General features: G+C 68.2%; 42 protein-coding genes and 3 pseudogenes. 31 read left to right on the top strand and 14 right to left on the bottom strand.

Annotated elements, in window-relative coordinates; genetic code table 11:
• The 3 genes from ACCC97_RS18595 to ACCC97_RS18585 form a co-directional block, all read left to right on the top strand.
• Nucleotides 1-182 (top strand): hypothetical protein (locus ACCC97_RS18595; RefSeq protein WP_413334295.1); only part of this gene is annotated, 182 nt, incomplete at its 5' end.
• A complete protein-coding gene (locus tag ACCC97_RS18590) occupies nucleotides 183-656 on the top strand; it encodes a ribonuclease HI family protein (RefSeq protein WP_007834580.1) in 474 nt (157 codons plus the stop codon).
• 32 nt (nucleotides 657-688) lie between these two features.
• Nucleotides 689-937 carry a DUF3297 family protein gene (locus ACCC97_RS18585; protein ID WP_007834582.1) on the top strand — a complete coding sequence of 83 codons (249 nt, stop codon included), beginning with the start codon at nucleotides 689-691 and terminating at the stop codon, nucleotides 935-937.
• A 6-nt stretch (nucleotides 938-943) separates the two neighbouring features.
• On the opposite strand, the gene ACCC97_RS18580 is transcribed toward ACCC97_RS18585, so the two are convergent.
• The 3 genes from ACCC97_RS18580 to ACCC97_RS18570 form a co-directional block, all read right to left on the bottom strand.
• Nucleotides 944-1963, bottom strand: coding sequence for a DUF2272 domain-containing protein (locus tag ACCC97_RS18580; protein WP_413334293.1), 1020 nt, complete (start codon nucleotides 1961-1963; stop codon nucleotides 944-946).
• Between the two features lie 56 nt (nucleotides 1964-2019).
• A complete protein-coding gene (locus ACCC97_RS18575) occupies nucleotides 2020-5040 on the bottom strand; it encodes a PAS domain-containing protein (RefSeq protein WP_413334291.1) in 3021 nt (1006 codons plus the stop codon).
• A gap of 61 nt (nucleotides 5041-5101) precedes the next feature.
• Complete coding sequence (locus tag ACCC97_RS18570; protein WP_413312149.1) at nucleotides 5102-5998, bottom strand: LysR family transcriptional regulator; 897 nt, start codon at nucleotides 5996-5998, stop codon at nucleotides 5102-5104.
• A 69-nt stretch (nucleotides 5999-6067) separates the two neighbouring features.
• Here ACCC97_RS18570 and ACCC97_RS18565 point away from each other — a divergent pair, with 69 nt between their 5' ends.
• The 4 genes from ACCC97_RS18565 (at nucleotide 6068) to bla (ending at nucleotide 11045) form a co-directional block, all read left to right on the top strand.
• Nucleotides 6068-7519, top strand: coding sequence for an amidase (locus tag ACCC97_RS18565; RefSeq protein WP_413334289.1), 1452 nt, complete (start codon nucleotides 6068-6070; stop codon nucleotides 7517-7519).
• Nucleotides 7520-7571: 52 nt separating this feature from the next.
• A complete protein-coding gene (locus ACCC97_RS18560) occupies nucleotides 7572-8543 on the top strand; it encodes a tripartite tricarboxylate transporter substrate-binding protein (protein ID WP_413334287.1) in 972 nt (323 codons plus the stop codon).
• Between the two features lie 4 nt (nucleotides 8544-8547).
• Nucleotides 8548-10029: an MFS transporter gene (locus ACCC97_RS18555; RefSeq protein WP_413334285.1), complete on the top strand. Its 1482-nt coding sequence runs from the start codon at nucleotides 8548-8550 to the stop codon at nucleotides 10027-10029.
• A 128-nt stretch (nucleotides 10030-10157) separates the two neighbouring features.
• A complete protein-coding gene (gene bla, locus ACCC97_RS18550) occupies nucleotides 10158-11045 on the top strand; it encodes a class A beta-lactamase (RefSeq protein ID WP_413334283.1) in 888 nt (295 codons plus the stop codon).
• A gap of 7 nt (nucleotides 11046-11052) precedes the next feature.
• Here the strand turns inward: bla and ACCC97_RS18545 are convergent, their stop codons facing one another.
• A complete protein-coding gene (locus tag ACCC97_RS18545; RefSeq protein WP_007834597.1) occupies nucleotides 11053-12084 on the bottom strand; it encodes a LacI family DNA-binding transcriptional regulator in 1032 nt (343 codons plus the stop codon).
• Nucleotides 12085-12266: 182 nt separating this feature from the next.
• On the opposite strand from ACCC97_RS18545, the gene ACCC97_RS18540 reads away from it, so the two are divergent.
• Genes ACCC97_RS18540 through ACCC97_RS18530 form a run of 3 tightly spaced genes read left to right on the top strand, consistent with a single transcriptional unit; the run spans nucleotide 12267 to nucleotide 16134 of the window.
• Nucleotides 12267-13619, top strand: coding sequence for a GntP family permease (locus ACCC97_RS18540; protein ID WP_007834598.1), 1353 nt, complete (start codon nucleotides 12267-12269; stop codon nucleotides 13617-13619).
• Between the two features lie 10 nt (nucleotides 13620-13629).
• Nucleotides 13630-15180, top strand: coding sequence for a gluconokinase (gntK, locus tag ACCC97_RS18535; protein WP_413334281.1), 1551 nt, complete (start codon nucleotides 13630-13632; stop codon nucleotides 15178-15180).
• Between the two features lie 30 nt (nucleotides 15181-15210).
• Nucleotides 15211-16134 (top strand): helix-turn-helix domain-containing protein, encoded by a 924-nt coding sequence (locus tag ACCC97_RS18530; protein ID WP_413334279.1) that lies wholly within the window; start codon nucleotides 15211-15213, stop codon nucleotides 16132-16134.
• Nucleotides 16135-16137: 3 nt separating this feature from the next.
• Here ACCC97_RS18530 and trhA read toward each other — a convergent pair whose 3' ends face one another.
• Nucleotides 16138-16761 carry a PAQR family membrane homeostasis protein TrhA gene (trhA, locus tag ACCC97_RS18525; protein ID WP_007834601.1) on the bottom strand — a complete coding sequence of 208 codons (624 nt, stop codon included), beginning with the start codon at nucleotides 16759-16761 and terminating at the stop codon, nucleotides 16138-16140.
• Between the two features lie 16 nt (nucleotides 16762-16777).
• Nucleotides 16778-18220 carry a glycerophosphodiester phosphodiesterase family protein gene (locus tag ACCC97_RS18520; RefSeq protein WP_413334277.1) on the bottom strand — a complete coding sequence of 481 codons (1443 nt, stop codon included), beginning with the start codon at nucleotides 18218-18220 and terminating at the stop codon, nucleotides 16778-16780.
• 207 nt (nucleotides 18221-18427) lie between these two features.
• Between ACCC97_RS18520 and ACCC97_RS18515 the strand changes: the two genes are divergently transcribed.
• Genes ACCC97_RS18515 through ACCC97_RS18505 form a run of 3 tightly spaced genes read left to right on the top strand, consistent with a single transcriptional unit; the run spans nucleotide 18428 to nucleotide 20127 of the window.
• Nucleotides 18428-19147 (top strand): RNA polymerase sigma factor, encoded by a 720-nt coding sequence (locus tag ACCC97_RS18515; RefSeq protein WP_413334275.1) that lies wholly within the window; start codon nucleotides 18428-18430, stop codon nucleotides 19145-19147.
• Nucleotides 19148-19171: 24 nt separating this feature from the next.
• On the top strand, nucleotides 19172-19741 hold the full coding sequence (locus tag ACCC97_RS18510) for a ferritin-like domain-containing protein (RefSeq protein ID WP_413334273.1): 570 nt from the start codon (nucleotides 19172-19174) through the stop codon (nucleotides 19739-19741).
• Between the two features lie 41 nt (nucleotides 19742-19782).
• The gene (locus ACCC97_RS18505; RefSeq protein ID WP_413334297.1) at nucleotides 19783-20127 is read left to right on the top strand and encodes a c-type cytochrome; all 345 of its coding nucleotides are present in this window, start codon (nucleotides 19783-19785) and stop codon (nucleotides 20125-20127) included.
• 73 nt (nucleotides 20128-20200) lie between these two features.
• Here the strand turns inward: ACCC97_RS18505 and ACCC97_RS18500 are convergent, their stop codons facing one another.
• Entirely contained in the window at nucleotides 20201-21964 is a 1764-nt protein-coding gene (locus tag ACCC97_RS18500; protein ID WP_413334271.1) for an IlvD/Edd family dehydratase, read from the bottom strand.
• Nucleotides 21965-22134: 170 nt separating this feature from the next.
• Between ACCC97_RS18500 and ACCC97_RS18495 the strand changes: the two genes are divergently transcribed.
• Entirely contained in the window at nucleotides 22135-23124 is a 990-nt protein-coding gene (locus ACCC97_RS18495) for a sialic acid TRAP transporter substrate-binding protein SiaP (RefSeq protein WP_413334269.1), read from the top strand.
• 10 nt (nucleotides 23125-23134) lie between these two features.
• Here ACCC97_RS18495 and ACCC97_RS18490 read toward each other — a convergent pair whose 3' ends face one another.
• The 3 genes from ACCC97_RS18490 to ACCC97_RS18480 all read right to left on the bottom strand — a co-directional run bounded on the left by ACCC97_RS18490 (nucleotide 23135) and on the right by ACCC97_RS18480 (nucleotide 28213).
• The gene (locus tag ACCC97_RS18490; protein ID WP_413334267.1) at nucleotides 23135-24550 is read right to left on the bottom strand and encodes a GTPase/DUF3482 domain-containing protein; all 1416 of its coding nucleotides are present in this window, start codon (nucleotides 24548-24550) and stop codon (nucleotides 23135-23137) included.
• The gene (locus ACCC97_RS18485) at nucleotides 24547-25953 is read right to left on the bottom strand and encodes a DUF2868 domain-containing protein (protein ID WP_413334265.1); all 1407 of its coding nucleotides are present in this window, start codon (nucleotides 25951-25953) and stop codon (nucleotides 24547-24549) included. The genes ACCC97_RS18490 and ACCC97_RS18485 overlap by 4 nt, the downstream gene beginning before the upstream one ends.
• 403 nt (nucleotides 25954-26356) lie before the next feature.
• Nucleotides 26357-28213, bottom strand: coding sequence for an ABC transporter ATP-binding protein (locus tag ACCC97_RS18480; RefSeq protein ID WP_413334263.1), 1857 nt, complete (start codon nucleotides 28211-28213; stop codon nucleotides 26357-26359).
• A 272-nt stretch (nucleotides 28214-28485) separates the two neighbouring features.
• On the opposite strand from ACCC97_RS18480, the pseudogene ACCC97_RS18475 reads away from it, so the two are divergent.
• From ACCC97_RS18475 to ACCC97_RS18415, 13 genes and pseudogenes are all read left to right on the top strand, one after another.
• Nucleotides 28486-29668: pseudogene (locus ACCC97_RS18475) on the top strand (acyl-CoA dehydrogenase family protein).
• A gap of 147 nt (nucleotides 29669-29815) precedes the next feature.
• The gene (locus ACCC97_RS18470) at nucleotides 29816-31438 is read left to right on the top strand and encodes an acyl-CoA carboxylase subunit beta (RefSeq protein WP_413334261.1); all 1623 of its coding nucleotides are present in this window, start codon (nucleotides 29816-29818) and stop codon (nucleotides 31436-31438) included.
• Between the two features lie 31 nt (nucleotides 31439-31469).
• Nucleotides 31470-32612, top strand: a complete 1143-nt coding sequence (locus ACCC97_RS18465; RefSeq protein WP_413334259.1) for an acyl-CoA dehydrogenase family protein — start codon at nucleotides 31470-31472, stop codon at nucleotides 32610-32612.
• Between the two features lie 22 nt (nucleotides 32613-32634).
• On the top strand, nucleotides 32635-34635 hold the full coding sequence (locus tag ACCC97_RS18460; protein WP_413334257.1) for an acetyl-CoA carboxylase biotin carboxylase subunit: 2001 nt from the start codon (nucleotides 32635-32637) through the stop codon (nucleotides 34633-34635).
• 48 nt (nucleotides 34636-34683) lie between these two features.
• Entirely contained in the window at nucleotides 34684-35469 is a 786-nt protein-coding gene (locus tag ACCC97_RS18455) for an enoyl-CoA hydratase/isomerase family protein (protein WP_413334255.1), read from the top strand.
• Entirely contained in the window at nucleotides 35454-35798 is a 345-nt protein-coding gene (locus ACCC97_RS18450) for an AMP-binding protein (protein ID WP_413334253.1), read from the top strand. Before ACCC97_RS18455 ends, ACCC97_RS18450 begins: the two co-directional genes overlap by 16 nt.
• Nucleotides 35795-36514: a dihydrodipicolinate synthase family protein gene (locus ACCC97_RS18445; RefSeq protein WP_413334251.1), complete on the top strand. Its 720-nt coding sequence runs from the start codon at nucleotides 35795-35797 to the stop codon at nucleotides 36512-36514. Before ACCC97_RS18450 ends, ACCC97_RS18445 begins: the two co-directional genes overlap by 4 nt.
• Nucleotides 36515-36525: 11 nt before the next feature.
• On the top strand, nucleotides 36526-38001 hold the full coding sequence (locus ACCC97_RS18440; RefSeq protein WP_413334249.1) for an NAD-dependent succinate-semialdehyde dehydrogenase: 1476 nt from the start codon (nucleotides 36526-36528) through the stop codon (nucleotides 37999-38001).
• Nucleotides 38002-38030: 29 nt separating this feature from the next.
• Complete coding sequence (locus tag ACCC97_RS18435; protein ID WP_413334247.1) at nucleotides 38031-38999, top strand: Bug family tripartite tricarboxylate transporter substrate binding protein; 969 nt, start codon at nucleotides 38031-38033, stop codon at nucleotides 38997-38999.
• 9 nt (nucleotides 39000-39008) lie between these two features.
• Nucleotides 39009-39590, top strand: coding sequence for a cupin domain-containing protein (locus ACCC97_RS18430; RefSeq protein ID WP_413334245.1), 582 nt, complete (start codon nucleotides 39009-39011; stop codon nucleotides 39588-39590).
• A gap of 35 nt (nucleotides 39591-39625) precedes the next feature.
• Nucleotides 39626-40615 (top strand): fumarylacetoacetate hydrolase family protein, encoded by a 990-nt coding sequence (locus ACCC97_RS18425; protein ID WP_413334243.1) that lies wholly within the window; start codon nucleotides 39626-39628, stop codon nucleotides 40613-40615.
• Nucleotides 40612-41565, top strand: coding sequence for an NAD-dependent epimerase/dehydratase family protein (locus ACCC97_RS18420; protein ID WP_413334241.1), 954 nt, complete (start codon nucleotides 40612-40614; stop codon nucleotides 41563-41565). The genes ACCC97_RS18425 and ACCC97_RS18420 overlap by 4 nt, the downstream gene beginning before the upstream one ends.
• 534 nt (nucleotides 41566-42099) lie before the next feature.
• Nucleotides 42100-43068 carry a LysR substrate-binding domain-containing protein gene (locus tag ACCC97_RS18415; protein ID WP_413334239.1) on the top strand — a complete coding sequence of 323 codons (969 nt, stop codon included), beginning with the start codon at nucleotides 42100-42102 and terminating at the stop codon, nucleotides 43066-43068.
• Nucleotides 43069-43538: 470 nt separating this feature from the next.
• On the opposite strand, the pseudogene ACCC97_RS18410 reads toward ACCC97_RS18415, so the two are convergent.
• Nucleotides 43539-43655, bottom strand: a pseudogene (locus ACCC97_RS18410) (helix-turn-helix domain-containing protein); the annotation flags it as partial.
• A gap of 110 nt (nucleotides 43656-43765) precedes the next feature.
• On the opposite strand from ACCC97_RS18410, the gene ACCC97_RS18405 reads away from it, so the two are divergent.
• Nucleotides 43766-44593, top strand: a complete 828-nt coding sequence (locus tag ACCC97_RS18405; RefSeq protein ID WP_007834628.1) for a DODA-type extradiol aromatic ring-opening family dioxygenase — start codon at nucleotides 43766-43768, stop codon at nucleotides 44591-44593.
• Nucleotides 44594-44597: 4 nt separating this feature from the next.
• Here ACCC97_RS18405 and ACCC97_RS18400 read toward each other — a convergent pair whose 3' ends face one another.
• On the bottom strand, nucleotides 44598-46055 hold the full coding sequence (locus ACCC97_RS18400) for a glycosyltransferase family 2 protein (RefSeq protein WP_007834630.1): 1458 nt from the start codon (nucleotides 46053-46055) through the stop codon (nucleotides 44598-44600).
• Nucleotides 46056-46191: 136 nt separating this feature from the next.
• Here ACCC97_RS18400 and ACCC97_RS18395 point away from each other — a divergent pair, with 136 nt between their 5' ends.
• A complete protein-coding gene (locus ACCC97_RS18395) occupies nucleotides 46192-46752 on the top strand; it encodes a cytochrome b (protein ID WP_413334236.1) in 561 nt (186 codons plus the stop codon).
• Complete coding sequence (locus ACCC97_RS18390; protein ID WP_413334234.1) at nucleotides 46749-47606, top strand: alpha/beta fold hydrolase; 858 nt, start codon at nucleotides 46749-46751, stop codon at nucleotides 47604-47606. The genes ACCC97_RS18395 and ACCC97_RS18390 overlap by 4 nt, the downstream gene beginning before the upstream one ends.
• Nucleotides 47607-47621: 15 nt before the next feature.
• On the opposite strand, the pseudogene ACCC97_RS18385 reads toward ACCC97_RS18390, so the two are convergent.
• Nucleotides 47622-47843: pseudogene (locus ACCC97_RS18385) on the bottom strand (tripartite tricarboxylate transporter substrate-binding protein); the annotation flags it as partial.
• Here ACCC97_RS18385 and ACCC97_RS18380 point away from each other — a divergent pair.
• Nucleotides 47821-47949: a hypothetical protein gene (locus tag ACCC97_RS18380; protein WP_413334232.1), complete on the top strand. Its 129-nt coding sequence runs from the start codon at nucleotides 47821-47823 to the stop codon at nucleotides 47947-47949. The pseudogene ACCC97_RS18385 and the gene ACCC97_RS18380 sit on opposite strands and share 23 nt — an antisense overlap.
• On the opposite strand, the gene ACCC97_RS18375 is transcribed toward ACCC97_RS18380, so the two are convergent.
• Nucleotides 47936-48748 (bottom strand): aldo/keto reductase (locus ACCC97_RS18375; protein WP_413334231.1); only part of this gene is annotated, 813 nt, incomplete at its 5' end. The two genes, ACCC97_RS18380 and ACCC97_RS18375, sit on opposite strands and share 14 nt — an antisense overlap.

The raw sequence follows: 48748 nt of genomic DNA, 5'->3' as shown, positions 1-48748 counted from the left end.
TGCAGGAACTGCAGCAACAGCAGCCGGCTGCCGACCCGCCCGTCGTCATCCTGAGCCCCGACCCGTACTACGACGGCGTGCGCCCCATCCGCCGGCCGCCGCCGCATGTGCGCGACCCCGGGCCGCCGCCGGGCCAGCGGCCCTGCCAGAACCTCGCGGGCATCAAGCGCAACAACTGCTGAATGAGCGCAGGGGAATCCAGCGGGCCCGACAGCCTTCTTCCGTGGACCGTCTACTGCGACGGCAGCGCCATGCCCAACCCGGGCCGCATGGGCATCGGCGCCGTCCTCACCGCGCCGGACGGAGCGCGCCACACGCTGTCGCAGGCCACGCACACCACCGGCTGCAACAACGAGGCCGAACTGCTCGCACTGACGCTGGCCCTGCAGGAGCTGCGCGCACGCGGCGCGACGGCGGTGCGGGCCTACAGCGACAACAGCATCCTCGTCGAGCAGCTGGCCGCGTCCGAAGCGAAGCCGATCGTGCGCATGGCCGCGTTGTTCGACGATGCCCGCGCCTTGCTCGCAAGCTTCGACGACGCGCGCGTTCAGTGGATCCCGCGCCACCGCAATGGCGAGGCCGACGCACTGGCCCGTGCCGCCCTGGGCTTCGCGCCAAAGCCCCCGGCGCGGCACGCGAAGAAGAAGCGGCGCTAGGGCAGGGCGCGGAGCCCCTATCATCACGCGCCATGACAGAAGCCACTCCCCGCCCACCCCTTCCCGACCACCTCTCCATCGATCCGCGCAGCCCGCACCACGTGGCCGCCGCCTTCGAACACGACATCGGTATCCGTTTCAACGGCAAGGACCGCCTCGACGTCGAGGAATACTGCATCAGCGAAGGCTGGGTCAAGGTGCCCGCCGGCAAGACCCTCGACCGCAAGGGCAAGCCCCTGCTGCTCAAGCTGAAGGGCAAGGTCGAGGCGTTCTACAAGTAAGCCGGTTCAGCGCCACTGCAGCAGCAGCGACCAGGGCTGGCGGCTCATGTGGCGATCGATGCAGCCCGGCGTGCCCGGCGTGCATCCCTCGGACTGGTAGCTCGGGTCCAGCCACCGAGTGCCCGGCGCAAAGTCGAGCCGGCGCCGCGTGACCGACTGCAGCACGTTGCCGCCCACCGTGTCGAAGCCCGTGGCATCCACGGCCACCACCACGTCGCAGTGCATGGGCAGCGACTCGCCGCCGGTGTCGCGCGTGGCCAGCACTCCACCGATCTTGTCGAAGGTGTCGAGTTCGGCGCCCGCGCCGCGCGCCTGGCAGACGATGTCGCCGATGCGCGGCGGCGTGCGCCTCAGGTCGCAGGCTCGCAGGGCGTAGCGCGTGGGCTGGCCCGCGGCCTCGTCGATGCCGGCTTGCCAGGCGGCGCCCGCATAGTCGACATGCGCTTCGGAGAAAACGAACTCGTCGTCCGCCAGCCCGGCCTGTCGCGCCAGCCAGCTGATGAAGGCCGCGGACCAGGGCATGTCGATCACCGCGACGCGGGCGAGGGCGACCTGCACCGCGCGCAGCTCTCCAGAATCAAGCCCCTCGTCGGGGCCTACGCCCATGCCCTGAAGCCGCCCGGCCGTCGCCTCGTTCAACGCCTGCATCAGCAGGTGCCGGTCGGCGGGGCGCAGGGCGCCGAAGCGCACGAGCGACGGCAGCCGCGGGTCGACCGCCTGCCAATAGCCGAGCACCCGCTGCCATGGCGCCAGGCCCGGCAGGGTGGGGCGCGTGTCTTCGGCCTCGGAGCTGCCGGCTTCGGTCATGCGGCCTTCGGCGTCCATGGCCTGGCCACCGAAGGCTTCGTGCTCCTGCAGCGCGAAGGTGGCCATGGCGAGCGCGCGCGATGGCGAAGGGGCTTGTGTGGCGGTGTCGAGGCAGCCTTGCGCGGCCGACGCGGGACTTGCGAAGGCCAGCCACAGGGCGCAGGCGAGCACGGCCAACGAGCGGCGAGGCGTGCGAGGAATCGTGACGGGTGGCGGCATGTGCCGGGAGCATAGCTGCGGGCAGGATGCTCTGGATCCGAAGGTCTATCGCCGCGTCATTTCCGCTTTCCCCCGACCGGCTGTGGCGCCACCTGGAAGTTATTGCGGCCCGCCCCCTTGGCCTGGTAGAGCATCTCGTCGGCCTGCCTGACGAGCGCGGCAGCCGTTGCGGTGCCGCCTTGGTAGAACGCCACGCCGATGCTCGTGCTGATGGAGATCGTCCGCTGTTCGGTGGTGAACGGCACCTGCATGGCCTTGATCAACTTCGAGGCGGCGGAAACCGCGGCGTCCCCATTGGACAGGCCCTCCATGATCACCGTGAACTCGTCGCCGCCCAGGCGCGCGCGGACATCGCTGGAGCGCAGCGCCTGCGACAACCTGCCCGCGAAGCCCCGCAGAAGCTCGTCTCCCGTCTGGTGGCCGAACCGATCGTTGATCTGCTTGAATCCATCGATGTCCAGGTACATCAGCGCCATCAATGCACCGGGGCCTCGCGCACGCTCCATCGCCTGCGCCAGGCGCACCTCGAATCCTGCGCGATTGGCAAGACCGGTGAGAGGATCGATCTGCGCCAGGTTCACCAGGCGCTTCTCCTCGAGCTTTTGCCGCGTGATGTCGGTGATCACGGCATGGAAGCCGACGATGGCCTCGTCGTTCACCGCAGGTTGCGGGATGTACTGGGCTTCGTAGCAGTAGTAGGCGTCGCTCTTGTCGATCTCGCTCTGGAAGGTGACGACCTCTCCGGCCAGGGCCGCGCGGATGTGCGGTTGCACGGCCTCGTAGGCGGGCTCGCCCAGGAGCTCCTTCACGGTGTGCCCCTCGATCTGGTCGCGGGAGAGTCCGAACCCGCGCTCGTAGGCCAGGTTGTTGAATCGATAGCGCTCCTCCGCATCGATGTAGGCGACGCGCATCGGCAGCGCGTCGGCCACCGTGCGCAGGCGCGCCTCGCTTTCCTGGAGGGCTTCCTCCGCCTCGTGGTGCGCGGTGATGTCGCTGTCCAGCGTATAGAGGCCGATCACTTCGCCGCGTTCGTCGCGCTCGGGAACCAGCGTGGCCTGGATATCGCGGCGCCCGCCAGGCGTTGCCAGCCTGCGCTCGTAAGTGACCTGGCGCCCGGCCAGAGCGGCGCGCATGTGCGGCTCCATCTGTGCCCACGCTTCATTGCCGTAGAACTCGCGCAGGCTCAGGCCGAGCAGTTGTTCGGGCTGGACGCCGAACCAGTCCTGATAGGCCTTGTTGACGAAGCGCAACCGCAGGTCGCGGTCCAGGTAGGAGACCAGCGCCGGCAGGTGGTCCGTCACCATGCGCAGGCGGTGTTCGCTGTCGCGCAGCGCCCGCTCCGCGGCCTTGGCCGCCGAAATGTCGCGCATCAGCCCCGAGAAATACTCCACCTTGCCATGCTTGTCGCGATGCGCGATCACCATGTGGCTGGCCGGAAACTCGTTGTGCTCGGCGTCCCACACCATCGATTCGCCCACCCAGACGCCGGTCTTGACCGCGGTGGGAACCACCTCCGACCGGAACCTTTCCATCGTCTCCGGCGGATTGAAGTCGGCCGCGCTGAACTGTTCGATGGGGGCGTCGAGGGCCAGCCCCGTGCGGCGGCGCGCGGCCGGGTTCATGTAGATGAGCCGCCCCGCCGCATCGAGCTGGACGATGTAGTCGGTCGTCATGTCGAAGATGGCCGTCAACGTGCGAAGTGCCCGTTCGGCCCGCGTGCGCTCGGTGATGTCGGTCACCGTTCCCACGTGGCCGATGACGCGGCCTTCGGCGAGCACAGGCCGGCTTCTCAATGCCACCAGCACCTGGGTTCCATCCCTGCGATGGAGCCGGCGTGTGGCGCTCAACGGCGCGGCCGTGCTGACGACACGAACCCAGTCCTGGCGAACCGTCTCTCGAATCTCCTCGCGCACGAGCGTGAGCCAGCCTTCTTCGGCGTCCTTCCGCTCGAGCCCGTGGATCGCCAGGTACTCGTCGTTCACGTAGGTCATGCGCCCGTCGCTGTCGCAACGGAACAAACCCACGGGTGATGCATCGGTAACCGCCGCCATCTCGAGCCGCTGCTCGCGCAGGTCGGCCATCAGTGCATCGAACTCGCGTGCCAGGTCCCCGCGCTCGTCGTTGGCGACGACGTCGAGTCTTACCTCGCTGTCCGGCGAACGGCGCAGGGTGCGGATCGCGCCGCTCAGCGCCTCCAGGGGGCGCATGACCCACGCAGTCCCCAGCCAGACCAGGAGCGCGCAGCCCAGACCCAGCCCGATCAATTGCAGCAGCAGGTTGCGCCTTGCCTTTTCCAGTGGTGCGTAGGCGATGCGCGCAGGCACGATCAGGCGCAGTTCCCAGTCGGCACTGGGCACGGTGGCGCGCGTTGCCATGTCGCTCTCGGTCCCGCCGTTGAAGGCGACTGCGACTGCGGTTGCGGGCTTGAGCAGCAGGTTCGCATCGGGGTGCATGACGACCTGCGGAGACTGGCCGCGCGTGACGATCATGTAGTGGCCGCCCCGGCCGATGGTGGCGCGGCTGAGATCGCCAAGCACGTTGGCGCGCTGCAGGTTCAGCGCCGCGCCGAGCACGCCGGCGAGGCGGCCATCGGGGCCCTTGACGGGGACCGCCATGACGACCGCGGGCTGTTGGGTGCTCTTCGTGAGCAGGGGCGCAGAGATCGCGGGCTGGCCCATGTCGCGCACGCGCCGGAAGTAGTCGCGGTCGCCGACGTTCGAAGGCCGGCTGGTGGGCGGGTCGATGGCGACGATGGCGCCGTCCAGTGTCGCCAGCGCGGTGTTGTCGAACATCGTGCGCAGGTCCTCGTCGGCAAGGAAACGCTGCTGCGCCGCGGGGTCCGCGAAGCCGTGCAGGCTGAGTTCCCGGGCCGCACGCGCCAAGGCTGCCAGATGGATTTCGAGCTTGTAGTCGAGATCCGCCGCTGCGCTGTCGGTCAGTGCCTGCTGCTGCTCGCGCATCAGGTTGAGGTACTCGCTGGACAGGCTCCGGTACTGCCACCAGCCAGCCACACCGACCAGCGTGAGTACGAGCGCTGTGATCAGCAGTGCTGTCTTTGTTCTTAGCTTGAGCCGCACTTGGTTTCCTCCGCCACCACAGTGCCGGCGGCCGCATTGTTCGATGATAGCAACGGCTTTTTCACGGCCGCCGCAACGCCGCGCGCGCGCACGCCAGAAACGGCTTGATGAGCGGACTGTCCCAATCGCTGCGCCAGCACGCGGCGATGTCCATCGTCGCGTCGATGCCGCGAAAGGGGCGGAACACCACGCCCGGGGGGCGGCCGATCTGGGCGCAGGCAGGCAGGATGGCCACGCCCTTGCCCGCCAGGACAAGCGCCAATGCGGACACCATGGTTTCGACCCGCAGCGCAATCGGCATGTTGACCTCGTGCCTGCGCAGCATCGACGTGACGACGGATTTGTCGATGTCGCCTTCCGGAACGGGAAGGCCGATCAGAGGCATGCCGGAGAGGCGCGCCAGTGGAATGCTGGACATCCGTGCCAACGGCGAATCCGATCGCACGGCAAGCAGCAGCGGCTGGGTGCCGATGCGTTCGATCGCAATGCCTGGCTGTGCAATCGGTGGGATGCAGATCGCGACCGAAACGTCCGAGTCGGTGATGGCCTCTACGTTGTTGACGGCGTTCAGCTCCACGTACTGGATCTCCACGTCCGGAAGCCTCAGCCGAAGCTCGTTTTCCAGCCGTGGCAGCACCAGGTAGGACAGCACGACCATGGTTCCGACCGCGAGTCGCCCTCTGCTGCCCGAGCCCACGGCGCGCGCGGCGTCGAATCCTTCGTTGGCGAGCAGCAACGCCTCCTTGGCGCGCTGGAAGAGGGCATTTCCCGCGTCGGTGATCTCCATGCCGCGCGCTGCCCTGCGGAACAAGGGCGCGCCGATGGCCGCTTCCAGGTTCTTGATGTGAACAGACAGCGGCGGCTGGGCCATGTTGAGCCGCCGCGCCGCCTTGCCGACGCTGCGCTCCTCTGCAACGGCCACGAAGTAGCGAAGCGATCTAAGGTCGGGTGTAGCCATACGCTGTGCATATGCCTTTTCTGGAAAACAGTATTGGACGCAATGTTGCCGCGTATCAATCATCTGCGCATGAAGAATTTTCCGCACCTTCCAAGGTCCGAGATCTGCGAGATGTCCGCGTCGGCGATGCGCACGCTGGTCGCGCAGCGCGAACTCTCCCCGGTGGAGATCGTCGACGAGGTGCTGCGCCGCGCCGATGTGCTCCAGCCGCACCTGAACTGCTTCATCACTCTGTGCCACGACGAGGCGACGGAACAAGCCCGGCAGGCCGAGCAGGCGATCATGAGAGGCGACACCGTGGGGGCACTGCACGGCTTGCCGTTCACCGTGAAGGACATCGTCGACACCGCGAACGTCAGGACTACCTACGGATCGCTGCTGCATCGCGATCACGTGCCCGCGCACGACGCCGTGGCCGTGGCGCGCATGCGCGAGGCGGGCGGCATCCTCATCGGCAAGACGACCTCGTCGGAGTTCGGTGCCAAGTGCATGACCGACGCGCCACTCTTCGGCAGCACGCGCAATGCATGGGATCCGACGCGCACCAGCGGCGGCTCCAGCGGCGGAGCCGCCGTGTCGATGGCGGCAGGCATCGCGCCGCTGGCCATCGCGACCGACGGGGGCGGCTCCACCCGCATTCCCGCGGCGTGCAACGGCGTGGTCGGGCTGAAGCAGAGCCTGGGCGTGGTTCCGCACAGCCAGGTGCAGGACGCGTTCGGCAATTACACCTACGTGACGCCCACCACGCGCAACGTCGGCGACACGGCGCTCATGCTGCAGGCGATGACCGGCGCCCACGGTTCGGACCCCTGGTCGCTGGGCGTGCCGGCCCGACGCTACTTCGACGACCTGCAGCCTGGCGGCGACCTGCGCGGCAAGCGCGTCCTTTTCAGTGCGGCCCCGGCGGGGCGGCCGATTGCCGCCGACGTCGCCGCCGCTTTCGAGGCCGCCCTCGCAACCCTGCGGTCGATGGGCGCGGACCTGGAGGAGATGACGGGCGAGGGCTATGACGTCGAGCCGGTGTGGCGCGTGATCAACCACACGAGCTGGCGAGGCCGGTTCGCTCCGCTGGCCGAGGCGCATGCCGACCGGTTGAGTCCGTCGCTGCTGCAGCAGCTGGCGCTGGCGGAGCACGTCGACGGGGTCGCCTTCCAGCAGGCCATGTTCGCGAGGACCGCGCTCTTTCGCAAAGTCCAGGCGCAACTGGAGACGCACGACTTCATCTTCACGCCGACTCTTTCGCGCACGGCGCTGCCGATCGATCAGGACCTCTTCGGAAGCATCGAGATCGACGGCAGGGAATTTGCAGAGCTGCGGCCCAACTGGTTCCCCTGGACGATGCCGTTCAACCTTACCGGGCACCCCGCCATCAGCCTGCCGTGCGGCGCGGGCCGCGACGGATTGCCCATCGGCATGCAACTCGTCGGCGGCTTCCGCGAAGACCTGCAGTTGCTGCAGGCCGCGGCGGCTTTCGAGGCCAACCACCGGCCGGCCAATCCGCTGCCGGTCCTGGCCTTCTGAGCACGCCATTTCTCTTCCTGTTTTCGTCAATCAACCTTGCGGGTACCTCACCATGACCTCGTTTCCAAAGACACTCGTGCTCAGTGCGCTGGTCGCCCTGGGCGGAAGCTTCGCGCATGCGGACAACAACGCGCCCATCAGGCTGATCGTGGGCTTTCCACCGGGTGGCGCGCTCGACAACCTGGCACGCTCGGTGGCCGAGGACTTGCGCACGGCGCTCAAGGAACCGGTGCTGGTGGAGAACCGGCCCGGGGCGTCGACCCGCATTTCCATCGAAGCGGTCAAGGCGTCGCGGCCTGACGGGCGCACCATCCTGATCGGCGCGACGCCACCGTTCGTGTTCTTTCCGATGACCTATGCGCGGCTGAACTACGACGTCGACAAGGACTTCATTCCCGTTGCCCACCTCGCCAACGTGCCCAGCGTCATCTCCGCCGGCGCGGGCCAGCCGTACAGGACGGTTCCCGAATACGTGGCGTGGATCAGGAAGAACCCCGGCCAGGCCAGCGTGGGCATGACCAACCTCGGGGGCGGGCTTCACTTCAGCGTGCTGCAGCTGTCCAAGGCCATCGGCGTGCCTCTGACGGCGGTCACCTACAGGGGCGGGGCGCCGCTGGCGACCGACATCATCGGCGACCACGTGCCGGTCGGCACCGACGCGCTGGCCAGCCAGCTCGAGCTGCACCGTTCCGGAAAGCTGCGCATCTTGGGCGTCGCAGGAACGAAGCGGCTGAGCTGGCTGCCCGACGTTCCGACGATCAAGGAAGCGGGCTACGACGCGTTCGACCGGGCCAACGCCGCCTATGCCGCGTTCGTGCCGGCGGGCACGCCGAAGGAAGTTGTGGCGAAGCTCGAAAGCGCGTTCCTGGCCGCGATTCGCAGCCCGCGGGTGCGCGGGCAACTCGATCACATGGGCCTCGAGCCGACGGGGCTTCCCGGCGCGGAAGTGACCCGGGTGATGAACGAAGACCGCGAGTACTGGCGCCCCATCGTCAAGGCCTCGGGATTCAAGAGCGAAGACTGAACCGGTGGCAGCCGCATTCATCGCCGGTTCTTCGCGTGCAGAGGCGGCTGCCGACGACGAGGACAGGGCCGGATGGGCCGTGCTCGCCGCGGCATGCCTCGGCGCGCTGCTGTGCTTCCTGAATCTCAGCGCGCTCAACGTGGTGCTGCCCGCGGTGGGGCGCAGCCTGCAGGCCTCGCCCGCGCAGGCGAGCTGGATCCTGCTGTCCTACATGCTCGTGAGCACCGTGTGCATCCTCAGCTTCGGAAGGCTCGCCGACCTGTGGGGGCGGCGGCACCTGTTCCTGGCGGGGCTGGGCCTCTTCGTGACCGCCTGTGCAGCCTGTGCCGTCGCGACGAGCGCGGAAACGATGCTTGTCTTCCGCATCTGCCAGGCCGTGGGCGCCGCGGGCGTCATGGCCAACACCAGCGCCCTGGTGGGCGATGCGTTCGGCCGCCGCAGGATGGGGCTCGCCCTGGGTGTGCTCGCGATGGTGGCCGCGCTGGCCCAGGTCGCCGGCCCGCTGGCGGGCGGCTTCATCGTGTCGTGGTGGGGGTGGCGGGTTCTCTTCATGCTCAATGTCCCGGTCGGCCTGTGCGTCCTGGCATGGTCGTGGCGGATCCTGCCGAAGACGGCGGCGGTCCGTGCCGAGCGCTTCGACATGGCCGGCGCCGCGTTGTCCCTGGCCGGGATCGGATGCGTCACCTATGCGCTCTCGCTGGCGGGGAGCCACGGCTGGGCCAGCATGTCGGTATGGGGCTTCCTGCTCGCGGGCGGCGCGGGAATCCTGTCGTTCGCCCGGCTTCAGCGGCGCGTGACCAGTCCGCTGGTCGACCCCGAACTCTTCGGCGACCTGCGACGCCGCAGCGCCTACATTTGCATCCTGCTGCTGTCGATGACGCAGGCGGCGCCTCTTTTGCTGATAGCGCTGTATCTGCAGGCATGCACGGCCCTGTCTGCCTCGGATGTCGGGCTGCGCGTGGCGCCTGTGGCCCTCGGGATGCTGGTGGCCGCGCCCGTGGCCGGCGGCCTGCTGCAGCGCTTCAGGCCCGAATCGATCTGCATGGCTGCGATGCTGCTTGCCGCAGGCGCGCTGGCGCTGCTGGCCGCGCTGCTGCAGCCGGCGATCGGTGCCGGGCAGCTTGCCATGTGCCTGCTGATGCTCGGCTGCGGCATAGGGAGTTTCGTGACGCCCAACAACGCGTCGATCCTGCAGAGCGTGCGTCCCCAGCGCCGGGGCATCGCCAACGGCGTGCGCTCGACGCTCCAGAACGCGGGAATCATGGTAGGCACAGCATTGACGCTGGGCGTGGCGATGGCGCAACTGCCCGAGGACTCGCAGCGAATGATCCTGGGACACAGCGGCACAGGCCTTTCGGCCTTGGACGTTGCGCTGCTCACCCGGGGCGCGAGGTACGCGCTGCTCATGCTCGCGTTGTGCTGCGTGTCGGGAGCAGTGCTGATCGCGAAGACATGCCTTCGGCCCGCGCCGCCGCCGCCGGCCTGAAGCCGCTCGGCGCCGTTACAGCAGATACACCCGGGACGCGGAACGTCGCCGGGCGGCTGGATCGCCGGGAGGGGCGCTCCTAGGATTCGCTTCGTCCCATCCACACGCCGAATGAAAGAGAAGACGAAATGAATCCTCCCATCCAGCGCCGCAGCCTGTTGCTCGCGGCCTCCGTCCTGCCGCTCGCCGGCGCATGCACCGCGTGGTCCCGAACGGGATCGCCGTCTTCGGCCGAGGCGCAGCTCGCCGAGCTCGAACGTGCTTCGGGCGGCCGCCTGGGCGTGGCCGGCTTCCACACCGGCAGCGGTGCGCGCATCCAGCACCGGGCGCACGAGCGCTTTCCGCTGTGCAGCACCTTCAAGCTGATGCTGGCGGCGGCCGTGCTCGAACGCAGCGCGAAAGACGCCAGCCTGCTCGCGCGGCGCATCGGCTACGGCAAGGCCGACCTCGTCTCCTGGTCGCCCATCACCGAGAAGCACGTGGCCGACGGCATGACGGTCGCCGAGCTCTGCGCCGCCACCGTGCAGTACAGCGACAACGCCGCCGCCAACCTGCTGCTGAAGATGCTGGGCGGCCCGGCCACCGTCACCGCCTTTGCGCGCGGCATCGGCGACCAGGCCTTCAGGCTCGACCGCACGGAGCCCGAGCTCAACACCGCAATTCCCGGCGACCTGCGCGACACCACCACGCCCGCGGCGATGTCCGACAGCGTGCAGCGGCTGGCGCTGGGCGACGCGCTGGGCACGGCGCAGCGCGACCAGCTGACGACCTGGCTGCTGGGCAACACCACGAGCGCCGAGCGTTTCCTGGCGGGCGTGCCGGCCGGCTGGAAGGTGGGCGACAAGACCGGCTCGGGCTCCTACGGCAGCACCAACGACGTCGGCGTGCTGTGGCCGCCGGCCGGTGCCCCGGTGGTGCTGTCGGTGTACCTGACCTTTCCGCAGAAGGACGCGAAGGGACGCAGCGACGTCATTGCATCGGCAACGCGCATCGTGGTGGCTGCGCTGGCGGGCTGAGGCGCCCTTAGCTGCTTTGCCGCACCACCAGTTCGAACCCCATGTCCACCATCGGTTCGTTCACCGGCTCGCCGCGCATCAGTGCCAGCAGCATCGAGGCGGCGCGCATGCCGATCTCCTTGCGCGGCGTGCGCACGCTGGTCAATGGCGGCAGCATCTGGTCGCTGCCGTCGAGGTCGTTGAAGCCTGCGATCGCCACGCGCTGCGGTACCGCGACGCCGGTGCGCAGCGCGGCGAGCAGGCCTCCCTGCGCAAGGTCGTCGTTGCAATAGAAGATCGCGTCGACGTCCGGGTGGCGGGCGAGCAGGTCTTCGAACTGCCGTCCGCCGAGCGCCATGGACGTCGGACCCGGCGTAAGCAGTTCGAGCTGCGGGTCGTGGCAGCCCGCCGCACGCAGCGATTGCCGATAGCCTTCGAGCCGCTGCATCACCCGCGGATCGAGCTGGCCCGCCGCATAGGCGATGCGCCGGCGGCCGCGCTGCAGCAGGTGCTCGGTGAGCGCACGGGCCGCATCCTGCTGGGAGAGCCCCACGCTGTAGGTGCCCGGTGCCGGCGAGGTTTCCATGAGGTGCACGCAGGGCACGTCGCTTTCTTCCAGCATGCGCGAGGCGGCCGCGCTGCGGTCGAGGCCGGTCAGCAGCAGCCCGGCGGGGCGCTGCGAGAGATAGCTGCGCAGCAGCGCTTCTTCCTGCGCGAGGTCGTAGTGCGTCACACCGATCAGCGACTGGAAACCCGAAGGCGCCAGCGTGTCCTGCACCGCCTCGAGCAAATCGACGAACAGAGCGTTCGTCAGCGACGGGATCAGCACCGCGACATGGGAGCTGCGGGCCGAAGCCAGCGCGCGCGCGGCAACGTTGGGCACGTAGCCGAGTTCGTCCACCGCGGCCTGCACGCGGGCCTGCAGGTCCGGCGCCACGTTGCGTGCTCCGCGCAGCGCGCGGGACACGGTGATCGGGCTGACGCCGGACACCCGGGCCACGTCGTCGAGCGTGACGCGGCTGGAAGAACGGGAGCGGGGGCGTTCGGAGGTGTCGGCCATTTTATTGGGGTTAATACCAGTATTTAATTGGACAGCGCAGTCCTAGGATAGCGCTATCCCAGCCCTGGGCCATCGGCACAAACCCGGTTCGATCGCCCTGCGGCTGATTTTTTCGATCTTTGAGGATAGCGCTATCCCAAAAATGCCTGGCCACCCCGTGCAGCCAGGATCCTGGAGACAACATGTTCGGTTTAAGCAAAGAGGTGTTCCTGCTGGTCGATGCCCTGGCGGCGATCCTCGGGCTCATCCTTCTGATCACGCGCTGGCGCGTGCATCCCTTCATCGCGTTGACGCTGGCCGCAGGCTTCCTGGGCCTGACCTCGGGCATGCCCGTGGCGCTGGTGATGAAGTCCTTCCAGGACGGCTTCGGCGGCGTGCTGGGCTTCGTGGGCATCGTGCTGGGCCTGGGCACCATGCTCGGCAAGATGATGGCCGAGTCGGGCGGCGCCGACCGCATCGCGCGCACGCTGGTCGGCGCCTTCGGCCGCGAGCGGGTGCACTGGGCGATGATGTTCGCGGCCTTCCTGGTCGGCATTCCGCTGTTCTTCGAGATCGGCTTCGTGCTGCTGATCCCGCTGGTCTTCATCGTGGCGCGGCGCACCGGCGTATCGCTGATCCGCATCGGCATCCCGCTGCTGGCCGGCCTCTCGGTGGTGCACGGCCTCGTGCCGCCGCACCCAGGGCCGCTGCTGGCCATCGGCGTGTTCAACGCCGACATCGGCAAGACCATCTTCTACGGCCTGCTCGTCGGCCTGCCCACGGCGATGATCGCGGGCCCGATCTTCGGCAAGTTCATCTCGAAGTACGTGCCGGGCGAGGCTTCGCCCGAGCTGATGGCGCAGCTGGCGCACGAGCCCGAGGCGCGCGAGCTGCCGGGCTTCGGCATCACGCTGCTCACCGTGCTGCTGCCGGTGGTGCTGATGCTGCTCAAGACCTTCGCCGACGTGGCGCTCGACGAGAAGAACGTCGTGCGGCAGTGGCTGGACTTCATCGGCCATCCGATCACGGCCCTGCTCGCCGCGCTGCTGCTGTCGCTCTACACCTTCGGCACCGCGCGCGGCTTCACGTCGAAGCAGATCATGAAGTTCGTCGACGACAGCCTGGCGCCCACGGCGGCCATCGTGCTCATCATCGGCGCGGGCGGCGGCTTCAAGCAGATGCTGGTGGCCAGCGGCGTGGGCAACGCGATCGGGCAGATGGCGCTGCATGCGCAGATATCGCCGATCCTGCTGGCATGGCTCGTGGCGGGCCTTATCCGCATCGCCACCGGCTCGGCCACAGTGGCGACCATCACGGGCGCGGGCATCGTCGCGCCGCTCGCCACCATGGTGCCGGGCGTGAACCGCGAACTGCTGGTGCTTGCCACCGGCGCGGGCTCGCTGATTCTTTCGCACGTGAACGACGCGGGTTTCTGGCTGGTGAAGCAATACTTCAACATGAGCGTGGCCGAGACTTTCAAGACCTGGACCGTGATGGAAACGCTGATCTCGGTTGTCGCGATCATCTTCATCATGCTGCTCAGCATGGTCGTCTAGGAGAAGGCACATGAACCGCATCGCCATCGGGGTCGACATCGGAACCACCAGCACCAAGGCGGTCGCCTTTTCCACGGCGGGGCGCGTGCTGGCGAACGATGCGGTGGAGTACCCCCTGCTGCAACCTGAACCCGCGGCCGCGGAGCAGGACCCGGAGCAGATCTACCGGGCCGTGCTGTCGACCATTGCCTCGTGCGTGCGGCAGTGCAAGGCGGCGCCGGGCGATGTGCTGTGCGTGTCGTTCAGCGCAGCCATGCACAGCCTCATCCTGGTGGACGAGCACGGCGCGCCGCTGACGCGCAGCATCACCTGGGCCGACCACCGCAGCGCGGCCTGGGCCGGGCGCATTCGCGCGGAGTGGGAGGGCGACGCGATCTACCACCGTACGGGCACGCCGATCCATCCCATGTCGCCGCTGGCCAAGCTGGTGTGGCTGCGCCACGAGCGCCCGGAGCTTTTCGCGCAGGCCCGGCGCTTCGTCGGCATCAAGGAGTACGTGTTCTTCCGGCTGTTCGGCCGCTGGCTGGTGGACCATTCGATCGCCTCGGCCACCGGGCTCTTCAACATCTGGCAACTCGACTGGGATGCCGGGGCGCTCGCGCTCGCGGGTGTGCGCGCCGAGCAGCTCTCGGATCTCGTGCCCACGACTTGGCACGTGGAGGGATTGGCGGGCGAGACGGCGGCGCAGCTCGGGCTGTCGAGCGACACGCCCTTCGTCGTCGGGGCCAATGACGGCGTGCTTTCCAACCTGGGCGTGAACGCGGTGGCGCCGGGCGAGGTGGCCGTGACCATCGGGACCAGCGGCGCGATGCGCACGGTGATCGACCGCCCGATGACTGACTCCGAAGGCCGCACCTTCTGCTATGCGCTGGCCGACCGGCGCTGGGTGGTCGGCGGGCCGGTGAACAACGGCGGCATCATCCTGCGCTGGGTGCGCGACGAGTTCGCCTCCGCCGAAGCAGAGACCGCCAAGCGACTGGGCATCGACACCTACGAGGTGCTCACGCGCATTGCCGAACGCGTCTCGGCCGGCTCCGAAGGGCTGGTGTTCCATCCCTTCCTGACCGGCGAACGTGCGCCGTACTGGAATGCGGATCTGCGCGGCTCCTTCTTCGGCCTGGGCATCCATCACCGCAAGGAGCACATGATCCGCGCCGTGCTCGAGGGCGTCATCTTCAATCTCTACAGCATCCTGCCCGCGGTCGAGTCGATTGCGGGCACGAGCACCAGCATCAAGGCCACAGGCGGTTTTGCGCGCTCGGGGCTGTGGCGCCAGATGATGGCTGACGTGTTCGACCGCGAAGTGGTGGTTCCGGAGAGCTTCGAGAGCTCCTGCCTCGGCGCGGCCGTCCTCGGGCTTTATGCGCTGGGGCACGTCGATTCCCTGGACGTGGTGTCGGGCATGGTGGGTGCCACGCACCGCCACACGCCCAATCCGAAGAACGCGGCGCTCTATCGGCAATTGCTGCCTGTGTACCTCTCGCTGCCGCGCAAGCTCGGCGACGAATACCGCACCCTTGCGAAGTTCCAGCAGCAGGCGGTGCAGCGCACCGGTGACTGAGGCCATTCCTTTCTAGTTGGAGATTCGGTCTTGTTGAACACGATCCCGCCAGCCATCGCCGCCCGACCGCACATGCCCGACACCCTGCGCCGCGCGATGCTCCAACGGCCTGGTGCCGACGTGTTCGACAAGAAAACCTCGATCCACTGCGCCGAGTACGCAGCCCGCGACCGGCAGGCCGGCCTGCACGACTACGAACTCCATCTCACGGGGGCCTTGCCAGGGCGCATCCGCGTGAGCGACGGCGTGGACAGGGAGGTGCCGCCGGAGGCGGTCGTTCTTCTGGGCCCCAGGCTGCCGCACAGGCTGGCCATCGAATACCGCGCCAGCGGGGCGGCTGAGCAGCCGTGCGGCCTGGTGCTGCGCTTCGGCGACGAACCGCTGCGCCGGGGCATGGCGCTGTTTCCCGAACTCAATGACGCGGGCCCGCTGCTGGCCCGCGCACGGCATGGCGTGCAGTTTCTCGGCCTCGGCGAGGGCACGGTTGGGCGCTTCGGGCGCATTCACGCGCTGCAGGGGCTTGCACGCTTCTCGGAATTCACTGCGCTGCTGAGCGAGCTTGCGCAATGGAACGACTACCGTCTTCTTTGCACGCCGTCGCTGCAGGACGACGCGCATGACGAGAACGGCCGCGCGACGCGCATCCACACGGCGCTCGACCACATCCGGGAAAACTACGCGGAAGAACTCTCGCTCGCCGAAGTCAGCGCCGTGGTCGGCATGCGCGAGCACACCTTCTCGCGCTGCTTTCGCCGTGCCACGGGACAGACCTTCACCGATGTGGTGATCGGCCTGCGCGTGGACAAGGCCTGCCGGCTGCTGCTGTCCACGCGCCAGCACGTCAGCAGCATCTGCTACGAGGTGGGGTTCAACAACATCTCGAATTTCAACCGGCACTTCCGCAGGCTCAAGGGCATGGCGCCGGGTGAATTCCGCGCCATTGCGCGGGAGTAGGACTTACAGCACGAACCACCCCACCGCCACATAGTGGCTCGCCGTCCCCGCCAGCACGAACAGGTGCCAGGCCCCGTGCGCATGCCGGAAGCCCTGGCGGTTGCGGTAGAACACCGTTCCCGCTGTGTAGAGCACGCCGCCGATCAGCAGCCATGCCAGCCCCGCGCCCTCGAGCCGCGCGGCCAGCGGCACGGCGGCCAGCACACCGAGCCAGCCCATGCCGATATACAGCGCCAGTGATGGCTTCTTCAACGCCTTGCCTCCGGCCGGCATCAGCTCGCGCCAGATGCCGAAAAGCGCCGCGCCCCAGATCGTCGCCAGCAGCAGCCAGCCCCACGGACCTTGCAGCGTGACCAGCGCGAAGGGCGTGTAGGTGCCCGCGATCAGCAGGTAGATCGCGCAATGGTCGGCGCGCTCCCACATGCGCTTGAGCCGGCCGCGCGTGCTGTGGAAGAGGGTGGAGGCCGCATACAGGGCCACGGCCGAGAGCGAGAACACCAGCGCTCCCGCGATGCGCGCGGGATCGCCGGTGGGCACGGTCTTGGCGAGCAGCAGGGCTGTCGCGGGCAATGCGAGCAGCAGGCCCAGCAGGTGGCTGTATCCGTTGAACCGTTCGCCGGGGTACATGCGCTCGCTGCAGGCCTCAGCGGCCCGTTTCCTTCAAGTAGCTCGCGCGCGCCGCGAACGCCGTGTTCGCGAAATCGGAGAACACGCCGTCGATGCCCGCGCGGAAGTACGCGAGGTACTCGGCCGTCGGGTCGCCCTTGTAGACGCCTGCCAGGTACTTGGCCTCGTTGCGGAAGGTGTAGCTGTGCACGAACAGGCCGGCCTTGTGCGCATCGGCGATCAGGCTGGTGGGCTTGATGGTGTTCACATCGGCAAGGCCCTTGCCTGCGACAAAGGGCACGATGGTGTGGGCCATGACCTGTGGCTTCCACGGGCCGATGCCGTCGGCATAGGTCTTCACGTCGGCCAGGCCCGCTGGCGTGAGCATCTCTGCGAACCACTTCGGGTTACCGGCCAGCGTCCAGCTGTAGGGGCGACCGTCGACGAAGGTGTAGACGTCCTTGGTGACGTAGATCATCTCGCCGGTCTGGTAGTTGACGTCGTTGCCGTCCACCAGTTGCACCGCGCGGGCCTTCATGCCGGCCGAGCGCAGGTACTTCAGGCTCTCGGGTTCGAAGCTCTGCACGAAGATCGGCGCGTCCTTGCGGTTCAGGTCGTTGAAATTCATGATCTTCAGCAGCGCGTCTTCCAGCGGATGGCTGCCGGCCGGCCCGCAGCCGTTGGCGATGGCCTGGGCGTTGTTCCAGATCGGGTTCTTGGTCTCCGGGTACACGGTGAGCGTGCGGCCGGTGGTTGCGCTCTTGGCCTTGGCGATGTCGATGATTTCCTGGAAGCTCAGGATCGGCAGCTTGCCGTTGAGGTCGGTCGGACGCTGGTCCCTGGCGTCGTAGGTGGTGCCGCGGATCCACTGGCGCAGCTCGTCCATCGTGAAGTCGGTGATCGACCAGTCGTTGGTGTGGTCCTCGCCATCGACGACGAGCGACTTGAGCACCGACTTCGGATCGCTCGGGTCGGTCAGGTCGCTCAGGTACTGGGCCGGGCCGTTGGCCTCGACGGGCGGGTACGTCACGTTCACCAGCACGCCCGGCACGGTGCGCTTGCGACCCGCGACGGTGGTGTTGGTCTTGGCCACGTCGGCGATGTTGGTGTTGTCGCTGAGCCAGGGGTTGTGCCGCGCGACGAGCACGCAGTCCTTGGTGAGGTGCAGGTCGGTCTCGAGCGAATCGGCACCGGCATCGGCCGCGGCTTCGTAGGCGACCTTGGTTTCCTCGGGGTACAGGCCCGGCAGGCCGCGGTGGCCGATGACCAGCGGGACCGAGCCGTCGAGCGTGCCCAGGGGCGCGGGAGCCGGGGCAGGGGCCGGCGGTGCGGGGGCAGGTGCCGGTGCCGGCGGGAGAACCGGGAACGCGATGCCCCCGCCGTTGCCGCCCCCGCAGGCTGCAATCACGAGGCAGCCGCCGATGGCTGCGATGGCGGCGCGAACCGGGCGTGGCGCGGGCACGGGGACGCTCTTTTTCATATGCGGTCTTCGGGTGTTCGTTGAAAGAGAGACAAAAGCCGCCGGATGCTAGGTCGGGTGCGTGACGCGGCAGTGACCGAGGCCGAAGGCCCAGGCCTCGGGACTGCGAGCGCGGCGCGAACGAATGGCAGACGATGTTCCGAGCGCATCGGAAATAACTGAAACGCAGCGCGAGCCCGCACCATCTAATGGGAAAAGCAGCACACCATGCCCCACACCGCCTCCACACCCGACGCCGCCCCCGAAACCGGGGGGGCATCCGACCGCGAGCTTGCGGCACGCTCCGCACAGGGCGACACGCGGGCTTTCGCGGCCATCATGCGGCGCCACAACCAGCTGCTGTTCCGCACGGCGCGCAGCGTGCTCAAGAGCGACTCCGAGACGGAGGACGCCGTGCAGGAGGCCTATTTGCGCGCGTGGCGGGCCATCGGCACCTTCCGGGACGACGCGCAGCTTTCGACCTGGCTGGTGCGCATCGTCATCAACGAGGCCCTGGGGCGCCTGCGGCGACGAGGGGCGCAGGTGATTCAGCTCGACGGGGCGCACATTGCCGACGTGGACCCGGACCCGGCGTCGGCGGTGGCCGACGATCCCAACCTGCAACCCGAACATCTGGCCATGCGTGAAGAACTCCGCCTTCTGATGGAGCGCCGCATCGATCGGCTGCCCGATGCCTACCGCACCGTGTTCATGCTGCGGGCGGTCGAGGAAATGAGCGTGGCACAGACGGCGATTGCGCTCGCACTGCCCGAAGCGACCGTGCGCACGCGCTTCTTTCGCGCACGCAGCCTGCTGCGCGAGGGCCTGTCTCGCGACATGGACGTCGCTTTGGGCGACGCCTTCTCATTCGACGGCGCACGTTGCGATCGCATCGTGGCGGGTGTGCTGTCGAGCCTTGTCAACGGGCGGGAATCGCCCCGCTCGTGACGTTCACCCTGCGAGGAAAACAAAATGTCCTTCTTTCAGATGGCTTCCCCCATTGCCGCCCGGCGCATGTTCCTGGGCCGTTCGGGCCTGGCGCTGTCCGGCGCCGCGGTTGCGCTGCTGGCCGGCAAGGACGTGCTGGCCGCGAAGGCCGGCGGCGCGACCGGGAACGATGTGCAGATTCTCAATACCGCGCTGGGCGCGGAGCTGGAAGCCATTGCGGCGTACCAGCTCGGTGCCGAAAGCAAGCTGCTCGAGAAGCCGGTGCTCGACCTGGCGGTGACCTTCCAGGGGCACCACAAGGCGCACGCGGAGCTGCTGGCCCAGACGATCGCCAAGCTCGGCGGCAAGGCCGTTGCGGCAAAGCCGAAGTACGACTTTTCGGCGAACCAGCTGAAGTCGCAGGCGGACGTGCTGCGGTTCGCGGCCAAGCTCGAACAGGGCGCGGTGAGCGCCTACCTGGGGGCCGTGCCGCTGTTTGTGAACCGCGACCTGTCGAAGGCGGCGGCGAGCATCCTCGGCGACGAAGCCATGCATTGGGCCGTGCTGCGCCACGCGCTTGGCGAAGCACCGGTTCCTTCGGCCTTTGTGTCGTGACGCCGCTGCAGCTTCTGGCGGTTGCCGCGCTGTTCTCAAGCATGGCCGCATGGGGCGCCGCGCCCGATGCGGTGCGCGGCGAGCAGATCTACGCGCGCTGCCTGGCGTGCCATGCGCTGGCGACCGACCGGGTCGGGCCCAGGCACTGCGGCCTGTTCGGACGGCTGGCTGGCAGCGTGCCCGGTTTCAGCTATTCGCAGGCCATGAAGAATTCGAAGATCGTGTGGAACGACAAGACACTCGACCGCTTCCTGGCGAAGCCGCTGGCCATGGTGCCCGGAAGCGCCATGACCTATGACGGCGTGCCGGACCCCATGGAGCGGGCGGACCTGATTGCGTACCTGCGGCAGGCGAACGGCAAGCCTCCGTGCACGAACAGCCGTTGAAGAAAAGCATCACGCGCGCGTACCCGCGAGCACCGGCTGGAAGAACGCGCCGTCGACGCGCCCCAATCGGCGCTCATGCCCGCGGCACCTTCCCCACCGTATTCGGCGCACGGAGAAAGTCGAAGTCCACGCCCTTGTCGGCCTGCGTCACGGTCTGGAGGAACAGCTTTCTGTAGCCGCGCTCGGCGGTGGGTTCGACCACTGTGGTCTCCTGCGCGCGGCGCGCCAGTTCATCGTCCGTCACCAGCAGCGAAATCTCGCGCCTTGCCACGCTGAGGCGGATGCGGTCGCCGCTGCGTACGTAGGCCAGTGGGCCGCCGACGGCCGACTCGGGCGTCACGTGCAGCACGATGGTGCCAAAGGCGGTGCCGCTCATGCGGCCGTCGGAGATGCGCACCATGTCCTTCACGCCGGCACGCGCGAGCTTGCGGGGGATGGGGATGTAGCCCGCCTCGGGCATGCCCGGCGCGCCCTTGGGGCCGATGTTCTTGAGCACCAGCACGTCTCGCGGCGCGACGTCGAGCGTGTCGCTGTCGATGCGTGTCACCAGGTCTTCGGCGTTCTCGAACACCACCGCGCGGCCTTCGTGTTCCATCAGCGCCGGGTCGGCGGCCGATTGCTTGATGATCGCGCCGCCCGGCGCCAGATTGCCCCAGAGCACCGCGATGCCGCCCTGCGGATAGATCGGCCGGGCAGCCGGCCGCACCACGTCCTGCCGAAAGCCGGGGCCCGCGCGCTCGAGCTCCTCACCCAGCGTGCGGCCGGTGACCGTGAGCGCGTCGAGGTGCAGCAGCGGCTTGAGTTCGCGCAGCAGCGTGGCCATGCCGCCCGCGGCGTGGAAGTCTTCCATGTAGTGCTGGCCCGAGGGCTTCAGGTCGAGCAGCACCGGCGTCTCGCGGCCCATGCGGTCGAGCGCGTGCAGGTCGATGTCCAGGCCCATGCGCCCCGCAATGGCCGCGAGGTGCACGATGCCATTGGTCGAGCCGCCGATGGCCAGCAGCACGCGCATCGCGTTCTCGAAGGCGGCGGGGGCCAGCACCTTGTCGATGGTGAGGCGATCGCGTGCCATCTGCACGGCCTGCGCGCCGGTCTGCTCGGCGATGCGGATGCGGTCGGCCGTTACGGCGGGCGGCGAGGCGCCGCCCGGCATCGTCATGCCCAGCGCCTCGGCGATGCAGGCCATGGTGCTGGCCGTGCCCATCACCGAGCAGGTGCCCACGCTCGCGACCAGCTGGTTGTTGACGTCGGCGGTTTCCTCGGCGTCGATCTCGCCCGCGCGGTACTTGCCCCAGTAGCGCCGGCAGTCGGTGCAGGCGCCCACGCGCTCGCCGCGGTGGCTGCCCGTGAGCATCGAGCCGGTGATGAGCTGGATCGACGGCAGGCCCGCCGAGGCCGCGCCCATGAGCTGCGCGGGCACGGTCTTGTCGCAGCCGCCGATCAGCACCACGGCGTCCATGGGCTGCGCGCGCACCATTTCCTCGGTGTCCATGGCCATCAGGTTGCGCAGGTACATGCTGGTGGGCGCGGCGAAGCTCTCGTGCACCGAGATCGTCGGAAAGTCCATCGGCAGTCCGCCCGAGAGCATCACGCCGCGCTTGACGGCCTCGACGAGTTGCGGCGCGTTGCCGTGGCAGGGGTTGTAGGCGCTGCCGGTGTTGGCGATGCCGACCACCGGACGATCAAGCGCGGCATCGGTATAGCCCGCGCCCTTGATGAAGGCCTTGCGCAGGAACAGCGAAAAGCCGCGGTCGCCGTAGCTGGTCAAGCCCTTGCGCATGCCTGCACGGTCCGGGTCCGTGCCGTTGTCGTCATCGGGTTCGAGGGGCAAGGGGGACATGGAAGGGCCTCTGTGTTGCTTGCGTGATCGTATGCCCGTGCCCGGGCAAACCCGATTACCACTTTATGTTTCAAATCCTTACGATTGGAGCCGGGGGTGTTTCCGTGGCATCCCCTTGCGCTGGCGCGCAATTTGCACTGGTTTTGCCTTTTCTCATCGAGGGAGAGTTCATGAAAAGCTTCTTGCCGTGGCACCGGGCGGGCGTGCTGCTGATGGCATTGGGTGGCGTCATCGCTGTCCACGCCCAGGCCCAGGTGCTGCAATTCAAGTGGGGCCATGTCTACGAGCCCGCGAGCATCTTCCACCAGCAGGCGGAGCTGGCGGCGCGCAAGATCGCCGAGCAGTCCGACGGCAAGATCAAGATCGAGGTCATTCCCTCCTCCAAGCTGGGGCAGGAGGGCGACTTTCCGCTGATGCTGGCGAACGACTCGGTGCAGATCGCCTACGTCGGGCAAGCCACGCTGGCCGAGGGCTATCCGCCGCTGAGCCTGGGAACCTACCCCTTCGCCTTCAAGGACCTCGACCACATGCGCAGGTACCTGGCGAGTCCGCTGTTGGCCGAGCTGATGAAGGGCTACAACGAGAAGAGCGGCAACCGCATGGTGGCCTCGGTGTACTACGGCGCGCGGCAGGTCACGTCGGCAAAGCCGCTGTCCAGGCCCGAGGACTTCCGCGACCTGCGCCTGTACGTGCCCGCCGCCGCGGCCTACCAGCTGTTCGCCACCGCGCTCGACGCCAAGCCGGTGACGCTGCCTTTCATGAGCCTCTACGGCTCGCTCAAGAAGAACGAGGTGGAGGCGCAGGAAAACCCGCTCGACATCGTCAAGTCGAAGAAGCTCTACGAAGTCCAGAAATACGTGCTGCTGACGGGGCACGTCCACGACACGCTGGGCATCGTCATCGGCAAGGCCGCCTGGGCGAAGCTCGCGCCGCCCCAGCAGGCGATGGTCGAGAAGGTGCTCGCGGAAACCGCGAAGTGGACCAACGTGGGCGTGATCGCCGGCGAGCTCGAGGACGAGAAGTTCCTGCGCGACAAGGGCATGACCGTGTCGCCGGCCAACCGGCAGCTGTTCCTGGAGCGGATCGCGAAGCGGTCGACGCCCGAGCAGATGGGCGCGCGGCCGGGCGACTACGCACGCCTGCAGGCGCTGGTGAACTGACGAGGCGGTTTCAGGCGGCTTCGAAGGCACGCAGCAGCGCGTGCGAGAGGTCGGCCACGAGTGCTTCGCGCTGGGGAGAAGGGCGCCAGAACGCGCGGCTGGCCACGCCCGTGGCTTCCCATTCGGGATGGTTGCGCGCCGGCTGCACGCCGCGCACCGCGGCCGCGGCGGCACGCGTGGGGGCATCGCCGTTCTCGGGCGCATCGGCGGCGATGCGCTGCGTGGCCGCGTGGCCGCGCTGCTCGAGGGCCTGCGTGAGCTTGAGCTGCCATGCGGCCAGCGTGAACAGCACGCCGTCTTCCACCGTGAGTTCGTGCACGTCGCGCAGCTTGTTGGCCAGCTTGCGCCCGAGCGGCCCCAAGCCCTGCGACACCGCACCGCCGATGGCGCCGCCCAGCGCCGCACCCGCACCGAGCGAGATGCCGGCCACCGCCAGGTCGGCCACCACGCCCACGGCCGCGCCGATGACCGCGCCCTTGCCGAGCCGCAGGCCCGCGTCCTTCATGGCTTCGGGGCTGAAGAAGTCGAGCGTCCAGCGGCCTTCGATCATCGGCAGCGGTGCCTCGTCGGCGTCGCCCTGGCGGAAGCCGTAGAGCGCGAGCAGGTCGTCGGTGCAGCGCTGGGCCTTGTCGAATACCGCCTTCTGCAGCGCCTCGACGAGCGCCTGGCGGCGTGCCGCGTCGGCGAACTCGGTGGACGACACCGTGCGGCGCACCGCGGCCGCATCGACGAGCAGGCCGGCGATGCGCGTGCAGGCGGACTGGCGGCGCCGGGCCGCCTCGGCGTCCAGCGCATCGACCACGGCGCGCAGCAGGTCGCGGCGCTCGCGCAGCAGCGTGGCGAGGTCGTTGTACAGGTCTTGTTCGGCGCCGACGAAGGGGGCCGCCGCGTCGAAGCGCACCTGCACGTGCAGGCCATAGGCCGAGAGCAGTTCCTTCCACGCCGTTTCGCGGCTGGCGGCATCGCGCACGAAATTCAGCACCGGCAGCACGGGGCGCGCACAGGAGTTGAGCAGTTCGATCTCGTCGCGGAACTTGGGCAGCACCGGCTCGCGCACGTCGATGACCAGGAAGGCCGCGTCGATGTCGAGCATGGTGCGCAGCACCTTGGCCTCCTGCTCGAACACGCCATGGGCTTCGGGACCCTGCAGGAACCGGCGGATGCGCTCGGGGGGCGTGGCCTGCTGGTCGAATCCGGCCAGGTGCTCGCGCAGCGCGACCGCGTCTTCCAGGCCTGGCGTGTCGAAGAAGCGCACGGCGCCTGCGCCATCCACGTCGAGGTCGACCGATTCGACATGGCGCGTGGTGCCGGGGCGCTGCGACACCTCGCCGAAGCCGACGCGGCGCGTGAGCGTGCGCAGCAGCGAGGTCTTGCCCGCGTTGGTGTGGCCGACGACGGCGATGCGGATGGGCGGTTGCGGCGTCACGGTGCGGCGACCCCGTCCTGCAAGGAGACGTCCAGGCGGTCGGCGGCGGTTACGCGCTCCAGGCCGGTGTCGCGCAGCCAGTCGAGCCAGCGCTGCGTGGCGCCGGCATGCGGCGCATCGGCCAGCCAGATTCGGCACTCGCCGCAATGCGCGAGCAGCTCGCGCAGGAAGCGCTCGGTGCCGCGATCGGGGCTCGATGCGGCGTGGCAGACCAGCAGCACGGTACGCGGATGGACGTGGGCCAACTGGTCGAGCAGGGCGCGGCGCGCGGGGGCGCTGCCGTCGATGCGCTGCACCTGCGTCGCGATGCCGGCGGGCAGGGCGGCTGGGGGCCAGGGCATGTCGGGCGGCAGTTCGAAGCCGACGACGAAGAGCGCGTCATGCAGTTCCGAGGCCGGCAGGCCCGTGGGCAGCGCACCGCGCGTGCGGCCCGGGTCGGCATCGACGATGGCCGCCGGGGCCATCGCGGCGAAGCGGGCCAGCAGCTTGCGGTAGTAGGGCTCGCTCCAGTCGGGCTGCAGCGCCTTGCGGCGGCTGCGCCACACGGCCGCGCTCCACAGCACGAGCACCACGCGCGGCAGCAGCCCGTAGACCACGATGCAGCCGGTAAGCCACAGCGCCCAGGCGCGCTGGCCGCCGGCGTTTGCGGCACCGGGTGCCGCGGCCAGCACGGCGGCGGCATCGGGCACGGGAAAGCCGAGCCGCGCCGGCGCCCAGCCCAGCGCCTGCACGGCCCGCACGAAGAATGCCGGCTCGAGGATCGTCGTCTCCCAGCTCAGCGTGTAGCTGCGGAACGCGAGCGCGAACAGCATCGCGGCCAGTACCACGGCGAACGACAGCGACCAGATGCCGTGGCTCACGAGCCCGAAGGCCCATGGCAGCAACTTCGCGCGGGACAGCAGCCCGGTGGCCGCACGCACCAGCAGCGGCGCCTGGCCGCGCCTGCCGCCGGCCACGCGGGCGGTGAGCGACAGCCAGATCCAGCCGAGCGATGCGGTACTGAAGGAAACGAAGGGCACCCACAGGCCCACGAGCCAGAGCAGCAGCGTGAGCACATGCAGGCCCAGCAGGCTCGCGAGCGCGACGATCACGTTGATGTGGCGCTCGCCGCCGCCGACCACGTTGCCCGCCAGCCCGAGGCCGGCCGCAACGATCAGCGCCACCAGCGCGAGCAGCACCCAAGGGGCCCAATGGCGGGCGCGTGCGAGTTCAGCCTGCAGGCCGATGCGTTCGCCGAGCCGGAGTGCGCGTTCGACGATCTGCCCGTGGGCATCGGCTGTGTGCGAGGCTGCGGTGCGCAGGGCTTGCGCATCGTCGAGCGGACCGGCCTGCTCGGTCCATCGGATGGCCTCGGTGATCACCGCGTCCGGAAAAGCAGTTTCGCGCAGCGCGGTGTTGGTCAACAGGGTCCCTTCGCAGCCAATCGGTCATCGCCCCGCCGGGTGCGGGGGGCGCGCGAATTATGCCCGGCGCATCAGGGACGGCCACGAAGGAAACGGGGCCGCAAGCGGCCCCGTTCTGCATGTCGCGGGAGGCGATGGCGCGTGCCCGGTCTCAGCGAAGGCCGAAGAACGAAAGCACGGCTACGACCACCACGATCAGACCGACGATGTAAATGATGGAATTCACGCGAGGACTCCTCTGTGTTGAGACGGGTCCAGCATTGCGCCGCCTGCGTGGCACCACTGTCGGCAGGGGGCGGCGTGTGCTGTAGGCGCGGGTGAAGCACCGCCCGGAGGTTTCCCCGGGGGCTCGTGGCGGCTCGCCTCATTTGTGACGATTGTTTGCAGGCGCAACCGGTGCCGTTCAGGCGCGCATCGCCTCGTCTTCCTCGAGGTTGTCGCCCAGGAAGCCACCGCTCTGGTGCGCCCACAGCCGCGCATACAGCCCGCCCTGCGCCATCAGCGTGCGGTGGTCGCCTTCTTCCACCACGCGGCCCTCGTCGAGCACGATCAGGCGGTCCATGGCCGCGATGGTCGACAGCCGGTGCGCGATCGCGATCACGGTCTTGCCCTCCATCAGCGCGTAGAGGCTTTGCTGGATGGCGGCCTCGACTTCGGAGTCGAGCGCGCTGGTGGCTTCGTCGAGCAGAAGGATCGGCGCGTCCTTCAGCATCACGCGCGCAATGGCCACGCGCTGGCGCTGGCCGCCCGAGAGCTTCACGCCGCGCTCGCCGACGTGCGCCTCGTAGCCGCGCCGTCCGGTTGCGTCGCCGAGCGTCTGGATGAATTCGTGCGCCTCGGCCCGCTTCGCCGCCGCCTCGATCTGTGCGTGCGTGGCGTCGGGCCGCCCGTAGGCGATGTTGTCGGCCACCGAGCGGTGCATCAGCGAGGTGTCCTGCGTGACCATGCCGATGTGGCTGCGCAGCGAGTCCTGCATGACGTGCGCGATGTCCTGCCCGTCGATCAGGATGCGGCCGCTCTCCAGGTCATGGAAGCGCAGCAGCAGGTTCACCAGCGTCGACTTGCCCGCGCCCGAACGGCCCACCAGGCCGATCTTCTCGCCGGGCTTCACCGTCAGGTTCAGGTCGTCGATCACGCGGCGGCCTGCATCGGCATAGCGGAAGCTCGCGCGCTCGAAGCGCACCTCGCCGCGCGGGACTTCCAGGGTCTTGGCACCGGGCGCGTCGAGCACGGTGCGCGGGCGCGACAGCGTCTTCATGCCGTCCTGCACCGTGCCGATGTTCTCGAACAGGCTGGTCATCTCCCACATGATCCAGTGCGACATGCCCTGCAGCCGCAGCGCCATCGCCGTGGCCGCGGCCACCGCACCCACGCCCACCGCGCCGTGCGACCACAGCCACAGCGCCGTTCCCGCCATGCCGGCGGTGAGGCCCATGCTCAGCGTGTGGTTGACGATCTCGAAGGCGCTCACGAGGCGCATCTGGCCGTAGCCCGTGTGCATGAATTCGCGCATCGCGTCGCGCGCGAAGCCGGCCTCGCGCTGCGTGTGCGAGAACAGCTTGACGGTCGCGATGTTGGTGTAGGCGTCGGTCACGCGGCCTGTCATGAGCGCGCGGGCGTCGGCCTGCGCCTTGCCGATCTTGCCCAGGCGCGGCACGAAGTACACGAGCGAGCCGATGTAAAGCGCCAGCCAGATCAGGAAGGGCCATGCCAGTTGCGCGTCGAGCACGCCCACCAGCAGGATCATGGTGGCCACGTACACGCCCATGGCCACCAGCACGTCGGCCAGCACGAAGATGGTGTCGCGCACGGCCAGTGCGGTCTGCATCACCTTGGCCGTGATGCGGCCGGCGAACTCGTCCTGGTAGAAGGCCATGCTCTGACCCAGCATCAGGCGGTGGAAGTTCCAGCGCAGGCGCATCGGCAGGTTCACCGCGAGCGTCTGGTGCTTCACGATGGTCTGCAGCGCCACCACGCCGATGCTGATCACCAGGAACGCGGCCAGCCACATGAGCGTGGTGCCGCGTTCTTCCCAGAGGCGCGAAGGCTCGAGCCCGCCGAGCCAGTCGACGATGCGCCCGAGGATCGCGAACAGCGCCGCCTCGAAGATCGACATGACGGCGGTGAGCGCGCCCATCGCGGCGATCTTGCCGCGCACGCCGTGCGTGCAGGCCCAGAGAAAGGCCACGAAGCCCTGCGGCGGCAACGCAGGTTCGGCTGCAGGGTAGGGGTGAAGGAGTTTTTCGAAGAGGCGGAACAAGGAAACAGTCTCCCGGAGAACTCAGGACTTTAGCCGCGCAGGCATGACCTTGCCCCGCAAAGGTGCGCTCCGCGGCGCATCCCTGCCGAGCCGCTCACCCAGGAAGCCCGAGCCTGAGGACCAGCGGCCCTTCCAGCTCGACGCGAGCGCGCAGTCCTACCAAGAAATCCGCACCGTTCCCGGCTTGGGTGTAGTCGCTGCGTGCAGCCACTTCGCACAAGACTGGCCGGGGTCGCCCCCGCTAGTCTCGTGGCGCTACCAGGAGACACCGGATGGAATTCTTCGAAGCGCTCCCGCTTCCCTTCTATTTCTCGCCCGAGCACGAGCAGTTCCGTGCCAGCCTGCGCGACTTCATCGCGCGCGAGATCACGCCCCATGTCAACGAATGGGACGAGGCCGAGACCTTCCCGCGTTCGCTCTACGTCCGCGCGGCCGAACTCGGTGTGCAGGGCCTGGGTTATCCCGAGGAATACGGCGGCACGCCGGCCGACATCTTCTACCAGTTGGTGGTCGCCGAGGAGTTCGCGCGCTGCGGCGGCGGCGGCGTGCAGGCCTCGCTCAACTCGCACAGCATCGCGCTGCCGCCGATCCTCAAGGCCGGCAGCGACGAGATCAAGCGCCGTGTGATCCCGCCGGTATTGGCCGGCGAGAAGATCGCCGCGCTGGCCGTGACCGAGCCTTCGGGCGGTTCCGACGTGGCCAACCTGCGCACGACCGCGGTGCGCGACGGCGACCACTACGTGGTCAACGGCGAGAAGACCTTTATCACCTCGGGCATGCGCGCCGACTTCATCACCACCGCCGTGCGGACCGACCCCGCGATCAAAGGCGCGGGCGGCATCTCAGTGCTGTTGATCGACGGCGACACGCCGGGCCTCACGCGCACCGCACTGCAGAAGATGGGCTGGTGGAGCTCCGACACCGCGCACCGCGCACCTGCGCTTCGACAACTGCCGCGTGCCCGTGGCCAACCTCGTGGGCGAGGAGAACAAGGGCTTCAAGACCTTCATGAACAACTTCAACAGCGAGCGGCTGTTCATGTCGGCGCTGGCCTGCGGTTACGCCGAGGTCTGCTTGCAGGAAGCGCTCGACTGGACGCGCCAGCGCACGCTCGCGGGCAGCACGCTGTCGCAGCGGCAGGTGGTGCGCCACAAGCTGATGGACATGACGCTGCGCATCGATGCCGCGCGCGCGCTGCTCTACGACCTGGCCTATCGCATCGAGCACCGGCTCGCGCGGCCCGAACACCTGGTGGCCCGCGTCTGCCTGGCCAAGGTGCAGGCCACGCAGGCCATGCAGTTCTGCGCCGACCAGGCGGTGCAGTTGCTGGGCGGCATGGGCTTCATGCGCGGCACGCGCAGCGAACGCATCTACCGCGAAGTCAAGGTGATGATGATCGGCGGCGGCTCGGAAGAGGTCTTGAAGGACCTGGCCGCGCGGCAGCTCGGCGTCTGAGCACGTGTGGCCGGCCGCGCTGCAGGTGGCGGCGCTCCAAGGGCCGCAGCCAGTTCGCGCAAGACCGGTCCCGGACCTTTGCCTAAGCTGACACCCATACAACAGTCCGCGAACCAAACGCCAACCAGCAACTGCAGCAACACAGCAATGGCAATCATCGAGTCGAACGTTTCCCCTGGCAGCGAGGCCTTCGAGGCCAACCGCACCGGCATGCTGGCCCTGATCGACCGCGTACGCGGCTACGAGAAGCGCAGCATCGCCACATCGGGCAAGTCCCGCGAGCGTTTCGAGAAGCGCGGACAGCTGCTGCCGCGCGAGCGGCTGTCGTTGCTGCTCGACCCGGGCACGCCCTTCCTCGAGATCGGCTCGCTGGCCGGGCTCGGGCTGGACAATCCCGACTTGGAGAAGAGCGTGCCGGGCGGCGGGGTGATCGGCGGCATCGGCTGGGTCTCGGGCGTGCGCGTGATGGTCAATGCTTCCGACTCGGGCATCGATGCCGGCGCGCTGCAGCCCATGGGCATCCCCAAGCAACTGCGCATGCAGGAGCTGGCGCTGGAGAACAAGCTGCCCTATGTGCAGCTGGTCGAGAGCGCGGGCGCGAACCTCATGACCTACAAGGTCGAGGAATTCGTCGCTGGCGGCAACCTGTTCCGCAACATCGCGCGCATCTCGGCCGCGGGCCTGCCCGTCGTGACGGTCACGCATGGCTCGTCCACCGCGGGCGGCGCCTACCAGACCGGCCTGTCTGACTACATCATCATGGTGCGGGGCCGTTCACGGGCCTTCCTCGCGGGACCGCCGCTGCTCAAGGCCGCGACCGGCGAGATCGCGACCGAGGAGGAGCTGGGCGGCGCGCTGATGCACACCTCGATCTCGGGCCTGGGCGACTACCTGGCCGAGGATGACCGCGACGCGATTCGGCTGGCGCGCGAGATTCTGGCCAACATCGACTGGCAGCGCGGCATGCCCGTCGAGCCCGCGCGCAGCTTCAAGCCACCGCGCTACGACGCGGAAGAGCTGCTGGGCGTGATGCCCATGGATCACAAGCGCCCGGTCGACATGAAGCAGGTCATCGCGCGCATTGCCGATGACTCCGAGTTCCTCGAGTTCGGCGAGAACTACGGCAGCGCGACCGTGGTCGGCCACATCAAGATCGAAGGCATGCCGCTGGGCGTGATCACCAACAACGGGCCGATCGACCCGGCCGGCGCGACCAAGGCCACGCACTTCATCCAGGCCTGCTGCCAGTCGAAGACCCCGATCCTCTACCTCAACAACACGACCGGCTTCATGGTTGGCAAGGACTACGAGGAGGCCGGCATCATCAAGCACGGCTCCAAGATGATCCAGGCCGTGACCAATGCCACCGTGCCGCAGATCACCATCTACTGCGGCGCCTCGTTCGGCGCCGGCAACTACGGCATGTGCGGCCGCGGTTTTCATCCACGCTTCTGCTTCTCCTGGCCCAACGCCAAGACAGCGGTGATGGGTGGCGAACAGGCCGCGCAGACCATGATCAACGTGGCCGAGGCCGCCATGAAGCGCAAGGGCGGCGAAATCGACCGCGAGAAGCTCGCCGAGATGGAGCGCCGCATCATCGACCGCTTCGACAGCCAGATGAGCGTATTCACCACCAGCGCCCACATGCTCGACGACGGCGTGATCGACCCGCGCGACACGCGCGCGGTGCTGAGCAAGGTGCTGTCGATCTGCCGCGATGCAGAGCTGCGTACGCCGCAGAAGATGCAGTTCTCCGTGGCGCGCCCCTGAGTCGAAGAAAAAGAAGCGAGACACACGAGCCATGCAACTCACGCCCGAGCACGACACGCTCAAGCGCTTCATCGACAAGGAGGTCAACCCCTACGTCGACGAATGGGAGCGCGCCGAGGTCTTCCCCGCTCACCAGGTGTTCAAGCGCCTGGGCGAGCTGGGGATGCTGGGCCTGACCAAGCCGGTCGAGGACGGCGGCGCGGGGCTCGACTATTCCTACGGTGCGGTGATGGCCGAGACGCTCGCGCACATGAACTGCGGCGGCGTGCCGATGGCCATCGGCGTGCAGACCGACATGGCGACGCCCGCGCTCGCGCACCGCGGCAGCGCCGAGCTGCGCGCGGAATTCCTCGCGCCCGCAATCAGCGGCGACTGCGTGGCCTGCCTGGGTGTGTCGGAAGTCGGCAGCGGCTCCGACGTGGCATCGATCAAGACCACCGCGCGCAAGTACGGCGGCGACTACGTGATCAACGGCGGCAAGATGTGGACCACCAACGGCACGCAGGCCGACTTCTGCTGCGTGCTCGCCAACACCTCCGAAGGCGCCTCGCACCGCAACAAGTCGCTGATCGTGGTGCCCATGAAGACCAGGGGCGTCGAGGTCGCGCGCAAGCTGCGCAAGATGGGCATGCACTCGTCGGACACTGCGCAGATCCACTTCGACGACGTGCGCGTGCCGCAGTGCCATCGCATCGGCGAGGAGGGCATGGGCTTCATCTACCAGATGGAGCAGTTCCAGATCGAACGCCTCTGGGGTGCGCTCAACAACGCGGGCATGGCGCAGCGCGCCATCGACACCACCATCGGCTACACGCGCGAGCGCCGCGCCTTCGGCCGCTCGATCCTCGACAACCAGTGGGTGCACTACCGGTTGGCCGAGATGCAGACTGAGGTCGCGGCCCTGCGCGCGCTGTGCTGGCAGGGCGTGGAGGAGGTGGTGGCCGGGCAGGACGCCACGCGCACCGCCACCATGGCCAAGCTCAAGGCCGGCCGTGTGATCCGCGAGGTGGCCGACGGCTGCCTGCAGTTCTGGGGCGGCATGGGCTTCGTCGACGAGAGCCCCATCTCGCGCATCTTCCGCGACGGCCGGCTCACCTCGATCGGCGGTGGCGCCGACGAAGTGATGCTCCAGATTCTCAGCAAGTTCATGGGCACCTTCCCGTCCGCTCACTGAAAAAACCATCGACGTACGCTCCATGACCGCCTCGACCCCACAGCTCACTCCCTTCCGCAAGATCCTGATTGCCAACCGCGGCGAGATCGCCTTGCGCATCATCCGCAGCGCACGTGCGCTCGGCTACCGCACGGTCGCCGTGTACTCCACGGCCGATGCCGGCGCGCGTCACGTGTGCGAGGCCGACCAGGCCGTGTGCATCGGCGAACCGCTGCCCGCGCAGTCCTACCTGCGCATTCCCGCGATCATCGAGGCCGCGAAGCTCAGCGGTGCCGACGCGGTGCACCCGGGCTACGGCTTCCTCGCCGAGAACGAGGACTTCGCGCAGGCCTGCCAGGACGCGGGCCTGGTGTTCGTCGGCCCGTCGGCCGAGGCCATCGTGTCGATGGGCAACAAGGCCGGCGCCAAGACGCTGATGCAGGCGGCCGGCGTGCCCTGCATCCCCGGCTACCAGGGCGACGACCAGAGTGAGGAGCGGCTCGCGGCCGAGGCCGTGCGCATCGGCTTCCCGGTGATGATCAAGGCCACGGCCGGTGGTGGCGGGCGCGGCATGCGGCTGGTGCCTTCGGCCAAGGAATTCCCCGAGCTGCTGCGCAGCGCGCGCTCCGAGGCGCAGAGCGCCTTCGGCGACCCCGAAGTGATCCTGGAGCGCGCGATCGTCGAGCCGCGCCACATCGAGATCCAGGTCTTCGCCGACCGCCACGGCAACGCGATCCACCTGGGCGAGCGCGACTGCTCGGTACAGCGCCGCCACCAGAAGCTGATCGAGGAAGCGCCTTCTCCGGCCGTCGACGCCGAGCTGCGCGCACGCATGGGCGCCACCGCGGTGGCCGCGGTCAAGGCCATCCGCTACGAAGGCGCTGGCACGCTCGAGTTCCTGCTCGATGCCGAGGGCAACTACTACTTCATGGAAATGAACACCCGGCTGCAGGTCGAGCATCCGGTGACCGAGGCCATCACCGGCCTGGACCTGGTCGCGCTGCAACTGCGCGTGGCCGGCGGCGAAGCGCTGCCGATCACGCAGGAGCAGGTCAGGTTCCAGGGCCACGCGATCGAGGTGCGGCTGTGCGCCGAAGACGCCGACAAGGGCTTCATGCCACAGAGCGGCACCATGGCGCTGTGGGCCATGCCCGCGCAGCTGCGCGTCGAGCATGCGCTGCGCTCGGGCGGCGAGATCCCGCCCTACTACGACTCGATGATCGCCAAGGTCATCAGCCACGGCGACACGCGCGAGGCCGCGCGGCGGCAACTGATGGCCGGCCTGGAGGATGCGGTGGCGCTGGGCGTGACCACCAACCAGGCCTTCCTGCACCGCTGCCTGGGCCATGCGGTGTTCGCGGCCGGCGGCGCCACCACCGCCTTCATCGCGCAGAACCAGGACGCGCTGCTCGCGCCAGACACCGAGGCCCGCGCGCGCGCCGCCGCCATCGCGGCCGTGCTGCTCTACGAGACCACCGGTGCGCGCCGCGCGCCGTCGGCCGGTCGGCGTATGACGCACAGCCTGCCGATCTCGCTGCGCTTCGAGGTCGAGGGCGCCGCGGTGCGCGCGAGCATCGTGCTGCGGCAGCAGCGCCATTTCGAGGTGTCGATCGGCGATGCCGCATATGGGGTCGAGCTGGCCGAGATCGGCGAGCACGCCGTGCGCTTCGTGTGCAACGGCCTCTACGAAAGTGCGGCCTTCCACCGCGACGGCGCCACGCTGCTGCTGCATTACCGCGGCATTCCGGTGCGCATCGAGGACAAGACCCGGGCCGCGACCGCGCGCCAGGGCGAGGCCGGCGGCGACGGCAAGGTGCGCGCATCGATGAACGGCCGCGTGGTCGCGGTGATGGCCGCGATCGGCGACATGGTCGAGGCGGGTCAGCCGGTCATCACGCTCGAGGCCATGAAGATGGAGCACATCCACGCAGCGCCGGTGGCCGGCAAGGTGATCGCGCTGCACGTGAAGACCGGCGACCAGGTCGCGGCCAGCCGTGTGGTGGTCGAGATCGAGGTGGCCGCCAAGGACGCGGTCGCGGCTTAGTAAACACCGGGCGCGCGGTCGGCGCCCCAGAACAAGGAGCGAGACGAGATGAGCGAGACGAACGAGCCCGCGGTGCGGCTGGAGAAGCGTGGCCACGCGATGTGGGTCACGATCAACCGGCCCGACAAGCGCAACGCGATCAACAAGGACGTGGTGGCCGGCATCCGCGACGGCTGGCGCCGCGCCCATGCCGACAGCGAGGTGCGCGTGATCGTGCTCACTGCCGCGGGCGACAAGGCCTTTTGCGCGGGCGGAGACCTGCAGCCGGGCGCGGGCTTCGCCTTCGACCTGTCGCAGCCCAACATCGACTACGCCGATATGCTGCGCGAGGTGCAGAACGCCACGTTGCCGAGCATCGCGCGCATCAACGGCGTCTGCATGGCCGGCGGCGTGGGCCTGCTGTGCATGACCGACATGGCGGTCGCGGCCGACCACGTGCAGTTCGGTCTGCCCGAGGTCAAGATCGGCCTGTTCCCGATGCAGGTGCTGAGCCTGCTGCAGGACATCGTGCCGCGCCGCACGCTGCGCGAGTGGTGCCTCACGGGCGAGCCCTTCGGCGCGGCGGAGGCCCGGGAGGCGGGGCTGCTCAACTACGCGGTGCCCGCCGGCGAACTCGACGCGAAGACGCAATGGCTGGTCGACCGCCTCGCCGGCAAATCGCCCACGGCGCTGCGCCGCGGCAAGTACGCGATGCGCGCGATGGCCGCGATGTCCTTCGACGAAGGCATCGCCTACACCGAGAGTCAGATCGCGCTGCTCGCAATGACCGAGGACGCGCGCGAAGGCCTGGCCTCGTTCAACGAGAAGCGCAAGCCCGTATGGACCGGACGCTGAGCATCGCCGCCCCCACGGCCACCGACCGCAGCGCGCACGCGGTCGGCCTGGCCGAGTGGCTCTCGCGCCGCGCGGCGCGCGCGCCCCCCCCCCCCGCGCGGGGCTGGGGGGGCGCCCCCGGGGACGACGGCCCACGCCTCGCCCGCCACCCGAGGCAGTGGGCGGTGCTGGCCGCGGGCGCCCGCGTCGGTTACCTCGGGCTCAATGACCCGATGTTCGTCGTCGTGCTGTTTGCCACCGCGCGGATCGGCGCGATCTGCGTGCCGCTCAACTTCAGGCTCAGCGGCGCGGAGCTGTCCTTCGCGATCAACGATGCGGGCGGGCCGTGAAACTCGCGGAGAAGGCCGGCGCGGACATCGTGCTGCTGTCCTATCCCCCGCAGTTCTGGCCCACGACCGAGCAGGAGATCTACGACTACACCAAGCAGTTCTGCGATGCGACCGAGCTGGCCGTGATGCTGTTCCCGATTCCGCTGTGGGGCTTCGAGCGTGTGCATCCGGCGGGCATGTCGGTCGAGCTGGTGCGCCGCCTGCTGAAGGATTGCCCCAACATCGTGGCGATCAAGTCGGAGCAGGGCTTCCCGCTGCCCGCAGGCCTGTGCGAGATGTACCACCATTTCCGCGACGAGGTGGTGATCAGCTGCCCCATCGAGGGCGATGCCATTCCGCTCATGAGCGTGATGAAGCTGCAGTTCTCCGGGACCAGCAACACGCAATGGATGAGCACCTACTACCCGCGCGCCTTCGACCTGGCAAAAAACGGCGAGTGGGAGTCCGCAATGGAGATGTACTGGAAGGTGAACCCGGCGCGCAGCGCCAACGGCGCCGCCGCACAGAGCTACGCCGGCGGCACCGGCGTGTTGAACCGCACGATGTGGAAGTACCAGGACTGGCTGGCGGGCTTCAACGGCGGGCCTTTGCGCGCGCCGGCCATGCGTGTCCCGGACCGCCTCATGAAGATGCTGCGCCAAGGGCTGGTGGCCTCCGGGCTGCCGGTCACCAAGGACCCGGACAGTGCCTACATGGTCGGGCGCAACCCATGCTGAAGGAAGGCACGATGCGCCACCTTCTCGAGGATCCGACGCTCTTTCGCACCGCCGCCCACGTGGCCGGCGAGTGGATCGGCGCCACGCCGCACGGCACCTACACGCTGCGCAATCCGGCCGACAACGCCGTCCTGGCCGAGCTCCCGCGCTTCAAGGAGGCGGAGACCGGCAACGCCATCGAAGCGGCCCACGCGGCTTTCCTGTCCTGGCGCAGGACCACGGCCAGGCACCGTTCGGAAGTGCTGCGCCGCTGGTACGAACTGATGATCCGGCACCGCGACGATCTTGCAACGCTGATCACGCTGGAAGAAGGCAAGCCGCTTGCCGAAGCGAAGGTGGAGGTCGACTACGCGGCCTCCTTCCTGCAGTGGTTTTCCGAAGAAGCCAAGCGCACACGCGGCGATGTGATTCCCGCGCCGAAGGACACGCAGCGCGTTCTGGTGCTGAAGGAGCCGATCGGCGTGTGTGCGGCAATCACGCCCTGGAACTTTCCGGCTGCAATGATCACCCGCAAGGCCGGCCCGGCGTTGGCGGCCGGCTGCAGCATGGTCGTGAAACCGGCCAGCCAGACGCCGCTCACGGCGCTGGCGCTCGCCGAACTGGCGCAGCGCGCCGGCGTGCCGCCCGGCGTGTTCAACGTGGTCACCGGCAATGACACGCGTGCCATCGGCCACGCGCTGACCAGCCATCCGCTCGTGCGCAAGATCACGTTCAACGGTTCGACGGAGGTGGGGCGCCTGCTGCTCGCGCAGGCCGCGGCAACGGTCAAGAAGTGCTCGATGGAGCTGGGCGGCAACGCGCCGTTCATCGTCTTCGACGATGCGGATCTCGACGCGGCCGCCGACGGCGTCGTCGCCGCCAAGTTCCGCAACACGGGCCAGGCGTGCATCAGCGCCAACCGGGTGCTGGTCCAGGCGGGCGTGTACGACGCCTTCGCGGCCAAGCTCGTGGAGCGGGTGGCCAGGCTGCGCGTGGGCAACGGCCTGGAAGCAGGCGTGCAGCTGGGACCGCTGATCGATGACGCGGCCGTGGCGAAGGTCGAGGAGCACATCGCGGATGCGATCGCCGGCGGCGCCACCGTGCTGCACGGCGGAAAGCGCCACGCGCTCGGCGGCCGCTTCCATGAGCCGACGGTCATCATGGGGGCGACGCCGGAAATGGCCGTGGCTCGCGAGGAAACCTTCGGACCCCTTGCGCCGCTGTTCCGCTTCGAGAACGACGAGGAGGCCTTCGAGCTTGCGAACGCCACGGAATTCGGCTTGGCCGCTTATTTGTACAGCCGCGACGCGGCCCGCATCTGGCGCGCATCTTCCGCGATCGAGTCGGGAATGATCGGTATCAACTGCGGCCTGATCTCGAACGAGGTGGCGCCCTTCGGCGGCGTAAAGCAGAGCGGCCTCGGCCGCGAAGGCTCGCACCATGGCATCGAGGAATTCCTCGAGATCAAGTACCTTTGCTGGGACGGGCTGGCGCCTGCCTTCGGTTGACGCCTTCCCAGAAAAATCAGGAGACAGAAATGAAGCAACAGCGTTGCCCTGCGTGGCTTTCCCCGCTTTTTGCCGCGATCGCCATGATTGCCGCAGCCGCCACGGCCCACGCACAGCCGAACGTGACCAAGATGGTCGTGCCCTTTCCGCCGGGCGGCGTCACGGACCAGGTGGCCCGCATCATGGCGGAGCACATGGGCCGGCAGCTCGGCCAGGTCATCATCATCGACAACAGGCCGGGCGCAAGCAGCCGGCTGGGCGTCGAGGCCGTCATCAAGGCGCCCGGCGACGGCACGACGCTGCTGTTCACCAATTCGAGCTACAGCATCCTCCCGGTGGTCGATCCGAAGATTTCCTTCGATCCTGCAAAGGCGCTGGCGCCTGTCAGCATGACCGCCACCTATGGCCTGCAGATCGTCACGAAGAAGGACATTCCCGCGAGCACGCTGGCCGAGTTCATCGCCTACGCCAAAAAGAATCCCGGCAAGCTGAGCTATGGCAGCGCCGGCATGGGGAGCGGCGCGCATTTTGCCGGCGAGTACTTCAAGTCGCTGACCGGAACATTCCTCGTGCACATTCCATACCGTTCCACGGCGGGTGCACTGAACGATGTCGCGGGCGGCCAGCTGGACGTGGCGTTCGATGCCTCGGCCAAGCCGCTGATCGATGCGGGGCATATCAAGTTGCTGGCGGTCACCAACCGGCAGCGGGATCCGCGCTTCCCCGGCACACAGACGGCGTCCGAGGCCGGCGTGAAGCCCTTCGTGCTCGAGTCATGGGTGGGTGTGCTGGCACCGGCAACGACCCCGCAGCCCTTGCTCGAGAAGCTGAACAAGGCGGCGGGCGCGGCGCTGGCCGACCCTGCGGTGCAGAAACGGTTCGCGGAACTCGGGCTGCGGCCTGAGGGCGGCACCTCCGCGCGCTTTGCCGATGCGATCCGCGACGACCTCGTGCTCTATCGCGGGATCGCCAAAGAGTCCAAGCTTCAATTCGAATAGGTCGACATCATGAATCTTCCAGTCATCCATCGCGTGGTCACCGGCCACGACGCGCAAGGCAACGCCGTGATCACCAGCAATGGGCCGCTGCCCGTCGTGGCGGAGATCAAGGCCATTCCGGGCACGGTCTTTCACGAGGTGTGGGCCACGACGGGTACGCCGGTGCGTGTCGACAACGGCCCGGACCCGACCACCGGACCGCTGACGCTGCCCCCGCCGGCGCTTGGAACGCGCATCCGGTTCGTCGACATTCAGCCGGACAGCGAGGAACTGTTCAGCCGCAGCGCCGACCAGTTGCGCGCGGGTTTCAGCGAGATCGGGGACATGGCGGCGTCCACGGCGGACCGGGGCGCGCCGCATCCGTTGATGCACCGTACGCAAAGCGTCGACTACGGTGTCGTGATGGAGGGCGAGATCACGCTGGTCGTGGACCAGGGCGAGGTGCAGCTCGGCGCCGGCAGCGTCGTCGTGCAGCGCGGTACCAACCATGCGTGGGCCAACCGCTCCGGCAAGCCATGCCGGATGCTCTTCGTCCTGATCGACGGCGAGTACGACCCTGCCATCGGCCAAGCGCTGGCCGGCCTGCGTTGAGGCGAAGCAGCGCTGCTCTTCGAACTGAAAAAAGCATGAAACTGGCATCCTTGAAGGGCGGCAAGGACGGCCGCCTCGTCGTCGTCTCGCGCGACCTGCAGCAATCGGTGAGTGCGCAGGCGATCGCACCCACCCTGCTCGACGCGTTGGAGCGTTGGGCCGAGTGCGAACCTCGGCTGCAGCAACTCTATGCAGGGCTCAATGCGGGGCAGGCGGACGGTGCATCCGCGTTCGATCCGCGCCAGGCTGCCGCGCCGCTACCGAGAGCGCCGCAATGGTGCGACGGTTCCGCCTTCCTGAACCACGGCCGCCTGATGGAAACGGCGTTCAAGCTGGCGCCCATTCCGGACATGGAAACGATCCCGTTGATCTACCAGGGCGGTTCCGACGACTTCCTTGGAGCCACCGACGACGTGCCGCTGCCGGACGAGGCGCATGGCATCGACTTCGAGGGCGAGTATGGCGTGATCCTGCACGAGGTGCCGCTTGGCACTTCGGCGCAACTTGCGCGCAGCCGCATCGCGCTGCTGGTGCAGATCAACGACGTGAGCCTGCGTGCCTTCGGCCCGCGCGAGATGAAGACCGGCTTCGGATTCTTCCAGGCCAAGCCTTCCTCCAGCTTTGCGCCGGTGGCGGTGACGCCGGACGAGATCGGGGACCATTGGCGGAACACCCGCGTGCACATGGACCTCCACGTCGAATACAACGGCGCATGGTTCGGCAACCCCAACGGCGGCGAGATGAACTTCGGTTTCGACGAGCTGATCGCACATGCGGCCGCGACGCGTCGCCTGTCCGCCGGCACGATCATCGGCAGCGGCACGGTCTCGAACGCAGGCGGGCAGAAGGGCTCGGCCTGCATTGCGGAGCGCCGCGCCATCGAGACCATCGAGCACGGCGCACCCCGGACGCCGTTCATGCGCTTCGGCGACCGCGTCCGGATGGCGGTGCGCCAGGACGGCCAGTGTGTCTTCGGCGCCATCGACCAGCGTATCGTCCGCGCCCCCGTGCCGCCGCAGGCGTGAGCGAAGCCATGCGAGTCCTCATTACCGGCGCGGCCGGCTTCATCGGCGCCCACCTTGCCGGCCTGCTGCGCGAGCGGGGCGAAATTGGCGGCCGGCGCATCGGAGCACTGGCGCTCGCCGACCAAAGCTTGCCGGACACGGCCGCAGAGATCGCGATTCGCGGCGATCTCGCGGACCCCGGCGTGATGGCCCAGGTCGCGGCGTTCCGGCCGGACGTGGTCTTTCACCTCGCGGCCGTCCCGGGCGGTGCATCCGAGCAAGACTACGCGCTCGGCCGCCGGGTCAACCTCGACGCATCGCTTGCGCTGTTCGAGGCGCTGGCCGGGAACGGCGCGAGGCCGACAGTCGTCTATGCCAGCAGCATCGCGGTGTACGGCACCCATCTTCCGGACTGCGTCACACCCGCCATGCCGCTGCGGCCGCCGCTCACCTACGGTGCCCACAAGCGGGTGTGCGAGATCCTGCTGGCCGACTTCACGCGCCGCGGGCTCCTGGACGGCCGGTCGGTCCGGTTGCCCGGGATCGTCGCGCGCGCGAAGAGCAGCGCCGGGCTCACCTCCGCATTCATGAGCGACATCCTGCATGTGCTCAAGGCGGGCGTTGCCTACACCTGCCCGGTAGGTCCCGAAGCCACGGCGTGGTGGATGTCGGCGCGCCGCTGTGCCGAGAACCTGGCCCATGCGGCGGTGATGGAAGTCCCGCATGCGGAGCCGGAGCGCGCTTGGCCGCTGCCTGTGCTGCGGCTCTCGATCCAGGAAATCGTCGACACGTGCTCGGCACGCTACGGTGAGTCCCGTCGCGGGTTGGTGTCATTCCAGCCTCGTCCCGATGTAGAGGCGGTGTTCGGGCGCTATCCGCGCCTCGACGATGTATCGGCCCGTGCGCTCGGACTGCGCGACGACGGCTCGGCGGACGAGCTGGTGCGCCGGGCACTTGGTGAAATCAACTGATCTGAAGCCCCGCTTCCGGGCTGATGCCGAGAAACCAGCTTCTCGTCAGTTGCGCTTCGAAAATTTGTCAGGATGGCCGGGTTCTCCAGCGTCTTCGCCTCGTCCTCCAACAGGGCGCCTGCGTTTCAGGAAGACGAGGGCGCCGATCGCCTGTGGTTTCGTCGGAGCGCCCAGCCACCACGGCTTCGGCCACGAGGCGCCGATTTTTGTGGAGTAATTTAGAGAGCTATTGAGATAACTCTTCTTATCACGATAGCAAGTTTCCATGGCTGAACTGGAGGGCATGAAAGTAGGCAGTCTCATTTCAGCAGGTCTCGATCCCCTTCGTTTCAAGATCTAGCAGTGCCGAGCTATTCTGCGTGTGTCGGACAACTGCGTCGAGCTCAACTGCGCTCAGCCTTTTTCCTCGATGGATGCAGTAGCGAGTTGTTCTTGATTAGCGTCGAGTCTTTGGCGTCACCATTGAACCGATAGACTCCTGTCTTGCAATTTGAAGAACTAGGAATCTAGACGCAGCGTTTCGCGGAGACCCACATGGATCGCATGACCAGCTTGCGGGTGTTCCGCGAAGTGGTGGAGGCCGGCAGCTTCGTAGCGGCAGCCGAGCGACTGGGGCTATCGGCGCCGATGGCCAGCAAGCATGTCGCACAGCTTGAGAAATCCCTCGGAGCACGGCTGCTGCACCGCTCCAGCCGCCACTTGAGTCTGACCGAGGCCGGGACGGGTTGGTACGAGCAGAGCCGCCGCGCGCTCGATCTACTCGACGCAGCGGAGGCCGCCATTGGCCAGACGCACGACACACCGCGCGGACAGCTGAGGGTGAGCGCGCCCATTTGGTGCGCCACGCCGCGCTTTGCGCGCGTGCTGGCCGACTATCGCGAGAGATACCCCGAAGTGCTGGTCGACATCCATCTGGAGAACCGCAAGGTCGATCTCGCGGCTGATGGCTACGACTTGGCCCTGCGCGCCACACTAGAGCCTTCGACCGCTCTCATCGCACGACCGCTTTGCCACGTCCCCTTCTACCTCGTAGGAACGCCGGCCTACATCGAACGCATGGGCGGCCTGCCCACATCGCCTGCCGAATTGGCGAGGCTCGGTGCCATTGTGCCGAGCTACGTGAACCTGGAGAACCTCGAGCTCAAGGGCCCGGGTGGGCGCATGTTTTCGCTGCGCCTCTCGCCGGCCATGCGCTCCGACGACACCACGCTCTCTCTTCATGCGGTCCATGCGAATATGGGTATCGCGTTCATGCCGTTGTGGCTGATCGCAGAGGACATTGCTAACGGACGTCTGCTGCAACTTCTGCCGGAGTTTGCTTTCGGGCCGATACGATTGTTCGCGGTCTATACGAGCCGACAGTACATGTCGCCTAAGCTCAGGACCTTCATTGACTTCCTAGGCGAGCGGCTCGAGAAGGCAGTCGCAAACGCGCAGACGTCGGTCACCCGCCCTGGCGTTGCTAATCGGGACAGAAATGCTAAGCCGCGGATAGGGTCCTGAGCTCGTAGCCCCAGCAGCAGAGGCGGCAGCGAATTCTTTCCCCTTCTGTCAGATGACGAGATGACCGATGAGATGCCTAGCCGATAGCGTGACCTTAGACATCGGTACGGAGATGCGGGTGTCGTGCAGAGGCGGGCACATCCTGTGCTCGTCGAGCGTTGCGCAGGATCTGCGTGACGTTTGCTTGGTGGGGCGGGGTAACTTTTGCCACTTGGCAAATTTCCATGACCCTTTGCCTCGGGGTATTTCTCGCGATAGTCGGCCAGCACCCGTGCGAAGCGCGGCGTGGCGCACCACACGGGCGCGCTCACCTTGAGCTGGCCGCGCGGCGCGTCGTGGGCCTGGCCGATGGCGGCTTCGGCCGCATCGAGCAGGTCGAGGGCGCGGCGGCTCTGCTCGTACCAGGCGGTGCCGGCCTCGGTCAGGCTCAGGTGACGGCTGGAGCGATGCAGCAGCCGCGCCCCGAGCGACTTCTCGAGCTGTGCCACGTGCTTGCTGGCCATCGGCGGCGACAGGCCCAGCCGCTCGGCCGCGGCCACGAAACTGCCGGCCTCGACGACTTCGCGGAACACACGCAGGCTGGTCATCCGGTCCATGGCAATCTTTCCTGTGGAGAACTGATTCGATGCATCGTAGCCTGTCGATTTCCTTGCAGGAAATGTCTACAGTCGATGCAAAGCCTTCAAGGAGCATCGACTTGACCCACGACAACGCCAGCGCTTCATCGCGCCTGCCCACCTACTTCATCTCGCACGGCGGCGGCCCCTGGCCCTGGATGAAAAAGGAAATGGGCCCGACCTACGACCAGCTCGCCGCCTCGCTGGCCGACATGCCGCGCCAGATAGGCCGCACGCCCAGCGCCATCCTGATGGTGTCGGCGCACTGGGAGGCGCCCGTCTTCACGGTGCAAGGCAACCCGAAGCCGCCGATGATCTACGACTACGGCGGCTTTCCGGCGCACACCTACGAAGTGCACTACGACTCGCCCGGTTCGCCCGAACTCGCGCAGCGCGTGCAGTCGCTGATCGCCGCGGCGGGCCTGCCGGTGCAGATCGACCCCGAGCGCGGCTACGACCACGGCATGTTCTCGCCGATGGCCGCGATGTACCCGAAGGCCGACGTGCCGGTGGTGCAGCTGTCGTTGCGCCGCGGGCTCGACCCTGCCGAGCACCTGGCGCTGGGCCGCGCGCTCGCGCCGCTGCGCGACGAGAACGTGCTGATCGTCGGCAGCGGCCTGAGCTATCACAACCTGCGCAACTTCGGGCCGCAGGCGCACGGCGTGTCGAAGGCTTTCGACGACTGGCTCGACGACGCGGTGGTGCAGGGCGCGCCGGCCGGGCGCAGCGCCCGACTGATCGACTGGGCTTCAGCCCCGGCGGCACGCATGGCGCATCCGCGCGAAGAGCACCTGATTCCACTCATGGTGGCCGTCGGTGCGGCAGAGGGCGAGGCCGGCGAGCGCGTGTACCACGAGGATGCCTTCATGGGCGGCCTGGTGGTGTCGAGCTTTCGTTTCGGCGCCTGAGGCTTCAGCCCCGCCGCACGCCCTCGGCATCCACCAGCCCGACGCGCGTCTGCCGGCCCCAGGTGCCGCGCCCGGTCAGGAACATCCACCAGCCCCAGGCCGCGCCCGTGTGGCGCAGTATCTGGAAGGTGAAGGGCTCGACCAGCGCGGCCAGGAAGGCCTGCACCATGTTGGCTTCGCTGACGTGGCCTATCCAGCGCCGGTACAGGAACACCGACCACAGGTGGAAGACGAGGTCGAGCACGATCTTCGCGCCGATCACGCCGGCCACCGGCGCGAGCACGCCGAAGTTGCCGCGCACCAGATACACCAGCAGCAGCCCGAAGGCCGCAAGGCCGTAGAGCGGCTGCAGCGTGTCGATGGCCTTCACCGGCAGCATCGCAACGCCGAGCCAGCCATAGCGCCGGTCGCCAACCATGGCGCGGTACCAGAACTGCGTCTGCAGGAAGCCGCCGAACCAGCGGCGGCGCTGTCGCAGGAAGGCGCCCGTGCTGCTGGGCGCGTCGGTGTGGGCCTGCGCGTCGCCCAGCACGCGCACCTTCCATGGCAGGCCGTGGGCCTGGGCGTGGCGATGAAGGCGGTGGATGAGCTCGTAGTCTTCCACCAGGCAGTCCGTGTCGAAGCCGCCCACGGCGCGCACAGCGCCGGTGCGAAAGCCGGCGAAGGCGCCCGAGATCAGCAGCAGCCCGTTGACGCGCATCCACGCGTAGCGCGAGAGGAAGTTGCGGATGTACTCGTAGGTCTGGAACCACTGGAAGCAGCGCCCGGCCAGCGTGCGGCTGCACACCGGAATGATGACGCCGGTGGCGGCCACGAGGTTGGGCTCTTCGGAGAACGCCCGGCGCACGGCGCCGATGGCCTGGCTGTCGAGCAGCGTGTCGCCATCGACCGTGAGCACGGTGTCGGTGTCGATACACAGGATGGCCGCGTTCAGCGCGACCGCCTTGCCGCCATGCGGCAGGCGCAACCAGAAAAGAGAAGGATGCGTCGTGCTGGGCGCGCTCAACTCGCCCGGGGCCGGCGCGACGAGCCCGTAGCGCGTGGTCAGCAGCTCGGCCGTGCCGTCGGTCGAACCATCGTCGGCGATCACGATGCGGTCGGGCAGGTCGGTCTGGCCGAGCAGGGCGGCCAGCGTCACAGGCAGCACGGCGGCCTCGTTGTGCGAGGCGACGATCACGCCCAGCGTGTCGCGCCGGGTCGCGCTTGCGACAGCGGGCAGGGGGCGCGGCCGCAGGATCGGCAGCGTCATCCACGCCACGAACAGCAGCAGTACCGTGTCGTACAGCACATAGGCCACGCCCACCGACCATGCGGCGACGTTACCGAACTTGAAGGCCATGGCGAAGAGCAGCGCCCACAGCACGAGCACGCCGCCGTGGATGAGCCAGCTTCGCAGCGGAGTATTGGGGGGCGACAGGCGCGGCGATGCGGCCGCGAAAGCGCGTTGGAGAGAATCGTTCAAGTGAAGGTGCCCCGGGCGACAGTCGGTCGTTCGTCGATACGCAAAAACTCGGCCTGCGGTTTCGAAAATCCCGGGCAAAGCCGGGACAATCGCACGCGCCTTCGACTGAGTCGCCTCACGCCCGAAAATTCCCCGCATGCTCGCACAAACCCGCTACACCCGAACCGCCATCGTGCTGCACTGGCTGGTCGCGGTGCTCATGATCGCCAACATCGTCCTGATCCTGCTGGTCGACCACTACCCCGACGACTGGGTGCGCCCGGCCGTCGACACCCACAAGTCGATCGGCGTCACCGTGCTGGGCCTCGTGATCCTGCGGCTCCTCTGGCGCGCCACGCATAAACCGCCACCCATGCCGGGCTCGTACGGTGCGCTCGAACGGTTCGCGGCGCATGCGGCCCATGGCGCGCTGTACCTGCTGATGGTTTTGCTGCCGCTGTCGGGCTGGATGCACGACTCGGCCTGGAAGGACGCGGCCACCCACCCGATGCAGCTCTTCGGCCTGTTCGAATGGCCGCGCATCGGCTGGATCATGGCCATCGAGCCTGCCGTGAAGGAAACCTGGCACACCGTGCTGGGCGGCGTGCACGCCTGGGCGGGCTATGTGCTGTACGTGCTCTTCGGGCTGCACGTGCTGGGTGCGCTCAAGCACCAGTTCCTCGATGGCGAGGCCGAACTCCAGCGGATGCTGCCATGACGACACCGCAGGCCGGGGCACGCGACCTCATCGCGCGCATCGACGCGCTCTCCACCCACCACGACCCGGTGCACGAGGGCGTGCGCGTGCGCTGGCGCCGCTTCGGCACCGACGCGACGAAGCCCCCGCTGGTGCTGCTGCACGGCGGCCACGGCAGCTGGATGCATTGGCTGCGCAATGCCGAGGCGCTCTCGGCCGGCCGCACGCTGTGGCTGCCCGACATGCCGGGCTTCAACGAATCCGATGCGCCGCCGCGCGTGGCGCCGGGCGAAGACCCGCTGCAGCCGCTGCTGGCCGCGCTCGGCGGCACGCTCGACCAGCTCATCGGTGCGGGCACCGTCATCGACCTCGGCGGCTTCTCCTTCGGCGGTCTGACGGCCGCGCGCTTCGGGGCCGGGCGCGGCGCGGTGCGCCGGCTCGCGCTGATCGGCAGCGGCGGCCACGGCACGCTGCGGCGCATGACGGCGAAGATGATCAACTGGCGCGCCGCGCCCAACCGCGACGAAGAGCGTGCCGCACTGCTGCACAACCTGGGCGCGCTGATGCTGCACGAAGAGTCCGCCATCGATGCGCTGGCCTTCGAGATCCACGACATCTCCTGCCATGGCACGCGCTTTCGCAGCAAGGAGGTGTCGCAGTCGGGCGGGCTGCAGCAGGCGCTGGCCACGATGGGCGTGCCTACGCTGCTGCTGTGGGGCGAGTTCGACGTCACGGCCGATCCGCGCCCGCTGGTGGCGCAGCTTGCCGCCGAGGGACCGGGGCGCGAAGGCGTGGTGATCGACGGCGCGGGGCACTGGGCGCAGTACGAGCGCGCCGACGAGGTCAACGCGCGGCTGCTGGAATTCTTCCGCTGAGCCTTGCCGCAGCCGTTATTGCTGCTGCTTCACCAGCCCCAGCTTGCGGATGATGTCGCCCCACTGGTCGTATGTTGCGCGCGTCAGGTCGGCCAGCTGCTTCGGGCTCGACGACTCGGCCTCGTACGCACCTCGCCGGAAGAACTTGCGCGTGGCCGGCATCGCCAGCACTTGCGCCAGCGCGGCGTTGAGCTTCTCGACCACCGGCGCCGGCATGCGCGCCGGGCCGTGGAAGCCCGGCGAGGGCTACGGCATGAGTCCCGCGAAGTTCGCCGAGTTCTTCCGCGCACAGTACGACGCCTTCGGCGCCACGGTGCGCGAGCACAACGTCAAGTTCGAATAGAGGCGGCCTCGCGCTGCCAGAAGGCCGCGTCGGGAAAACTGCCCGTGCCGGCTGCCGCGTTGTCGGCCATGTGCTCGCGGCGGCTGGTGCCCGGTATGGCGCAGATCACGGCCGGATGGCTCAGCACGAACTTCAGCAGCACCTGCGCCCAGCTCGTGCAGCCGATCTCGCCGGCCCAGGCGGGCAGGGGCCGGTCGCGCAGCCGGCGCAGCAGTCCGCCACCGCCGAAAGGCATGTTGACGATCACCGCCACGCCGCGCTCGGCGGCCAGCGGCAGCAGGCGCTGCTCGGCCTCGCGCGCGTCGAGCGAGTAGTTGATCTGCAGGAAGTCGAGCTTCTCGGCCTTCAGCACCGCCTCGACCTCGCCGTAGGCCGAGGCGGTGTAGTGCGTGATGCCGATGTAGCGCACGCGGCCCTGTTCCTTCCAGCCGCGCAGCGTGGCGAGGTGCGTGCGCCAGTCGACGAGGTTGTGCACCTGCATCAGGTCCATGCGCTGCGTGCGCAGCCGCGCGAAGGACTGCTCCATCTGCGCGATGCCGGCCTCGCGGCCCGAGGTCCAGACCTTGGTGGCGAGAAAGACCTTGCCTTGCAGCTTCGACGCGGCCAGCAGTTCGCCGGTGCTTTCCTCGGAGCGGCCGTACATCGGCGAGCTGTCGATCACCGTGCCGCCGGCCGCGAACAGTGCGTCGAGCACGCCGGGCAGGCGCGCGTATTCCTCGCTGCCGGGGCGCTGGTCGAAGCCGATCCAGGTGCCGCAGCCGATCACGGGCAGGGCCTCCTGGGTGGAGGGGAGGGGGCG

Source organism: Variovorax sp. Varisp85 (genome assembly GCF_047304045.1).
In the GTDB taxonomy this organism is placed as follows: domain Bacteria; phylum Pseudomonadota; class Gammaproteobacteria; order Burkholderiales; family Burkholderiaceae_C; genus Variovorax.
The sequence above is the reverse complement of the archived record's forward strand: the minus strand, read 5'-3'. Positions and strand labels throughout refer to the sequence as shown.

Coding starts and splice junctions, on each gene's coding strand:
- ACCC97_RS18395 (WP_413334236.1), top strand. CDS start 46,192: ATGCTCGCACAAACCCGCTACACCCGAACCGCCATCGTGCTGCACTGG.
- ACCC97_RS18380 (WP_413334232.1), top strand. CDS start 47,821: ATGCGCGCCGGGCCGTGGAAGCCCGGCGAGGGCTACGGCATGAGTCCC.
- ACCC97_RS18460 (WP_413334257.1), top strand. CDS start 32,635: ATGACCGCCTCGACCCCACAGCTCACTCCCTTCCGCAAGATCCTGATT.
- trhA (WP_007834601.1), bottom strand. CDS start 16,761: ATGTACCCCGGCGAACGGTTCAACGGATACAGCCACCTGCTGGGCCTG.
- ACCC97_RS18470 (WP_413334261.1), top strand. CDS start 29,816: ATGGCAATCATCGAGTCGAACGTTTCCCCTGGCAGCGAGGCCTTCGAG.
- bla (WP_413334283.1), top strand. CDS start 10,158: ATGAATCCTCCCATCCAGCGCCGCAGCCTGTTGCTCGCGGCCTCCGTC.
- ACCC97_RS18455 (WP_413334255.1), top strand. CDS start 34,684: ATGAGCGAGACGAACGAGCCCGCGGTGCGGCTGGAGAAGCGTGGCCAC.
- ACCC97_RS18425 (WP_413334243.1), top strand. CDS start 39,626: ATGAAACTGGCATCCTTGAAGGGCGGCAAGGACGGCCGCCTCGTCGTC.
- ACCC97_RS18585 (WP_007834582.1), top strand. CDS start 689: ATGACAGAAGCCACTCCCCGCCCACCCCTTCCCGACCACCTCTCCATC.
- ACCC97_RS18440 (WP_413334249.1), top strand. CDS start 36,526: ATGCGCCACCTTCTCGAGGATCCGACGCTCTTTCGCACCGCCGCCCAC.
- ACCC97_RS18545 (WP_007834597.1), bottom strand. CDS start 12,084: ATGGCCGACACCTCCGAACGCCCCCGCTCCCGTTCTTCCAGCCGCGTC.
- ACCC97_RS18580 (WP_413334293.1), bottom strand. CDS start 1,963: ATGCCGCCACCCGTCACGATTCCTCGCACGCCTCGCCGCTCGTTGGCC.
- ACCC97_RS18505 (WP_413334297.1), top strand. CDS start 19,783: ATGGCCGCATGGGGCGCCGCGCCCGATGCGGTGCGCGGCGAGCAGATC.
- ACCC97_RS18415 (WP_413334239.1), top strand. CDS start 42,100: ATGGATCGCATGACCAGCTTGCGGGTGTTCCGCGAAGTGGTGGAGGCC.
- ACCC97_RS18390 (WP_413334234.1), top strand. CDS start 46,749: ATGACGACACCGCAGGCCGGGGCACGCGACCTCATCGCGCGCATCGAC.
- ACCC97_RS18570 (WP_413312149.1), bottom strand. CDS start 5,998: ATGGCTACACCCGACCTTAGATCGCTTCGCTACTTCGTGGCCGTTGCA.
- ACCC97_RS18520 (WP_413334277.1), bottom strand. CDS start 18,220: ATGAAAAAGAGCGTCCCCGTGCCCGCGCCACGCCCGGTTCGCGCCGCC.
- ACCC97_RS18510 (WP_413334273.1), top strand. CDS start 19,172: ATGTCCTTCTTTCAGATGGCTTCCCCCATTGCCGCCCGGCGCATGTTC.
- ACCC97_RS18465 (WP_413334259.1), top strand. CDS start 31,470: ATGCAACTCACGCCCGAGCACGACACGCTCAAGCGCTTCATCGACAAG.
- ACCC97_RS18500 (WP_413334271.1), bottom strand. CDS start 21,964: ATGTCCCCCTTGCCCCTCGAACCCGATGACGACAACGGCACGGACCCG.
- ACCC97_RS18560 (WP_413334287.1), top strand. CDS start 7,572: ATGACCTCGTTTCCAAAGACACTCGTGCTCAGTGCGCTGGTCGCCCTG.
- ACCC97_RS18590 (WP_007834580.1), top strand. CDS start 183: ATGAGCGCAGGGGAATCCAGCGGGCCCGACAGCCTTCTTCCGTGGACC.
- ACCC97_RS18435 (WP_413334247.1), top strand. CDS start 38,031: ATGAAGCAACAGCGTTGCCCTGCGTGGCTTTCCCCGCTTTTTGCCGCG.
- ACCC97_RS18430 (WP_413334245.1), top strand. CDS start 39,009: ATGAATCTTCCAGTCATCCATCGCGTGGTCACCGGCCACGACGCGCAA.
- ACCC97_RS18495 (WP_413334269.1), top strand. CDS start 22,135: ATGAAAAGCTTCTTGCCGTGGCACCGGGCGGGCGTGCTGCTGATGGCA.
- ACCC97_RS18540 (WP_007834598.1), top strand. CDS start 12,267: ATGTTCGGTTTAAGCAAAGAGGTGTTCCTGCTGGTCGATGCCCTGGCG.
- ACCC97_RS18450 (WP_413334253.1), top strand. CDS start 35,454: ATGGACCGGACGCTGAGCATCGCCGCCCCCACGGCCACCGACCGCAGC.
- ACCC97_RS18515 (WP_413334275.1), top strand. CDS start 18,428: ATGCCCCACACCGCCTCCACACCCGACGCCGCCCCCGAAACCGGGGGG.
- gntK (WP_413334281.1), top strand. CDS start 13,630: ATGAACCGCATCGCCATCGGGGTCGACATCGGAACCACCAGCACCAAG.
- ACCC97_RS18565 (WP_413334289.1), top strand. CDS start 6,068: ATGAAGAATTTTCCGCACCTTCCAAGGTCCGAGATCTGCGAGATGTCC.